Raw genomic sequence first — 53,911 nt, 5'->3', positions numbered from 1 at the left:
GCGCCACAAGCCGGCAGGAGCGCCGGCGCAGGAGCTTGCCGCCACGGGCCGCAACATCCAGGTGCAACGCGTATTGGAAGGCCGCAAGGCCCGCGCGGCGCGCCACCCCTTCTATGCGTGGCTGCAGGCCAGCGGCCCGCTGTCCCCGTTGCACCGCCTGCAGCGCTTCATTCCAATGTGGGTGATGGACATCATGGGCTACCGCGACCTGAACCGCTACGCGCTGCGTTTCAAGTCGCCGGCCAGCCCCGCCGAGCGGGCCTTCAACCGCTGGGTACAGGCGCTGGAGACGCACAGCGCGTTGTTTCTCAACGATTGGGATGCCCTCGGCATGGACGACGCGCTGGGCTGGAGCGCCAGCAGCACGCTGGAATTCCTGTTCCTCGACCCGGGCACCGACGTGCACCGCAGCAATATCGCCCGCTTCACCAAGCTGGCCATTGCACATGAATCGCCGGCCTTGCGTTTCTGGCTGCTCGAGGCGCTCGAAGCCAGCGGCGAGGCCTTCTTTGCCAATACCCGCGCGCTGGCGCAGTCCATCGAGCGCACCACGGCCATGCGCCTCGATTACCTGGCCGACCGGCATTACCTGGCGCATCCCGAAGGCGAGGACCATCCCGCCCGCGGCCATCCGTTCAAGAGCCTGCCGCTTGGCGAGGAAGAAACGCAGATCGCCATCGCCATGGTGCACACCGTCTTTGACGCCGTCGACCGGCAGTTGACGCTGTCGCACGCCGTGGCCACGCAGGATTTCTTCGGCATCGACAGCGCCAGCCACGGCATCACGCGCGACACGGCGGCATTGGGGCCGGCATGAAACGCGGGCCGCTGCCGCCCGGACCGCAATGGCTGCGGCCGCTGAGTTTCTTCCAGGCCGGGCTGACGCCCCCGGCGCCGGTGCTCGCGCGCCTGGCGGCACGCCATGGCGACCCGTTCCGGGTGTCGTATCTCTCGCGGCCCGTCACCTTCACCGGCCACCCGGACGCGCTGCGGGCGATCTACACCGCCAGTCCCGACTGCTTCGAGGTGTGGGACGGGAGCTTCATCGAGCCGGTGTTCGGCCCGGCTTCGGTCGTGGTGACCTCAGGCGACCGGCATCGGCAGGACCGCAACCTCCTGGCGCCCGCGTTCAGCGGGCCCGCGATGCGCGCCGATGGCGCGGTGATGGCGGCTGTTGCCGAAGAAAAGATGGCGCAGATCGCGGTGGGGCAGCCGTTTCGCATGCTCGACGTGACCCAGCGCATCACGCTGGACATCATGATCCGGGTGGTGTTCGGCATGCAGGACGAGACGCGGATCGCGCGCACCCGCGCGGCGGTGCTCGAACTCATCGAGTCCCTGCATGTCATTCTTTTCCTGTTTCCCTCCGCGCGCCGCGTGCTGAGCGGCTGGGGGCCCTGGGCCAGGAACCAGCGCGCGGTGGAGGCATTGGGTGCGCTGCTGCGCGAGCAGATGCGCGAACGCCGCCTTGGCGCGGCGTCGGGCGCCGATCTGCTGGGCCGCATGCTGGCCGCGCGCTACGACGATGGCTCGGGCATGGACGACGCGCAAATCCTCGACCAGCTGCGCGGGCTGCTGTTTGCCGGGCACGAGGCGACGGCCACCGTGCTGGCCTGGATCTTCCACTGGCTGGGGCGCGAGCCGGCGGTGCTGGCGCGGGTCGCGCAGGAAATCAAGGACCTGGGCCCGGCGCCCGCGCCTGACGCGCTGGCGGCGCTGCCGTATCTTGAAATGGTCTGCAAGGAGTGCCTGCGCCTGTACCCGCCGGTGGTCGATTCGGCACGGGTCGTGCGCAAGCCATTTGCCTTGCTGGGCTACACGATCCCGGCGGGCGAAGTGCTGCGCGCTTCGAGCGCGCTGCTGCATGCCCGGCCTGCGCTCTATCCCGAACCCGAGCGCTTCCGGCCCGAACGCTTTGCCGAGCGCAAATATTCGTCGTTTGAATACATTCCCTTTGGCGGCGGTGCGCGCCGCTGCCTGGGCGCGGCCTTTGCGATGTATGAGCTGAAGGTGGTGGTGGCCAGCATCGTGCGCGGCCACCGGCTGCGCCTGCTGGACAAGCAGCCCCCGGTGCATGAGCGCCGTGCGCTGAGCCTGGGGCCACGCGGCGGCGTGCCCATGGTCGTGCAGGAGCGGCGGTCGCTGCCGCACCGATAGCGCCTGCGGCGGGGAGGCGGGCAGCCGCGCTGCGGCGCAAGCTGCGTTGCACCGCACAATCGCGGGGTCTGCTTTTTTTCTCTGCTCTGGCCATGTCTTCCCCTTCCAGCGGCGCCGCGCCGCAAGCCTCCTGGGTCGCGCGCGGAACGCCGGCCTACCGCCGCATCAGCCTGGCGCTGTTCCTTGCCGGGTTCGCGACGTTCTCGCTGCTGTATTGCGTGCAGCCGCTGCTGCCGGCATTCGTGGCGCATTTCGGCGTGACGCCGGCCAGCAGCGCGCTGTCGCTGTCGCTGACCACGGGCTGCCTGGCGGTGGCCATCGTGCTGGCGGGTGCGCTGTCCGAGGGACTGGGGCGGCGCGGCTTGATGTTCGTCTCGATGCTGCTGGCCGCGCTGTGCAATCTCGCCGCCAGCCTCGCGCCCAGCTGGGAGACGCTGCTCGCGGCGCGTGCGCTCGAAGGCCTGCTGCTGGGCGGCGTGCCGGCCGTGGCGATGGCTTACCTGTCCGAGGAGATCGAGCCGCGCGGCCTGGGTTTCGCGATGGGCCTCTATGTCGGCGGCTCGGCGCTGGGCGGCATGCTGGGGCGCGTGGCCATGGGCGTGATGAGCGAATATGTCGACTGGCACATTGCGCTGGCCGCGCTGAGCCTGGTCAACCTGCTGGCGGCCATCGGCTTCTACCTGTTGCTGCCGGTCTCGCGCAACTTCGTGCGCAAGACCGGCCTGGGTGCGGCCTATCACCTGCGCGCCTGGGGCCGGCACCTGGCGCAGCCCGGGCTGCTGGGCCTGTTCGTGATTGCGTTCGGGCTGATGGGCGTGTTCGTCGGCATGTACAACTACCTGGGTTTTCTGCTCGCCGGCACGCCCTATTCGCTGAGCCCGCTGCAGGTCAGCCATGTGTTCTATGCCTATCTGTTCGGCGCCATTGCCTCGCCGGTCGCCGGTGCGCTGGCCGACCGCTTCGGGCGCGCGCCGGTGCTGCTGGCCGGCGTGGCGCTGATGGCGCTGGGCGTGCTGCTGACCCTCGCGCCGGCGCTGGCCGCGATCGTTGCCGGCATCGTGCTGATGACCATCGGCTTCTTCACTGCGCATTCGGTGGCCAGCGGCTGGGTCGGGCGGATCGCGCGCGAAGCCAAGGGCCATGCGTCGTCGCTTTATCTGCTGGGCTATTACCTGGGCTCGAGCCTGCTGGGCGCGGGCAGCGGCTGGTTCATGCAGAACACCGGCTGGTCCGGGCTGGTGGCCTTCATGCTGGTGTTGCTGGCGGCGGTGCTGGCAATGGCATTGCGGGTGCGCCAGCTCGCGAAGGCCGGGGCCTAACTTCCGCCCGCGCTTCGCGGGATTGGGAAATTTTGTAGAATGGCGGTTTTCCGAGGAGCGTTGCAGCGCACCCCCGCACCATCCGGTGCCCGGCGGTGCGTGAGGCTCGGAACCCGCCAGCGGCCCCCGGCCCGGCGTTCGCAACGACGCTCACCCACGTCGTCTGTGCGGTGAGTGCCTTCCCCCCAGAGCGTGGTTTTGCCATCCGTAACGGAGAAAACCATGAACGCAGCTGTTCCCCTGACCCCTGTTGATTCGGTCATTGCCGATATTTCCCTTGCCGCCTGGGGCCGCAAGGAAATCAAGATTGCCGAGACCGAAATGCCGGGCCTGATGGCGATCCGCGAAGAATTCGCCGCGGCCCAGCCGCTCAAGGGCGCGCGCATCACCGGCTCGCTGCACATGACGATCCAGACCGCCGTGCTGATCGAGACGCTGCAGGCGCTGGGCGCGCAGGTGCGCTGGGCCTCGTGCAACATCTTCTCGACGCAGGACCATGCGGCCGCGGCCATCGCCGCCAGCGGCACGCCGGTGTTCGCCATCAAGGGCGAGACCCTGGCCGACTACTGGGACTACACGCACCGCATCTTTGAGTTCGGCGCCAAGGGCACGCCCGGAGAAGGCCCGAACATGATCCTCGACGATGGCGGCGATGCCACCATGCTGATGCATCTGGGCCAGAAGGCCGAGAAGGACCTGTCGGTGCTGGCCAACCCCGGCAGCGAAGAGGAAACCATCCTGTTCGCGGCGATCAAGGCCAAGCTCGCCGAAGACGGCAGCTGGTACACGCGCAAGTCGGCCGAGATCATCGGCGTGACCGAGGAAACCACGACCGGCGTGCACCGCCTCAATGAAATGTCGGCCAAGGGCACGCTGCTGTTCCGCGCCATCAACGTCAACGACTCGGTCACCAAGAGCAAGTTCGACAACCTCTACGGCTGCCGCGAATCGCTGGTCGACGGCATCAAGCGCGCCACCGACGTGATGATCGCCGGCAAGGTGGCCGTGGTCGCTGGCTATGGCGACGTGGGCAAGGGCTGCGCCCAGGCGCTGCGCGCGCTCAGCGCCCAGGTCTGGGTCACGGAAATCGACCCGATCAACGCGCTGCAGGCGGCGATGGAAGGCTACAAGGTCGTGACCATGGAGTGGGCGGCTGACAAGGCCGACATCTTCGTGACCACCACCGGCAACCGCGACATCATCCGCCACGAGCACATGGTCGCGATGAAGGACGAGGCCATCGTCTGCAACATCGGCCACTTCGACAACGAGATCGACGTCGCGTCGATCGAGCAGTACGAGTGGGAAGAGATCAAGCCCCAGGTCGACCACATCACCTTCCCCGACGGCAAGAAGATCATCCTGCTTGCCAAGGGCCGCCTGGTGAATCTGGGCTGCGCCACCGGCCACCCCAGCTTCGTGATGAGCGCCTCGTTTGCCAACCAGACGATTGCCCAGATCGAGCTGTTCACCAAGCAGGACGTGTATGCCGTCGGCAAGGTCTACGTGCTGCCCAAGCACCTCGATGAGAAGGTCGCACGCCTGCACCTGAAGAAGGTCGGCGCGATGCTGACCGAGCTGACCGACAGCCAGGCCGCCTACATCGGCGTGCAAAAGCAGGGCCCGTACAAGCCTGACACATACAGGTATTGATGCACCCCCTGAGCGACTTACGTCGCTTCCCCCTCTCATCCTTCGGTGGAGGGGGACGGCAGCCTCGGTGCGGGGCGGCCCTTCCTCGCTGCCTCCATGCTGGGCCGCGCCAGTTCATAGGCCATGCGTCTTGCAAGCTCTATGAAAGTTTTCGCGTCCTAGGGGGCGGCTTTGCCGGTGGTCGGTGACCCTCGGCGGCGATTTCTTTTTTGAGACGGATTTTCTCCATGCGTGCCGATCAATTGCTAGTAGACCAGGGCCTTGCCGCTTCGCGTGCACAGGCCCAGCGCCTGATTGCCTCGGGCGTCGAATGGCGCACCGCGGCCACCGGCGTATGGCAGGGCATCAAGAAGAACAGCGAAGACCTCGCCGGCGATGCCGAGCTGCGGCTGCTGGATGTGGCCGAGGCGCGCTACGTGTCGCGCGGCGGCCTCAAGCTCGAAGCCGCGCTGGCGTCGTTCAAGGTGTCGGCGCAGGGCAAGTGGTGCCTCGATGTCGGCCAATCGACCGGCGGCTTCACCGATTGCCTGCTGCAGCAGGGGGCCGAGCGCGTGGTTGGCGTGGATGTGGGCCATGACCAGCTGAACCTGGCATTGCGCGGCCACGAGAAGATCGTCTGCGTCGAGCGCGTCAATGCGCGCACGCTCGACATCGACACGCTGCTGGACGCCGGCGCCTTCGAGGGCGCGCCCGACGACAGCCAGCAGTTCGGGCTGATTGTCGGCGACCTGTCTTTCATTTCGCAGACGCTGGTGCTGCCGGCCGTGGTGCCGTTTCTCGCGCCCGAAGGCGACCTGCTGATGCTGGTCAAGCCGCAGTTCGAGCTGCAGCCCGAGCACATCGGCAAGGGCGGCCTGGTGCGTGATCCGGCCTCGTATGCCGTGGTCGAGAAGCGCATCCGCGAGTGCCTGGCCGAACTCGGCCTCGCAGTGCGCGGCTGGATCGACAGCCCGATCACCGGCGGCGACGGCAACCGCGAATTCTTCGTGCACGCGCGGAGGGGCGCATGATCCACGGCAACGCATTACCCATCAGCTACGAATTCTTCCCGCCCAAGACCCCCGAAGGCGCGGAAAAGCTGCGCGCCGTGCGCCGGCAACTGGCCGTGCGCCGCGCCGAGTTCTGCTCGGTGACCTACGGCGCAGGCGGCTCGACCCAGTCGGGCACCTTCAGCCTGGTACAGGAAATCCAGCAGGAAGGCATGAGCGCGGCCTCGCACTTCTCGTGCGTCGGCGCGACGCGCGAAAGCGTGCGCGCCGAGCTGCGCCAATTGCAGGCGATGGGCATTTCGCGCCTGGTCGCGCTGCGTGGCGACCTGCCCAGCGGCTACGGCCTGGGCGGCGAGTTCCAGTACGCGAGCGATCTGGTGGCCTTCATCCGTGCGGAATTCGGCGACGCCTTCCATATCGAAGTGGCCGCCTACCCCGAGATGCACCCCCAGGCGCGCTCGCCCCAGGCCGACCTGCAGGCGTTTGCCGCCAAGGTGCAGGCCGGCGCCGACTCGGCCATCACGCAGTATTTCTACAATGCCGATGCCTACTTCCGCTTTGTCGACAGCGTGCGCGCGATGGGGTTGGATGTTCCCGTGGTCCCTGGCATCATGCCGATCACGAGTTCGACCCAGCTGCTGCGTTTTTCGGATGCCTGCGGCGCCGAGATCCCGCGCTGGATCCGCCTGCAGCTGCAAGGCTATGGCGACGACACTGCCTCCATCAAGGCTTTCGGCCTCGATGTCGTGACCGAGTTGTGCGAGCGTCTGCGCCGTCAGGGCGCGCCGAGCCTGCACTTCTACACCATGAACCAGAGCGCGGCCGTGCTGGCCATCAGCGAGCGGCTGGGGTTATGACCATTGCGGTCGGGCGTTGCGGCGCTGGGCCGCTTCTCCAGGAAGACCAATGGATGAAAGCAAGAGCCGCTTGATGCGGCGTGAACCGGGGCGATGGCGCCGCTGGTGCGGGCTGATCGGCATGTCGATGTGGCTCGCGGCCTGTGCGCCCTTGCCCGTGGCCAATGAAGTCGAGGACGCGCTGGCCACCTGCCGCGTGCCCGTGGGCGGTGGCGAGGGCGACACCACGACCCAGCCCTGCCCGGAGGCTTCCACTTCGCTCCAGCCGCTGGAGCCTTTCGAGCAACCCGCGCCGCCCCCGCCGCGCAAGCCGCGCCTGCCCCGCGCCATCCCGTCGCCCGTGGCCGAGCCCGCAGTGCCCGCAGAGCCGGCAGCTTCCTCGCCCTACGAACTGTCGCCGCCGCGCGAAAGCGACCAGCAAGGACTTGCCTCCTGGTACGGCCCGCGCTTCCATGGCCGGCGTACCGCCAGCGGCGAGCGTTTCGACAGCCAGGACCTCACGGCCGCGCACCGCACGCTGGCGTTCGGCACGCGCGTATGCGTGCGCAGCTCCGTCACGGGCAAGGCGGTGGTGGTGCGCATCAACGACCGTGGCCCGTTTTCCCACAACCGGGTGATCGACCTGAGCCAGGGCGCGGCCGAGGCGCTGGGCATGGTGGGCCTGGGCATCAAGCCGGTCGAGCTGTGGCAGCTCGACAAGGACGAGGAGGAGTGCCCGGAAATGTTCGACGAAGGCGACGATACGCGCGTGGCCGCCGAGGACCAACCGGCGCCGCAGGCCGCGCGCGCGCTGGCGAGCAGGAAGGCGCCGGCGAAGAAGCCGGTGCGCCGGCGCTGAACGGGCGGCATGCCATCTGTCGCTTGACGGCAGGCCCGTCATCCTTCGACAGCGTGCCCTTCGCCAAGCTCAGGCCCTTCGACAGGCTCAGGGTGCTCGGCAGCCCTTCGACCGGTACGCCGGTGGGTCAGCCGCCCGACTCGAGCGAGAAGGTGGCGTTGCCGTCCTGGCCCAGCAGCTTGACCAGCTGCGGCATGGCGGGCTTGAGCTGTTCCTTGAGCTGGAACGGCGGGCTGATGATGAACATGCCGCTGGCCGGGAGGCCGCCGCGCTCCGAGGTCTTGTTGCTCTTCACGGTGAGCGTGACATGCAGCCAGCTCTTGCCGGCCTTGACGGCCATGGTCTTGAGGCGGCGCGGAAGGTCGTGCGCTTCGGGGCGCGGAATGATCGGGTACCACACGGCGTAGGTGCCGGTGGGGAAGCGCTTGAGGCTGTCGGCCACCATGTCGAGCACGCGGCCGTAGTCGGTCTTCAATTCATAGCTCGGGTCGCACAGCAGCAGCGCGCGGCGCGACACCGGCGGCAGGAACTTCTTCACGCCTTCGAAACCATCCTCGTGCAGCACCGCCAACTGGCGGCCGGCTTCGAGCTGGGTCACGTTGCCGGCCAGCGAGCGCATGTCGGTCGGGTGCAGCTCGAACAGCTTGAGCTTGTCGTGCGGGCGCAGCAGGGCCTGGCTGATGAAGGGCGAGCCCGGGTAGTTGCGGATGTTGGCGCCCTGGTTGAAGGAGCGCACCATCGCCAGGTATTCCTGCAGGATGGGCGCGAGTTCTTCAGCCGGCGTGGCTGCGAGCTTGAGCACGCCTTCGCTGGCTTCGCCGCTCTTGCTGGCGTAGTCGCCGTCGAGGCGGTACAGGCCGGCGCCGGCGTGCGTGTCCAGAACGGTCAGCGCCGCGTCTTTCTGCGTGAGGTATTGCAAGGTGGCAATCAGCACCGCGTGCTTGAGCACGTCGGCGTGGTTGCCCGCATGGAAGGCGTGGCGGTAACTGAACATGGAGCAATGGTAACCAGCCGCCGCCAGGAGGCAAGCGCGCAGGTCTTTGGGAATGGGCGGGTATTTTTACATGCCGGCCGAGGGACATGCAGGACAAGGGTTGCGGCATTTCGTATAATGGCGGGCTTCGCAGCGATTTTCAGGTCCCGCGGCGGAGTGCAATCGGGCATGCAATGCCGGGTGCATCGCCACCTAAGAGGCTTCCTTCAGAGAAGCGCCGACCGTGGAAAAGGACCGTCAAACCCTCTTATCGAAAAGAGAAATCTCATGTCTACATTCAGCGCAAAACCCGCTGAGGTGCAACACGAGTGGTTTGTGATTGACGCCACCGACAAGGTGCTCGGCCGGGTAGCCAGCGAAGTTGCCCTCCGTCTGCGCGGCAAACACAAAGCCATTTACACACCTCACGTTGATACCGGCGACTTCATCGTCATCATCAACGCTGCCCAGCTCAAAGTGACCGGCACCAAGTCCCTGGACAAGGTGTACTACCGTCATTCCGGCTTCCCCGGCGGCATCACTGCCACGAACTTCCGTGACATGCAGTCGAAGCACCCCGGTCGCGCCCTGGAAAAGGCCGTCAAGGGCATGCTGCCCAAGGGTCCCCTGGGCTATGCCATGATCAAGAAACTCAAGGTGTATGGCGGTGCTGAGCATCCCCACACCGCACAGCAGCCCAAAGCGCTGGAAATCTAAGGAGCCTTGAGATGATTGGTGATTGGAACAATGGCACCGGCCGTCGCAAGTCCAGCGTCGCCCGCGTGTTTCTGAAGAAGGGTTCCGGCAAGATCACTGTGAATGGCAAAGACATTCAGCAGTACTTCGGCCGCGAAACTTCCATCATGATTGCTAAGCAACCGCTGGCACTCACGGAAAACCTCGAAGCCTTCGACGTGCAGATCAATGTGCACGGCGGCGGCGAATCCGGCCAGGCCGGTGCTGCCCGTCACGGCATCACCCGTGCCCTGATCGACTATGACGCAGGCCTGAAGCCCGTCCTGAGCCAAGCCGGCTTCGTGACGCGCGATGCCCGTGAAGTCGAACGTAAGAAGGTCGGCCTGCGCTCTGCTCGCCGCGCCAAGCAGTTCTCGAAGCGTTAAGCCGACAAGTCCTGCAGTCTGCCGCAGCCTTTGCGGCAGGCGCAAGAAAAGCCACCTTCGGGTGGCTTTTTGCTTTTGGGCGGCAGCCGCGGGATAAAGGCCCCACTTGCCTTGGAGGCAAGTGGCGGCGGCCGGAATTCCCGAGCGGTTTGCATTACCATTCCCCTCAAACCTGAATACCGGAGTACCCACATGAGCGCCGTTGCAGAAAACATCCAGAGCGAAATGCCCTCTCCCATCATCTTCACCGACAGCGCTGCGGCCAAGGTGGCAGACCTGATTGCCGAAGAGGGCAACCCCGAGCTGAAGCTGCGCGTGTTCGTGCAAGGCGGCGGCTGCTCGGGCTTCCAGTATGGTTTCACATTCGATGAAATCACCAATGAAGACGACACCACCATGACCAAGAACGGCGTGTCGCTGCTGATCGACGCGATGAGCTACCAGTACCTGGTCGGCGCCGAGATCGACTACAAGGAAGACCTGCAGGGCGCGCAGTTCGTGATCAAGAATCCGAACGCGACCACCACTTGCGGCTGCGGCTCGAGCTTCTCGGCTTGAGCCCCACAACACTCCAGCTGGCCCTGCATGCTGCAGGGCCCTCTGCCCAACCGCCTGTTTCAGGCGGTTTTTTTACGTCGGTAGGCGAGTCCGACCCTTTCCCATGACGCTTGTTCGCTCGAATTCGGTGCTGCTGTGGCTGGTGGCGCTGGGCTTCTTCATGCAGACGCTGGATGCCACCATCGTCAACACCGCGCTGCCGGCCATGGCGCTGGCGCTGGGCGAAAGCCCGCTGCGCATGCAGTCGGTGATCGTGTCCTATTCATTGACCATGGCGCTGGTCATTCCGGCCTCGGGCTGGGTCGCGGACCGCTTCGGCACGCGCCGCGTGTATCTGACGGCGATCACGCTGTTCGTGCTCGGTTCGCTGTTGTGCGCGATTGCCGCGAGCCTGAACCAGCTGGTGCTGGCGCGCATCGTGCAGGGCTGCGGCGGCGCGCTGCTGCTGCCCGTGGGGCGGCTGGCGGTGCTGCGCGCGTTTCCGCGCGAGCAGTTCCTCAAGGCGATGAGCTTCGTCACGCTGCCGGGCCTGGTGGGTCCGTTGATCGGGCCGACGCTGGGGGGCTGGATGGTCGAATACGCCTCATGGCACTGGATCTTCCTGGTCAATGTGCCGGTGGGCGTGCTCGGCCTGCTGGCCACGCTGCGCCATATGCGCGATGCCGAACCCATCCCGAGCCGGCGCTTCGACGGCCTGGGCTATGGCATGCTGGCGTTCGCCATGGTCGCGGTATCGATGGCGCTCGAAGGCCATGCGCTGCTGGGCGCGATCGGGTCGGCCGCCTTGCTGGGCGCGGGCGTGGCCAGCCTGCTCGCCTACTGGTGGCATGCGCCGCGCCGGCCCGATCCGCTGTTTGCGCCCACGCTGTTCGCGGTGCGCAGCCTGCGCATCGGCTTGCTGGGCAACCTGTTCTCACGCCTGGGCGGATCCTGCATCCCGTTCCTGATTCCGCTGGTGCTGCAGGTCTGCCTGGGCTTTTCGCCCATGCAGGCCGGCATGATGATGCTGCCCACGGTCATTGCCAGCATGACCGTCAAGCGCGTGGCATCGGCGCTGATCGGCCGCTGGGGCTACCGGCGCACGCTGGTGGGCAACACGCTGCTGCTGGCGCTGATGATCGCCAGTTTCGCGCTGGTATCGCCCGATCAGCCGCAGTGGCTGCGCATCCTGCAGCTGCTGGTGTTTGGCGCCACCAACTCCATGCAGTTCACGGCCATGAACACCGTCACGCTCAAAGACCTTGAAGCCCACCATGCGAGCAGCGGCACCAGCCTGCTGTCGATGGTGCAGATGCTGGCCATGGGCCTGGGCGTGGGCATCGCCGGGGCCGTGCTGGCGGGATTCCACGGCCTGTGGGGCCAGGCGCGGCCCGAAGACGTGCTGCATGCCTTCCAGGCAACCTTTGTCTGCATGGGCGTGCTGACGCTGTTCTCGGCCACGGTCTTTGCCCGGCTCGAACGGGGCAGTTGAGCCTCAGGCGGGGTAAATCGCGCCCAGCACGCGCGGTCCGTGGGCACCGGTCACGCGGGCCAGGTTGCCGGGCAGGCCCAGCAGGGTCTGGCGCGCAAGCCAGGCAAAGGCCGCGGCTTCGACCTGCAGTGGCGGCAGGCCGGCCGCGCTGGTCGTCTGCACGTCGACCCCGGGCAGCAGCGCCGCAAGCCGTGACAGCAGGTATCCGTTGAGCGCGCCGCCGCCGCAGACCAGCAGTTGCTGCGCGCCCATGCCCCAGCGCCCGGCAGCGTCGGCGCAGGCGCGCGCCGTGAACTCGGTCAGCGTGGCCTGTACGTCCTCGGCGCGCGTGCCGGATGGCAGGCCGGCCAGCTGCTCCTGCAGCCAGCGCGCGCTGAAAAGATCGCGGCCCGTGCTCTTGGGCGGCAACTGCTGCAGGAAGGGTTCGTCCAGCAGCCGCTGCAGCAGCGCCGGCAGCACCTTGCCGCTCGCGGCCCAGGCGCCGTTGTCGTCATAGGCCTGGCCCGTGTGGCGCTGGCACCAGGCATCCATCAGCGCATTGCCCGGGCCGCAGTCGAAGCCGCCCACGGCGCCATCGGCCGCCAGCACGCTCAGGTTGGAGATGCCGCCGATATTGAGCACCAGCAGCGTCTGTCCGGTATGGCCGAACACGCTCTGGTGGAAGGCCGGTACCAGCGGCGCGCCCTGGCCGCCCGCGGCCACGTCGCGGCTGCGGAAATCGGCAACGACGCAGATGCCGCAGCGTTCGGCCAGCAGCGCCGGGTTGTTGAGCTGCAGCGTGTAGCCGGTGCCGCCGAACATCTGCGGGCGGTGGCGCACGGTTTGTCCATGCGCGCCCACGGCACGCACCGCGCTGGCCGGCAGACCCGAGCGCTCGAGCAGCCGTTGCACGACCTGCGCATAGCAGCCCACGAGCGCGTTGGCGGCCAGCGCTGCGCGGTGCAACTCGTTGTCGCACGGCGCATTGAGTGCCAGGAGCTCGGCGCGCAGTCCGACATCGAAGCCGCAGCTCGCATGCTGCAATACCTTCAAGCGGCCCTGGAAATCAACCAGCACCCCGTCGACGCCATCCAGCGAGGTGCCCGACATCAGGCCGATATACAGATCAGGAGTGGTGGAGGCAGCAGGCATGCAGGCAATGGTAGCGGCAGGACATCGGGACAGGCATGAAAAAAGCCGCTGGGCAGCGGCTTTTCGGGCAGAAGCGGGCGGCAGTTTATTCGGCGCTGGCCAGGGTCTGCTGGGCGGATTCGAGCGCAAGGCGCATCTGCGCGGCCTGGCGGTTGAAGCTGGCGCGGGCTGCAGCCGAAACCGGGCGGGCCGCTTGGGCCTGGCCGATGACGGTCATGGGGTCCTGGGCCTTGCCGTTGACGCGCACTTCGAAGTGCAGGTGCGGGCCGGTCGCCCAGCCGGTCGAGCCCACGGCGCCCAGGGTTGTGCCCTGCGCGACGCTGGCACCGCGGCGCACATCGATGCGGCTCAGGTGGGCGTAGACCGTGACGTTGTTGTCGGGGTGCTTGACGAAGATCACGTTGCCATAGCCGTTTTGCACGCCGGCGAATTCGACGACGCCATCGGCCACGGTGCGCACTGCCGTGCCCGTGGGCGCGGCGAAGTCGGTGCCCGCATGCGCGCGCCAGGTCTTCTGGATCGGGTGGAAGCGCATGGCAAAACCGCTGCTGACGCGCGAGAACGCGAGCGGTGCCGACAGGTAGGAGCGCTCCAGGCTTGAGCCGTCGAGGCCGTAGTACGCGCCCTTGGTGCCGGGTTCCTGGAACCACATGGCCTGGTGAATGCTGCCGTTGTTGTTGAATTCGGCGCTCAGCAGGCGGCCGCTGCGCAGCGGTTCGCCATCGGCTTCGAGCGTTTCATAGACCAGCGTGAAGCGGTCGTTCTTGCGCAGCGAGCGGCGGAAATCGATCTTGCCGTTGAACACCTCGGCCAGTTGCGATGCCACGGAGTCGGGAATGTTGGACGCATCGGTGGCGGCAAACAGCGAACTCTGGATGGTGCCGCCGGCGAGGCGCTGGTTGGCCACCAGGTCGCCGGTTTCCAGGCGCGTCACGAAACCCTTGCCCTGGCGCTCGACGACCAGGCGCTGGAACTTGCTGCTTTCTTCGTCGGGCGCCCAGCGCGCCGTCAGTCGCGTCAGCTGGTGGTCGTTGGTGGCTTCGGCAGAGATCAGGCGGCCGCCGCGGGCCAGCAGGTTCTGACGCACCTGCTCGTTGCTGCGCAGGTAGGCCGAAGCTTCGGGGTCGGCAACGCCCAGGCGCTGCAGCAGGGCTTCGGCGCTGTCATTGGCGCGCGACAGGTCGGAGCGATAGAGCGCGAAATCCTGCAGTTCGGTCAGCTCGACCAGGGGGGTGTCGTCGGCCAGCGAAGCGACCTGTTGGGTCAGGGTGCGCACCGGCAGGTCGGCTGGATCAGGACCGAGCGAGGCCACGGCAAAGGCGCCGCCACCGCCGGAAAGCAGCACGGCGGCCACTGCGGCAGTGACACGCTTGGGGTGGCGTTGCAGGGTATTGCGAAGCTGGGCGAGCACCGAAGTGCCAGCGAGGATCAGGCCAGATTTCAAAATGAGTTCCCGTGTCGGTGCGCGTCAAGTCAGGCGGGCGGTCATGAGAAGATGTGGCAGGACGCGCGGTCCAGGGGGTGGAAGCCATTCGGCACATGCCGATACGGGGACCCTACTAGAATTCGCCACAGCGATAAGCGACGAATTATAGCGGGGGTCACTCCCCGGGCATCGAAAAAAACCCTTATGAATCAACCTGTTGTTACAACATATCCGGTCACTGATGGCGTAGGACAAGCGCTCGAAACCACGTTGCGCGGAGTCGATGAGCTGCTGCCGCAGGAAGAGTGGACACGCAAGCTGGCGCGCTCCGAAGCCACGGGCGTGCCCCTGCGGGTGAAGCTCGGTCTCGATCCTACGGCGCCGGATATTCATATCGGTCATACGGTGGTCCTCAACAAGATGCGCCAGTTGCAAGATCTGGGCCACCAGGTGATTTTCCTGATCGGCGATTTCACCACGCTGATCGGCGACCCGTCGGGACGCAACTCGACACGCCCGCCGCTGACCGCCGAGCAGATCAAGGTCAACGCCGAAACCTACTACCGCCAGGCGGCCATGGTGCTCGACCCGGCACGCACCGAGGTGCGCTACAACAGCGAATGGTGCGACCAGCTGGGCGCGCGCGGCATGATCGAGCTGTCGGCCAAGTACACCGTGGCGCGCATGATGGAGCGCGACGACTTCCACAAGCGCTTCCATGGCGGCCAGTCGATCTCGCTGCATGAATTCCTCTACCCGCTGCTGCAGGGCTATGACTCGGTGGCGCTCAAGGCCGACCTCGAACTCGGCGGCACCGACCAGAAATTCAACCTGCTGATGGGCCGCCACCTGCAGCAGGAATACGGCCAGGAGCCGCAGTGCGTGCTCACCATGCCGCTGCTGGTGGGCCTCGACGGCGTCGAGAAGATGTCGAAGTCGAAGAACAATTACATCGGCATCACCGAAGACGCCAACACCATGTTCGCCAAGGTGCTGTCGATCTCGGACACGCTGATGTGGGACTGGTACACGCTGCTGTCGTTCAAGAGCCTGGCCGAGATTGCCGCGCTCAAGGCCGAAGTCGCGGGCGGGCGCAATCCCAAGGACGCGAAGGTCATGCTGGCCAAGGAAATCACCGCGCGCTTCCACTCGGCCGCCGCGGCCGATGCCGCCGAGCAGGATTTCATCAACCGCAGCAAGGGCGGCGTGCCCGACGAGATTCCCGAAGTCCAGCTGTCCGGCGCGCCGCTGGGCATTGGCGCGCTGCTCAAGCAGGCCAACCTGGCGCCCTCGACCAGCGAAGCCAACCGCCTGATCGATGGCGGCGGCGTGCGCATCGATGGTGCGGTGGTCAGCGACCGCGGCTTGAAGATCGACGCCGGCACCTGGGTGGTGCAGGTGGGCAAGCGCAAATTCGCGCGGGTGACGCTCAGCTGAGTTCCGGCAGCCCCATGGCCTCGCGCGTCAGCGCCGCCTGGGTGCGCAGCCACTCGCAAAATGCCTGCACCTCGGGGCGCGGGGCGCTGCGCGGGCCGGGCAGCAGCCAGTAGGCCAGGGGCGAGTCGAGGCGGTGGGCGGGCAGCACCTCGACCAGGTCGCCGCTGGCCAGTGCATCGGCCACCAGGGGCAGGCGCGCAATGGCCAGGCCCTGGCCGGCGAGCGCGGCCTGCGCCATCTGGTGGGCGTAATTGAAATAGAGCCAGCGCGGCGGCTGCAGCGGCGCGCAGCCATGCGCATGGAACCAGCGCTGCCAGCCGAGCCAGGCCAGCTGCGGCAGGCGCTGCGCGTCGCCGGTTTCGATGAGCGTGAAGCGCGCGGCATCGGCCGGCGTGCGGATCGCCGGCTGGCTGCGCAGCAGCCAGGGGCTGGCCACGACGGCCAGCTGCTCGCCGAACAGGCGCTCGGCCGCAGGCGACTCGGGCGCGCGGCTGTAGCGCAGCGCCAGGTCGACATCGGTGGTCTCCATGTCCATCACCGTGTCCGAAGTGTCGATGCGGATGTCGATGTCGGGAAACTCGCGCTGAAAGGCTTCGAGCCGCGGAATCAGCCACATCGCGGCAAAACTCGCCCAGGTGGTGATGGCCACGCTCTTGCGCCCCGCGGTCTGGCGCAGCTGGCGCACGGCGGCATCGATGCGCTCGAGCCCGGGCGCCACGGCGCGCAGCAGATGCACGCCGGCGCTGGTCAGCTCCACGGCGCGCGTGTGGCGCAGGAACAGCGCCACGCCCACTTCATCTTCGAGTGCCTGGATCTGCCGGCTCACGGCCGAGGGCGTGAGCGCCAGCGTATCGGCCGCGGCGCGGAAGTTCAGGTGTTCGGCCGCGGCCACGAATGCGCGCAGATGGCCCGCAGCCACGGCGCGCGTGCGCAGCGGCGGCGAGGGGGGAGGAGGCGAGGCGGGCATGGGCAGCTTCCAGGCAGCAAATGGGTAGTGCTGAAATGTAAAAGATATCCGCGTGCAGCCGGCATGAGGCAAACGTGGTGGGCGCCACAAGGCCGGGGCACGATAATTCGCCCTGTGTCTGTGCCTCCAAAGCGCAGTCTTCCGATATACGACAGGCAATCAAATGACAGCAGCACTGGACCTCATCATCATGGCCGCGGGCAAAGGCACGCGCATGAAAAGCCGCCTTCCCAAGGTATTGCAGCGCCTGGCGGGACGGCCGCTGCTGCAGCACGTGCTCGACCAGGCCGCGCAACTGGGCGCGCGCAGCGCGGTGGTGGTGACCGGCCATGGTGCGCAACAGGTCGAGGAGGCGATCACGGCCGCGGCGCAGGCCGCACCCGCAGGCTATGCGCTGAAGTTCGTGCGCCAGGAGCCGCAACTGGGCACGGGGCACGCGGTGCAGCAGGCGGCGCCGCTGTTGCCGGACGATGGCGTGGCCGTGGTGCTTTCGGGCGATGTGCCGCTGACCCAGGCGCAGACCTTGCATGACCTGGTGGCCGCTGCGGGCAGCGAGCGGCTGGCGCTGCTGACCGTGGCTCTGCCCGACCCGAGCGGCTACGGCCGCATCGTGCGCGCTGCCGATGGCGCGGTGCAGGCGATCGTCGAGCACAAGGATGCGAGCGACGCGCAGCGGCGCATCAACGAGATCTACAGCGGCATCATGGCCGTGCCCGCGCGGCTGCTGCGTGGCTGGCTGGCGCGCCTGACCAATGACAATGCCCAGGGCGAGTACTACCTCACCGACATCGTTGCCATGGCCGTCGCCGACGGCGTGCCCGTGGTCGCGCACTGCATCGAAGACGCGCTGCAGGTGGCGGGCGTCAACAGCCCGGTGCAGCTGGCGCAGCTCGAGCGCGCGCACCAGCTGCGCCAGGCCGACGCGCTGATGGAGCAGGGCGTGCGACTGGCCGATCCCGCGCGTTTCGACCTGCGCGACGATGCGCGCAGCGGGGCGCGCGCCGCGCTGGCCTGCGGACAGGACGTGGAGATCGACGTCGGCTGCATCTTCAGCGGCACGGTGGCGATTGGCGCCGGCGCCTCGATCGGCGCGTACTGCTGCATTTCCAATGCCGCCATCGATGCGGGCGCGGTCATCCATCCCTACACCCACATCGATGGCGACAAGCTGGGCGTGTCGGTGGGCGAGGGCGCGCTGATCGGGCCGTTTGCGCGCCTGCGCCCGGGTGCCCGGCTCGGCCGCGAAGTGCATATCGGCAACTTCGTCGAGGTCAAGAACAGCACGCTGGCCGACGGCGCCAAGGCCAACCATCTCGCCTACCTGGGCGACGCCACGGTGGGCGAGCGCGTGAATTACGGCGCCGGCAGCATCACGGCCAACTATGACGGCGTGAACAAGCACCGCACGGTCATCGAGGCAGATGCGCACATCGGCAGCAATTGCGTGCTGGTGGCGCCGGTCACCGTGGGTGCGGGCGCGACCGTGGGTGGCGGGTCGACCATTGCCAAGGATGTGCCCGCAGGCACGCTGGGAGTGGCGCGTGGCCGCCAGGCCATCCTCGCCCACTGGAAGCGGCCGAGCAAGCTTCCGAAATCATGACATCCGAGCCGCATCCGCTGCCGGCCGATCTGCCGCAGGCGCTGGCCCTGCTCGCCGAGCGCGAGCGCGAGCTTGCGGTGCTGCGCGCCAGCCAGGAGGACTGGCTGCGCGCACTCTCGCACGACCTGCGTGCGCCGCTGCGCCACATCACGTCGTATTCGCCGCTGCTGCGCGAAACCCTGCATGGAGCGGGGCTGCAGGGCGCGGATGCGCAGGATGCCGAGCAATTCCTCGGCGTCATGGACCAGGCCGCGCGCCGGCTGAACGGCATGCTGGACGGCGTATTGCAGATGGCGCGGCTGATGCGCACGCCTGCGCGCGTGCAGGCGCTGGACCTGGCGCAGCTGGCCGGCGAGGTACGCTGCGCGCTGCTGGCCGCCGAACCTGCGGCGGCGCAGGCGCAGTGGCAGCTGCCCGTGGCGCCGCTGATGCTGCAGGCCGACCGCGAAATGCTGCGCATCCTGCTGGCGGCGCTGTTCGACAACGCCTTCAAGTTTTCCCGCGGCCAGGCAGCGCCGCAGATCCGCCTGCTGGCCCAGGCCTTGCCCGATGGCGGGCTGCGCTGGCGGGTGGAGGACAACGGCGTGGGCTGCGACGGCACGCGCGCGGCCCAGGCGTTCGGGCTGTTCCAGCGCTTGCACCGCGACAGCGAATTCGAAGGTTTCGGCGTCGGCCTGGCGCTGGCGCGGACCGTGGCGCGCCAGCACGGCGCGCAGCTCTCGCTGCACAGTGCCCCGGGCCAGGGTTGCACGGTGGCCGTGGACTGGCCTGCCGCGCCGGCGCCCTAGGATCAGCGTCCGGGCGCCCCGCGCAGGGGCGCCAGCGGGATCCTGGTTTCGAACTTCGCCCGCTTGGTGGCGAAGAAGGCGCGCACGTTGCGCACATTGCTGTCCTGAGTGAACAGCCGCTGGCTCAGCGCCAGATACTCGGGCATGTCGCGGGTGTAGGTGGCCAGCATGAAGTCGGGGCCGGGTGAGACGCGCCAGCATTGCTGCACTGCATCCTCGGCCACGGCGCGCGTTTCGAAGCGCTCGAGCGCCTGCGCATCCTGTCGGTCCAGCGTGACTTCGACCCAGGCGGTGAGACCATGGCCGACCAGTGCGGCAAGCCGCTCGGGCTGCAGGAACGCTACCTGGCGCTCGATGATCCCTTCCTCCTGCAGGCGCCGCACGCGCCGCAGGCAGGTGGGCGGCGAAACGTTCACACGCTCGGCCAGCGCCTGGTTACTCAGGCTGGCGTCGCGCTGCAACAAATCCAGCAGTTGCAAATCGGTATCGTCAATCATTGATTTCAGCGATGTTAATGAAATTTAATTTCTTCGAATGCATTTTGAGAAATTAAAGTTCATTTTCAGTTGGATAACGATCAGAAATTTCCTTCCGGCCAGCATAGCATTGCGGCTTAATTTTCAGGAGCATTCCATGTGTGGCATCGTTGGCGCCGTTTCCTACCGCAATATCGTTCCCGTGCTGGTGCAGGGCTTGCAGCGGCTCGAATACCGCGGATATGACTCCTGCGGCGTGGCCGTGCATGCACTGGATGCCACGGGCACGCGCAGCTCCGGGCTGACGCGCGCGCGCAGCACGGCGCGCGTGGCCGAACTGCTCGAGCAGGTGCAGGCCGAGAACCTGCAGGGCTTCACCGGCATTGCCCACACCCGCTGGGCCACGCATGGCGAGCCGGCCGTGCGCAATGCCCATCCGCATTTCAGCTACGGCCCGGGCGATATCCAGCCCGGCCAGGCGGCGCGCGTCGCGCTGGTGCACAACGGCATCATCGAGAACTACGAAGCGCTGCGCCGCGAACTGCAGGCCAAGGGCTATGTGTTCGTCAGCCAGACCGATACCGAAGTCATTGCCCATCTGGTCGACAGCCTCTACGACGGCGACCTGTTCGAGGCGTTCCAGGCTGCCGTGGCCCGGCTGCATGGCGCGTATGCGCTGGCCGTCATGCACAAGGACGAACCCGAACGCCTGGTGAGCGCGCGCGCGGGCTCGCCGCTGATCCTGGGGCTGGGCGAGGGCGGCGAGCATTTCGTGGCCAGCGATGCCATGGCGCTGGCCGGTGTGACGGACCAGATCGTCTACCTCGAGGAAGGCGACAGGGTCGACCTGCAGCGCGGCCGCTACTGGTTGCTGGACAAGGCCGGCCAGGCCCTGGGCACCGAGCAGCGCCCGGTGCGCACCGTGCATGCGCACAGCGGCGCGGCCGAACTGGGCCCTTACCGCCACTACATGCAAAAGGAAATCTTCGAGCAGCCGCGCGCGATCGGCGACACCATCGAAGGCGTGCTGTGCATCGTGCCCGAGCTGTTCGACGGCGTGTCCGCAGATGGCAAGGCCGGCGCCGCGGCCTGGCGCGTGTTCCAGGAAATCGACAACGTGCTGATCCTGGCGTGCGGCACCAGCTACTACAGCGGCTGCGTGGCCAAGTACTGGCTCGAAGGCCTTGCCGGCATTCCCTGCCAGGTCGAGGTGGCCAGTGAATACCGCTACCGCACCAGTGTGCCCAATCCGCGCACGCTGGTCGTGACCATCAGCCAGTCGGGCGAGACCGCCGACACGCTGGCCGCGCTGCGCCATGCGCAGAGCCTGGGCATGACGCACACGCTGACGGTCTGCAACGTCGCCACCAGCGCCATGGTGCGCGAGTGCGAACTGGCCTACATCACGCGCGCCGGCGTGGAGATCGGCGTGGCTTCGACCAAGGCCTTCACCACCCAGCTTGCCGGCCTGTTCCTGCTGACGCTGGCGCTGGCGCAAAGCAAGGGCCGGCTGAGCGAGGAGCAGGAAGCGCGCTACCTCACGGCCATGCGCCACCTGCCCGTGGCGCTGCAGGCCGTGCTGGCACTCGAGCCGCAGCTGATCAGCTGGGCAGGGGAATTCGCACAGCGCGAGAACGCGCTGTTCCTGGGCCGCGGCATCCACTATCCGATTGCCCTCGAAGGCGCGCTCAAGCTCAAGGAAATCAGCTACATCCACGCCGAAGCCTATCCCGCGGGCGAACTCAAGCACGGCCCGCTGGCGCTGGTGACCAGCGCCATGCCGGTCGTGACCGTTGCGCCCAACGACGAACTGCTGGAAAAGCTCAAGAGCAACATGCAGGAAGTGCGCGCGCGCGGCGGCGTGCTGTATGTGCTGGCCGACGCCGACACGCACATCGAAAGTGCCGAAGGCATGCATGTGATCCGCATGCCGGAGAACTATGGCGCGCTGAGCCCCATCCTGCATGTCGTGCCGCTGCAGCTGCTGGCCTACCACACCGCCTGCGCGCGCGGCACCGACGTCGACAAGCCGCGCAACCTGGCGAAGTCGGTGACGGTGGAATAAGCTGCGGGACCGGCCAGTAGCCCAATCAGGGCGGGGCCGCCTCAGGCGGGGCCGCGCCAGGCCGGGAAAGGCTGGCGCTTACCAGGGAGTGCCCCGGCCGCGATTCGATGTGCAGGTTGCCGCCCAGCCTGCGTACCCGGGCCCGCATCGAATGCAGGCCAATCCCGCCGGCGTCGTCGCTGGCCGAAACCATCTCGAAGCCGACGCCGTTGTCACGCACTTCCAGCGTCAACGCGCCTTGCGCATTGGCCGCCAGCGTGATGTCGACTTCCGTTGCGCGGCTGTGCTTGAGCACATTGGACAGGGCTTCTTCCAGCAACCGGGTCAGTTCCAGGCACAGCGCGACGCTGGGCGGCATGGGCCATGCGGGCGGGCAGGACCAATGGCTATCCATTTCCAGCTCATCGAACAGCGTCGAGAAGCGGTGGCGTGTCGGCGCCAGCCAGTCGGCCGGGGTCGCCGGCGTATCGGCCTCGACGCCGCGGCCGCTGTCCATCACGTTGCGCAGGTCGTCGCGCAGCGATTTGAGCGTGGAGATATGGCGGTTTGCCTGCGCATGCCCATCGGCCTGGCGCTCGGCCTGGACAATGGCGCGCACCAGCGCGCTGCCGAAGCCGTCATGCAGATCGTGGATGAACCCCAGCCGCTCCTGCAGCCGGGAATTCGACAGCTCCAGCCGGTGTTCCTTTTCCAGCGTGGATTCGAGTTCCCGGCAGGCGTCCTCGACGGCCTGCGTGAGTTCCACATTGAAGCGTTCGGTACGGCGCATGCTGGCTGCAATGCGCGAGCCCAGCACGGCGGTGATCACGATCATGGTGATCAGATTGGCATAGGGTGTCAGCGCAAAGGCTTGGGAGTTGTTGCTGAGATAGCCATACAAATCATGCACCGCGATGGAAATGGATGCCAGGCCCAGCAAGGCATAGAGCAGATCCTGCGGATTGCGGCGGCGCCAGGCATGGTACAGCGGCACGATGCAGGCCGCGACAAACACCAGGTAGTGGACGATGTCGGACGCCATCACAGCGCCCTGCAAATGCCTCTCCGGGGCCAGCAGCACCAGCAGCGACAGGCACAGCGTCAGCGCCGGCAGGCCGCGCGCCTGCCAGCGCCGCAGGGGCTGCCCTTGCTGGAAGATGAACAGGGCATAACAGGTGATGAACACCATGAAGGCAATCGCGTTGCCGCGCACCACGCCGACCGTATCGCCAAAGGGCCAGGGGTCGGTTGCCACGATGTTGTAGATGAACACCACCCACGCCAGGTTCATCAGCGCAAACAGGCCATGCGCGGCTTCCCTGCGGTAGAACAGCCAGATGCCGGCAAACAGGCCCGCTATGCACAGCGTTGCGACCAGATTGATCACGAAGGCCGTGCGCAGCGACCACGAGCGCTGCTGGTGCATTGCAAGCAGCCTGGCGGCGGGACCGACGGTGACCTTGCCCAGCCCTGGATGCGTCAGCGCCTGGCCCTGGATGCGGATCCAGACGGCATTGTCGGTGGCCTGCAGCGCCGCATCGGGGAGTATCAAATAGCGCGGCATGTTCCAGCTGCGCGACAGCGGCTCCTGCAGGCTGGCATCGCGCCACAGCAGCGTGTCGTTCAAATAGATCTCGCCGGCCATGTTGATTGAATTGACGAGCAGCCCAAGCGGTTCGTCCTTGCCCGGCGCGGCGGTGCAATCCTGGCGCAGCTGGATGCGGTACCAGGCCGTGCCGCTGTAGCCGGGCCAGCGCGTGGTCCAGGTATCGGCCAGCGTTACCTCTTCCCAGCCTTGCGTGGGCCGGGCGGCCGTGCCGGGCACTTCCCTGGCGGCATGCACGGCAGCCGTTTGCAGCGAACAGGCCCGGGCCCAGGCGGTCTGCAGCAGGCTGCATGTCAGCAGCAGGATAGCGAACAACAGCCTGGCGAAGAGAAACCGCCGCACCGTCGGAGGAGGGGGGCGCTCGTCGATGATGGTGAAATGGCGCGGGAGCACGACAAGAATTTCCGCTGACGGTAAGTGCGCGTAACTTACCAATTTTTTTCGTAACTGAGAATAGCGAACGTTTCGTAAGCCCCCGATTTGACTTCGCTACGGCAAACGGCGCAAGAGTGGTTTCGATGCTGTTGTTCGAGCAAAATTGTCCGATTCCGTTGCGCCCTGCGCCAGCAATGCCGGTGGCAACCGCATGGCGATCTGCCGCGGGGAATGTGGTGTCATGGACGCAAGCCGGTTGCGCATCCGCCGTCCGTCGCAGAGAGGGCAAACGTTCCAACTGCCGTTGGTGGGAGGTGACCGGGCCCAACGACTACATGACGTGGCGTGCGCAGTCGTTGCGTCATCTCACCGTGGCACGCGGCAGTCCCGGCCGGGTGTCCGGGTGGCGCCGGCCCGGCCGGCGGCGCCATTGCCGGCAAGGCTACTGAAGAATTCCGCGTTGGCGCGCTTCGTTGATGGCCTTGGTGCGCGAGGAAACTTCGAGCTTCCGATAGATGTGCGTGATGTGGCACTCGACGGTGTAGCGCGAGATCGACAGATGCTCGGCAATCTCCCGGTTCGACTTGCCGTCGGCGACCAGCGCCAGGATCTGCGCTTCGCGCGCGGTCAACACGCTGGGCTGCTGGCTGCGCGCGCTCTCCGCCGACCCGCCGCCGCTGTCCTTTGCCTGGGGCAGTTCCGCCAGGATATGCCGGGCGATGAACGGGTCGATGGGGGCACCGCCGCGCAGCACGCTGCGTATCGACAGCATCACTTCAAGGTCGTCGCGCTCCTTGAGCAGATAACCGGTCGCGCCGGCCTTGAGCGCGCGCAGGATGATCTCCTGCGTGCTCCAGGCGGAAATCACCAGGATGCTCTGCGCGGGGTTGCGCTGGCGCAGCTCGCTGATGAGTTCGATGCCGTTACCGTCGGGCAGGCCCAGGTCCACCAGGGCCAGCGCAAACGGCCGTATCGACGCGAGCCTGCGGGCATCGGCGAGCGTGCCGGCGACATGGATCGTGTCGGCGCCAAAGCCAAGGTCAAACAGGATGTTGAGCAAGCGGCCCTGGATGGGCAACTGGTCTTCGACCAGCAGCACCGGAGTGGGAAGGATGGAGGTGGCCGGCAGCGCGTTCGTGGACATGGTATGGGGTGGGCTGGAAGCGCCAAAGGGACACGCCGGCAATATATCGCGAGGATGCAGGACGGCGCCATCCCAGGAAACCGTGATCCCTAGGCGGCGCGCGTTGCGGCCAGTTCCTCCACCAGGCATGCCATCAACTGCGCAGCCGGCATTGCGCGTGCCAGCGGTGCGCCCTGGCCCGCCCAGAAGGCCGCGAAGTCATGGTTGCCCTGCGCGCCGGCCGCGGCCATGAGCTGCTTGGCGGCATCGTAGGCCAGGGGGTAGGCGGCGGGCGCCGGGCCGGCGTTTTCGCAGTGCGCGATGAAGCGGTTGACGACGCCGCGCGCGGGACGGCCCGACAGGGCTGCGGTCAGCCGCGTATGGGCCGCACGCTCGCTTTGCAGCGCCGCGCGGTAGGCGGCATTGGCGGCGGATTCGGGACACAGGATGAACGCCGTGCCCAGTTGCGCGGCCGCGGCGCCCAGGTCCAGGGCCGCGCGTATGCCCTGGCCGTCCATGATGCCGCCAGCGGCAATCACCGGCAGCGCGGTGTTCTTCACGAGCCAGCGCACCAGCACCGCGGTGCTGAGCTTTTCATCCTCGGCTTCGGGATCGAACATGCCGCGGTGCCCGCCAGCTTCGATGCCCTGGGCCACCAGCGCATCGACGCCCGCGGCCTCGGCCTGCCGCGCTTCGCGCAGGCTGGTGGCCGACGCCAGGGTGTAGATGCCCGCGGCCTGCAGCGCCGCGACCTGTTCCCGGGGAGGGACGCCGAAGTGGAAGCTGACCACGGCCGGCTTCTCCTCGATGAGCATCTCCAGCATCTCGGAGCCATCCAGGAAGCTGCGGTAGATCTCGTGCAGGGCTGTGGGCAACTGCGCACCGAACTCGGCAAAGAACGGCGCGAGGTGCGCGAGCCAGGCGCTCTCGGCCTGCGCATTGCGCACTGCGGGGGCATGGCAGAACACATTGACGTTGAACGCGCGCGGGGTCAGTGCGCGGGCCTGCGCAATCATCTCGCGGCCCTGGGCGGCCGTGCCCGCGCCCGGGCCCAGCGAGCCCAGGCCGCCGGCATTCGAGACCGCGGCCGCGAGTTGCGGCGTCGACACGCCGGCCATGGGCGCCTGGATGATGGGCTGGATGTCGAGCCGGGTGCAGAACGGGTGGGAGACGGGCATGGCGGATCCTGAGGTCGGGAGCGGCGGCAAGTGGATGCAGCGTGCGCGAGGCAGCCATCAAGCCAGAAAACTGGTGCTGAAGTCGCAGCATTCTCCCGCCAGTTGCGTGAGCTGGTCAAACAACGCGCTGCGCAGTTCCTGGCGGTACAGGATGTCGTAGACCACGGGTTCGTCGCTCAGGCCCGTATCCACCGCGACCAGCCGGCCGGCCGCGATTTCCGCGCGCAGGTAGCCGGTGGGCAGGAAGCTCACACCCTGGCCCGCGAGCGTCATGCCGACCAGCGGCAGCAGGCTGTTGGTGCGCAGCACCTGGTTGCGTCCGAGCTGCTGGCTGTGCTGGAGATGGCGTTCGGTGATGAAGCCCAGGCCCGAACCGCTGCCCTGCATCAGCAGCGGAATGTCAACGGGCGCCGTTGCGCCGGGCGTCGCCACGCCGCGGCCCGCCCAGCGGGCCTTGATGCCGGGGGTGGCCAGCCAGTCGAATTGCGCAGCGCCGAGTTCGCGCCGCACGAAGCCCGGCTGCTCGGCAAAACGCGGAATCACGATCAAGTCCAGCGCCTGCGCATCGGCTTTCGCCAGCAGGTCATCGGAAAAGTCCACATGCGGCCGGATCGAGAGCCGGGGAAAGCGCTCCTGCAGCGCAATCAGGTAGCGCGCCAGCCAAGTCGATGAAACCAGTTCGGTCACGCCGATGTGGACCACTCGGTCGACATACCTCGGCTCCACCAGTTCATCCATGAGCGCCTGGCGCTGGCGCAGCAGCGGCTCTGCCCCCTGCGCCAGGATCGCGCCCTTGGCGGTCAGGCGCACCTTGCGCGCGCTCCGGTCGAACAGGCTTTCGCCGACGATCTGCTCGAGTTCCCGGATGCGCTTGGAGATGCCGGCCTGCGTGGTATGGAGCTGTTCGGCGGCGCTGACGAAGCTGCCGGTCCTGGCGATCCAGTGCACCGCCTCGAGTTGCTTGAAGGTAAACATGGGTGCTGTTTTGTATAACTTTTGGTTGTCGAATACGACGAATAAATATCACTTTTTATTATTGCAGCCCCTGGGTAGATTAGGCGCCCGAGACAACGAGCCTGACCATGACCGATACGGAAATCTTTGCCGCGCTGCAGACCATTCCCACTTCCCACCTGAGCGACAACCTCGACCGGATGCAAGGCATTGCGGGACTGAACCGCTACCACGGCAGCAAGAAGCTGGTCGGCCGCGCATTGACGGTGAAAGTTCGCCCCGGCGACAACCTGCTGATCTACAAGGCGCTGACCCTGGGCCGGCCCGGCGATGTGCTGGTCGTCGACGGGCATGGCGAAACCTCGAATGCGCTGGTGGGCGAGCTGATCATGCTGTACGCCATCCAGCGCGGCTTCCACGGTTTCGTCATCGATGGCGCGATCCGCGACTGTGCGGCGTTCGCGGAGGCCGGCTTTCCCTGCCATGCCAGGGCGCTGAACCACAAGGGGCCGTACAAGCTCGGTCCGGGCCAGATCAATGTGCCGGTCAACCTCTGCGGCCAGGTGGTTCAGCCGGGCGACTGGGTGGTCGGCGACGAGGACGGCGTCGTCACGTTTGCGCCCGCGTCGGCCGAACAACTGATTGCCAAGGCCCTGGCCACCGCCGACAAGGAGCGCGGCATCAAGGCGGAAATCAGCAACGGCCAGGTGTACCAGAAGTGGCTTTTCGACACGCTGGAAAAGCAGCACCTGGCCTGAACAAAAACCAAAGGAGACAAGCATGAACAAGCAACTCAAAGGCGTGGCGCTGGCCGCCGCGCTGGCCTTCGCGGCGCCCGGCATGGCGCTGGCGCAGGATTTCCCCAGCAAGCCCGTGAAGATCGTCGTGCCCTGGGCACCGGGTGGCGCCACCGATGTGATCGCGCGCGTGCTGGGCCAGAAGCTCGGCGAGCGCCTGGGCCAGCCGGTCATTGTCGAGAACAAGGCCGGCGCGGGCGGCAATATCGGCACCGCGTCCTTCATCCGCGAAGTGGCCGACGGCTACACGCTGCTGATGGGCACCAGCAGCACCAACGCCGTCAACCCCGGCCTCTACAAGTCCCTGCCTTTCGATCCGGTCAGGGATTTCACGCCCATCGTGCTGGTGGCCACGGTGCCCAACGTGCTGGTGGTTTCGGCGAACTCCAAATACCAGTCGGTGGACGATATCGTGAAGGCCGCCAAGGCCGAGCCGGGCAAGATTTCCTATGGTTCGGGCGGCAACGGCTCGTCGCAGCACATCGCGGCCTCGGTCTTCTCCAAGGCCACGGGCAGCCAGCTGATGCATGTGCCCTACAAGGGGTCGGGGCCGGCCGCGGCCGACCTGATGGCGGGCCATGTGGCGCTGATGTTCGATACCGGCTCCATGGCGCATATCAAGGGGCACAAGTTCAAGCCGCTGGCCGTGGCGTGGAGCCAGCGCGTGCCGGCCTTGCCCGATGTGAAGACGCTGGAGGAGCTGGGCTACAAGGGGGTGCAGGCGTCGGCCTGGTACGGCTTCTATGCACCGGCCAAAACCCCGGCGGCTGCCGCCGACCGGCTCAACCGGGAACTCAATGCGGTGTTGCAGGACCCCGAGGTGAAGAAGCGGCTGAACGACTATGGCGCGATCGTCAATGGCGGCACGCGCGAGGAGTTCGCGCGCTTCACCAGCGCCGAGATCGACCGCTACCGCCGGATCATCCAGGACGCCAGGATCTCGATCGAATGACAATGCAAAAATAAGTATTTGAATCAGCCAATATCCCTGCGCCGCGAATGCCGCCGACAATCCGGCATCCGGATTTCAGGGAGCCTGCGTTGGCTACACCATCGAGCCGCGGCAGCCTGCCGCAGTCCACTGCCGCGCTGGCGCTGCTGGCCGTCATGTTGCCGCCGCTGCTGTGGGCCGGCAATTTCGTCGTCGGCCGCGCGATTCGCCACGACATCACGCCCGGCGCGCTGGTCTTCATCCGCCACTTGCTGGCGCTGCTGTGCCTGCTGCCGTTCTGCTGGCGCCACATGCGCCGCGATGCCGGCGCCTACTGGCGCCACCGCTGGTTCCTGCTGCGCACCTCGCTGACCGGCATGGTGCTGTTCAACCTGCTGATCTATCTCGGCCTGCAGTCCACCGCCGCGACCAATGCGCTGCTGTTCAATTCGGCGATCCCGGTGCTGATCGCGCTGCTGGCGCTGGTCTTCTTCCGCGAGCGCACCAGCGCGCGGCAGCTGCTGGGGCTGGGAGTGTCGCTGTGCGGCGTGCTGGCCATCGTCAGCCGCGGCGAATGGCAGGCACTGGTGCAGCTGCAGTTCTCGCACGGCGACCTGTTGGTGCTGACGGGTGTCGCGAGCTTTGCGCTGTACTCGATCTGGCTGCGCGACTTCCCGGCGGGCGTGCACCGCATCAGCCTGGTGTGCATGCAGATGCTGGTGGCGACGGTGCTGCTGCTGCCGGTGTTCGTGTGGAGCCTGGCGACGCAGGGCTTTGCGCCGTGGAGCGGCGCGACCGCGCTGGGCGTGGCCTACGTGGCCGTGGGCAGTTCGGTGGTGGCGACGCTGTTCTACGCGGCCGCGGTGCGCCGTTTCGGGCCGGTGCAGGCGGGCCTGAGCATCCACCTGACACCGCTGTTTGGCGCGTTCATGAGCGCGTTGTTCCTGGGCGAGCGCGTCTATCGCTACCACTGGCTCGGCATGCTGCTGATCCTGGGCGGCCTGGCCTATGCGACCTGGCCGCGGCGCGCAGCGCCGGCGCCCGAAAACGCAGGCTAGCGCGCTGCGCGCGCCGTGCTCAGTTGCGGCGATTTTCCAGCGCCAGCAGCAGCGCCGAGAGCTGCGCATCGAGCGCCGCCAGCGCGTCGGGCGCAAGCGGCGCCAGCAGCTGGTGCTCGTTGGCCACATGCACCTCGACCGCGCGCTCGATCAAGGCCAGGCCTTGCGGCGTGAGTTGCACCAGCATGCTGCGCGCATCCTGCGCGTTCGCCACGCGTTCGACCAAGCCGCGGGTCTCCAGCCGCTTGAGGCGGTGCGTCATCGTGCCTGACGTCACCATCAGCGTGGAGAACAGTTCGGTCGGACTCAGGCGGTAGGGCGCGCCGCCACGCCGCAGCGCGGCCAGCATGTCGAACTCCCAGAGGCTCAAATCAAAGGCCGTGAAGGCGGACTCCAGCTGCTGCTCGAGCAATGCCGCGCAGCGCTTGATACGCCCGATCGGCCCCATCGGGCTGGCGTCGAGATCGGGGCGCTCGCGCTGCCATTGCGCCAGGATGGCATCCACGGCATCGGGTGGACGGGACAGGTTTTTTTTCGGCATATGTCTTGACTTCAAGATAATTGGTGCACAAAATCGATTTGTCTTGAATTGAAGATACTACCATGTCCCCTTGTGATTCCCTGCGCCATGGGCGCGATGTGCTGCTGACCGCGCTGGCGCCCGCGATCTGGGGCTCGACCTATATCGTTGCGTCGGAACTGCTGCCGCCTGACCGCCCGTTCACCGCCGCGCTGATCCGCGTCCTGCCGGCGGGCCTGCTGCTGCTGCTGTTCTCCTGGCAGGCGCCGGCGCGGCGCGACGCGTGGCGCCTGCTGGTGCTGGGCGCGTTGAACATCGGCGTGTTCCAGGCGCTGCTGTTTGTCGCCGCGTATCGCCTGCCGGGCGGGCTGGCGGCCGTGCTCGGGGCGATCCAGCCGCTGCTGGTGATGCTGCTGGCCTGGGCGGTTGACCGCCGCGCGCCGGCCCAGGCCACGCTCTGGGCCGCCGTGGCCGGCGTGCTGGGCCTGGCCGTGCTGCTGCTGTCGCCGCAGACGGTGTTCGAGCCCGTGGGCATTGCCGCGGCCCTGCTGGGCGCGGCCTGCATGGCCAGCGGGGTGTGGCTGACACGCCGCTGGCAGTTGGATCTGCGCTTGCTGCCGCTGACCGGCTGGCAGCTGGTCATCGGGGGCGTGATGCTGGCGCCGCTGGCATGGCTGGCCGATGCGCCGCTGCCGGCGCTGGCGCCGCTGCATTGGGCCGCCTACGCCTATCTGAGCCTGGCGGGCGCGTTGCTGGCCTATGGGCTGTGGTTCCGCGGCGTGGCGCGGCTGCCGACGGTGGCCGTGGCCTCGCTGGGCTTGCTGAGCCCGCTCACGGCCGTGGTGCTGGGCTGGACGCTGCTGGGGCAGTCCATGACCGGCATGGCGCTGTGCGGCCTGGCAGTGGCGCTTGCCAGCGTGCTGGCCGTGCAATGGACGGCGTCACGCAGCCGCTGAGCGCCGAACCTCCATTTTCCCGCTGTTCTTCTCCTGACCCTCATGACGACATGACTCTCTCCATGCAACAAACCATCGAAACGCGCAACTCCATTCACCAGTTCCAACCCGGGCGTCCGCTGGACGGCGACACCGTTGCAACGCTGGCCCGCCTGGCCACCACGGCGCCCACGGCCTACAACCTGCAGAACTGGCGCCTGATCGCGGTGTGCTCGGAAGACGCCAAGGCGCGGCTGAAGGCAGCGGCATTCGGCCAGCAGAAGATCGCCGATGCGTCGGCGGCATTTCTCGTCTGCGGCACGCTGGCGGCGCACCGGCAGCTGGCGGCGGTGCTGCAGCCCAGTGTGGCCGCCGGCATCGTGAAGCAGGCGGTGGCCGACGCCTGGGTGGCGCAGGCCGGCGCAGCGCATGAAGGCAATGCGCAGCTGCAGCGCGACGAAGCCATGCGCTCGGCGTCGATGGCGGCAATGACGCTGATGCTGGCGGCGCAGCACATGGGACTGGGATCGTGCGCGATGGGCGGCTTCGATGCCGAAGCCGTGGCGCGCGAGTTCGGCCTGGGCGCGCTGGAGCTGCCGGTGATGATCGTTGCCGTCGGCCACCCCGCTGCGGGCAACGCGCCGCAGAAGCTGCGCCGGCCGCTGGACGAGGTGCTTGCCGTGGCCTGAGCGTCCGATGGCATGTGATGCTATAACATCGGTTCCCGGTCCGGGCGCGGGTTTTTGCCGTCGCGCCCGCCTTGCTTTCAGATCCCGGAGATGCCGATGTTCAAACCCTTCCTGGCGCCGGTGCGCGCCTTTGCCTGGGCGCTGGCCGTCGCCGCCGCGCTGCCCGCCGCCGCGCACCAGCAAGCCCATACCCATGGCCAGATGACGCTGGACGTGGCCGTCGATGCCCGCTCGATCACACTGGCCCTCGCGTCGCCGCTGGACAGCTTCCTGGGCTTCGAACGCGCGCCGCGCACCGCCGCCGAGCGCAAGCAGGTCGCGGACATGGTGGCCCGCCTCAAGGCCGCCGACCAGCTGTTCCAGCCCGATCCCGCGGGCGGCTGCCAACTGGCCCAGGTCGCGCTGGAGTCCGAAGCGCTCGGACTGGGCACGCAGCGCCACGCGCAGGGGCAGGGCGGCGAGGCCGAGCATGCCGACATCGCCATGGACATCGTCTTCACCTGCGCCCGCGCCGCGGATGCGCGCTTCATCGATGTGAAGCTGTTTGGCGCCTACCCGCGGCTGCGCGGCATCGAGGCCCAGGTGGCCGTACCCCAGGGCCAGTTCAAACGCAGCCTGCGGCCTGGCGCCGCGCGGCTGGGCCTGGCGCGTTGAGCGGCGCGATGGCGGGCGCGCTGCTGGAGGTGAAGGACCTGCGCTTTGCCTGGCCCGGCAGTGCGCACGATTGCCTGGACATTGCCGCGCTGCAGGTCGCGGCCGGCGAGACCGTGTTCCTGCATGGCCCGAGCGGCTGCGGCAAGAGCACGCTGCTGTCGCTGCTGGCCGGCGTGCTGCTGCCGCAGTCGGGCCGCGTGGCGCTCGATGGCGTGGACTGGGGCGACCTGCGCCCGGCCGCACGCGACCGCCACCGCGTCGACCAGGTGGGCTATATCTTCCAGCAGTTCAACCTGCTGCCGTATCTCACGGCGCTGGAGAACGTGCTGCTGCCCTGCCGCTTTTCCACGCGCCGGCGCGAAGCCGCGGCGCGCAGCGCGCGCTCGCTGCGCGCCGAGGGCCAGCATTGGCTCGGCGGAATGGGGCTCGATGCCGCGGTTTCGGACCGGCCCGCGCACATGCTGTCCGTGGGCCAGCAGCAGCGCGTGGCCGCGGCGCGCGCTCTGATCGGCCGGCCGGGCCTGGTCGTTGCCGACGAGCCGACCTCGGCGCTCGATGAAGACCGGCGCGACGTGTTTCTGGACCTGTTGCTGTCGGCCTGCGCCGAAGCCGGCAGCGCGCTGGTGTTCGTGAGCCACGACCGGCGCATTGCGCCGCGTTTCGGCCGGCAGGTTTCGCTGCCGGCCATCAACCGCGCCGCAGTCGGCATGCAGGCGGTCGCATGAGAGCCGGGTTCCTGTGGGGCCTGGCCTGGCGCAGCGCCTGGAACCGGCGCTTCACGCTGGCGCTGACGGTCTGCTCGATTGCGCTGTCGACCTTCATGCTGCTGGGCGTGGAGCGCGTGCGCACCGATCTGCGCAGCAGCTTCAGCTCCGCGGTGTCCGGCACCGACCTGATCGTCGGCGCGCGCACCGGCTCGGTGCAATTGCTGCTGTACTCGGTGTTCCACGTCGGCGCGGCCACCAACAACATCCGCTGGAGCAGCGTCGAGGCGCTGGAGCGGCTGCGCGGCGTGGCCTGGGTCGTGCCGCTGTCGCTGGGCGACTCGCACCGCGGCTTTCCAGTGCTGGGCACGACACCGGCCTACTTCGAACATTTCCGCTATGGCGAGCAGCAGCCCCTGGCGCTGCGCGAAGGGCAGCGCTTCGAGGATCTCTACGAGGTGGTGATCGGTGCCGAACTCGCGGACCAGCTCGGCTACCGCATCGGCCAGCGCATTGCGCTGTCGCATGGCACGGGCGAGATCCAGTTCGGCGCCGACCATTCGGACAAGCTCTTCACCATCAGCGGGATCCTGGCGCGCACCGGCACGCCGGTCGACCGCACCGCGCACATCAGCCTGCAAGCCATGCAGGCGCTGCATGTCGACTGGGTCGCGGGCACGCCGCTGCCGGGCATGAAGATCGGTGCCGAGGAGGCGCGCAGCCGCGACCTGCAGCCGCGCAGCGTCACGGCGGCGCTGGTCGGGTTGCACAACCGCGCGGCGGTGTTCTCGGTGCAGCGCCAGGTCAACCGCTTTGACGACGAGCCGCTGATGTCGATTCTTCCGGGCGTGGCGCTCGATGAACTCTGGGAGGTGGTCGGCACGGGCGAGAAGGCCTTGCTGTTGATGTCCGGCCTGGTGGCGCTGGTCAGCATGGCGGGCCTGATGTCGGTGATCCTCGCCGGCCTGAACGAGCGCCGGCGCGAACTGGCGGTGCTGCGCACCGTGGGAGCGGGCCCGTGGCAGGTGCTGGCGCTGCTGGCGCTCGAGGGCAGCGTGCTCACGCTGGCCGGCATGGCGCTGGGCATCGTGGCGCTGGCGGCCTGCGCGCTGGTGCTCAATCCCTGGCTGCAGGCCCATTTCGGGCTCACGCTGCATCTGGGGCAAACTACCCCCTTGCAATGGCTGCTGCTGGCCGGGCTGCTCGCGGCCGGCTGGCTGGCCAGCCTGCTGCCGGCCTGGCGCGCCTACCGGTTGTCGCTGGCCGACGGCTTGTCTCCAAGGACTTGATGCCATGAACACTTCTCCTGCCGCCCCCGCGCGGCGCCAACTGCTGCAGATGCTGGCCGCCGCAGGCGGCCTCGCGGCAGCGCCCTGGCTGCATGCCGCAGCCTTCACCGAGATCAGCTGGGACGCGCTGGTGCCGCGCGGCTGGGATCCGATGAAATCGTTTGCCGACCTGCAAAAGCTCGCCGAGCTGCCGGACTCCGACCCGCGCGTGCAGGCGCTCTACGACCGCATGCGCAAGGTCTGGGACGAAGCGCCCACGGTGGCCGCGTTCGACGGCAAGTCGGTGAAGATACCGGGCTTCATCGTGCCGCTCGAAGGCGACGAGAAGGCGCTGCGCGAGTTCCTGCTGGTGCCGTACTTCGGCGCCTGCATCCACACGCCGCCGCCGCCGGCCAACCAGATCATCCATGTGAAATCCGACCCGCCCGCGAAGGGATTCAAGACCATGAGCGCGGTCTGGATCAGCGGCACCATGGGCCGCGCGCGCAAGGATTCGGAACTCGGCGTGAGCGGCTACAGCCTGCAGGCGAAGCGCGTGGAGATCTTCCGCGAGAAGTAGCCTCGCCTAGGTGCGTGGATCGGCCTGCTCCTACCTGCGGCAAAGGCGCACGCCGACCGCGGCAGGACGCCGGGGCAGTCAGGCTAGGCACAGGAGCTGGCCATCCAGGCCACGCCGGAAACTGGAGAGATCCCATGCGCACACCCGACACCACACCCCGCGACGAACCCCTTGTGGACCGCAGCTACGATCCGAACGCCGAACTGCCCGAAGGCGACGACATCAATGACCACCTGAATGCGGAGACCGAGGTGGCCGATTCCATCGAAGAGGTATCGGTGCATCGCTTCGACGACCTGCCTCAGGACGGCCCCCTGAATTTCGATGATGGCACCGACATGGGCCATCCGCGCGGCAACACCGAGCGCGAAGGCGGCACCTGGGAGGCCGAAGGCGCCGACAGCGGCGATATCGCGCCCCCGGCGGAAGTGCTGTCGGACAGCAACAATCCGCGGGAACGCGGCAGCCGGGGCTGACCTGCGAACCGGGGCAGGGTGGCACACCCTGCCCGGGCATTCAACCCGCGCCGCGGCTGGCGCCGCCACCGCCGTTCTGGCGCGACTGGTTCTGATTGCCGCTGCCGACCTGCGATTCGCGGTCGTGGCGGCTTTCGGGCGTGCGCTGGCCTTCGTTCTTCTGCGTGGGCGCCTTGTTGCCCTGCTGGTTGTGGTCGTTCTCGACCTTGCCCTTGCCGGGTTCCTGCTTGTCTGTGGACATACCGTTCTCCTTTGAGGTTGCGGTCCCACTCTAGGCAAGCATGCCCGGATGGCGGGCAGGCCTGGGCGCCGCCGCGCTGTCAGGACGCTCCGACAGTGCGCCCACGCCGAGGGCCTTGGCGCAGCCGGGTCAGACCGCCACCGCGCGGCGGTTGCGGTCCTTGTCGTCGTAGAAGCGCAGCTTGTCGGTATACATCGCCTGATCCGCGCGATGGACCACGGCTTCCATGGACGAACCTTCCTGGCCCACTGCATGGCCCATGGCCAGATGGATGGTATGGCCGGGATAGAACTGGTTGTTCAGGTCCAGCAGCGACACGATGCGCTCCTGCATGGCGAGCGCGCCGCGCTCGTCCGTCGCCGGCAGCAGCACCATGAATTCGTCGCCGCCGATGCGCGCCACGCAGGCCGGGTCGTCGACGGCCTTGGCCAGTACCTCGCCGAGGCGGCGCAGCATGGCATCGCCTGCGGCATGCCCATGCTCGTCGTTGACGGCCTTGAGGCCGTTCATGTCGATCGCCACGACCGCCAGCGGCCACGGCCCCTTGCGCGACAGGCGGTTCAGCTCCTCCATGTAGAACGCGCGGTTGCGCAGCTGGGTCAGCACGTCATGCTTGCCCAGGTATTCGAGATAGGCTTCCGCCTTCTTGCGCGCCGTGATGTCGACCAGCGACAGCAGCACCAGTTCCCAGTTGTCCGCCAGGCGGTTGATGGAAAACTCGAGATGGATATGCAGCACCTCGCCGTTGAGCGAGTAGTTCACCACTTCGCGCTGCTGCACCAGCTTGCCGTCCCAGAGGTCGATCAGCTGCTCCGCAAAGGAGTCGTACATCTCGCCACGGAACACGCGCGACAGGTTCTGCAGCAGTTCTGACTTGCTGCCGGCGCCGAACATCTCCAGCGTCTGCCGGTTGACATCGATCACGCGGATCTCCTGCATGCAGCGCGTGACGAATTCGGGATGCACCTTCAGGAAGGTGCGGAAGTCCGTGATGCCGCGCGCGCGCACTTCGTCGAGCAGGCGCCTGACTTCGCTGAAGTCCTCGACCCACAGCGACACCGGCGAATGCTCGAACAGGTCGCGCGCGTACTGCTCGCTGCGCTGCAGCTGCTGCGTGCTGCGCACTTCAGCGGTCACGTCCTCGAGCGAGACAAGCACCCGGCTCCAGCTGTCCTCGTAGCCGGGCAGCACCCGGGCGCGGACCTGGACGTCCAGCCGGCGGCCATCGAGCGCGTAGTTGACCGAACGTGTCTCGAATCCCTGCCGGCCCTGCCAGAGCGCCAGCAGTTCGGCAACGATGCTGTCGTGCATGTCGCCGCGGAACACTTCGTGCAGGCGGTCCTGCAGGGTCTGCTGGTCCTTGGCTTTGAACAGCTCCAGCGTGTACTGGTTGACGCGCAGTACCTTGTACGACTGGCTGCAGCGCTTGACCCGCTCGGGGTCTTCGCGCAGATAGGCCAGCAGGTCCGTGACACCGTCGGCACGCCACCGGTCGAACAGCTGTTTGAGCCCACTGTAATCTTCCATCCACAGGGAGACAGGGGCGAGGTCGAACATGTCTTCAAAGTCGAGCCCGGTTGCGAGAGAAATGGTCACCAATAACACCTCCGCTGCGAATTATTGCCGACCTCCTCTGGCTGCGCCATTTCCCGGCGCACGAGAGGTGGCAAGCAAGACACCGGCGGCGGCGCCCGGGCACGCGCCGCGCTGGTTCCCAGGACTGCCTGCGCCCGCCGTCGTGCCTGTCCGTGGCGCTTGGAAAAACGATTGGTTGTGGACCGTTGCCATTATCCAGATATACAGAGCTAATGCGGCACTGAGATTTTTTCTGATTTTGCCAGGGAACCGGTATGGAGCATCTGTTACTTAAATTCAAATTCTATCGATGTAAATATCTGTATATCTGGGCTTGCAAATCTTCCATATGGGTTGTTGTGCATTTCTTGCCATAAATCCATGATCGCCCTTCTGATATTTTTGCAGGAGAAGACTTGCAGCTGGTTCAGTGGATCCAAGGATGATAATAATATGGACAGCAATTGTGCTTTTGCAGATATTCTGAGGCGCATATATTCCCGCGACATCCAGCAAGCCGTTGCGCGTGAATTGGGCCTGCAGTCCGGCAACGACCAGTCCCCGGAGCGGCACATGCTCCTGCGCGCCATTGCCATGGCCGAGGCCAGCCGCAAGGCGCTGCGCGGCGTCGATTTCATGACGCAGCTGATGTTCAGTGCTGCTGCCCGATCGGCTGGGTTTACCCATGCCTGTCATGCCTTGGGGTTGTCGCCGCAAGCGCTGAGCGCGCCGCAGCGGGCCGCCATCGATGCGTGCATGGCACAGCGCTTCATCCAGGCCGCACGCCGGCGCGCGAGCCCGGTGGCGCCATGGCGCGCGCAGCAGTGGCTGCTGGCCGAACTGATGGCGGTATACGCGCAGATTCCAGACGCGCACTGATCGCCAGTGTGTCGTCAGGCCAGCAGGGTCGGATTGTTTTTACCAGCCGCAGCTGGAGCGCTGATATGCGCAGCCGGACGCAGCAGTGGAATTTCTGCAAGCTCCGGAATTTGTCGCCCTTGTTTCAGCGATTTTGAATATCAGCCAGTTGGCATGCCATTTTGAAACCGCCATTTCCCCATTGAAAGATGGCGGCTCTTCTCTGGTAATCCCTTTGCCAGGTATGTGGTTCCCACAGAAATCATTCGTGCCTGGCCAGGTATGGAGGAAAGGGTTGAATGGCGGCGGTGATTAACGATGGGTGAACCGCCCGGGTGGCAAGCCGGCGCAGCCTGCGAGCCACCTGCTCCTGCAGGTGCATGCGCAGCACCCCTCTTCAAGAGGCATTGCCTTCTCCGGTCTCTCCGTTCACTGATGCATGCACCGGCGTGGTCGTCCACGTCTGTGGGCACTTCGACAGGAAAAGAAGGCGCCTTTTTAAAAGACACAGCTTCGTAAAGGTTTTTCCGTTTTTATCTATGCTGCGGACAAGTTGTAGCGGATATTGGCTACAGGTTTTCAGTGATTGGCAAACGTGTTTCTTTTGCATAGGAACCATTGTTTTTTTAATGTTACTAACCTGATGATAATTCGATAGGTTTTTATTATTGTGACTATTACAACGCTTTCGACACCTGCGGGTACCAATGAGATTTCGCTGCAATCATTCCGTGATTCGGCGCACATGGGCCCAATGTTGCACGTGGTCCATGATGGGCATGCCTGGAAAGTAGAGGCGTTGCGCACCACGATGGGGGAGCGTTCAGGCGGATGCAAAGGAATCGAGGTGGATACCACCTCGGTTTTTGTCGCCAGTCTGGGCCGTGCGTTTTCCCCGGGCATCCAGGCGGCCGTGGTGCGCGAACTGGGGCTTGTTCCCCGGCCTGGCGAGTCGCTCGAATCCGCTGCCGTGCTGCAAGCCATTGCCATGGCCGAAACCAGCCGCAAGGCGCTGGAAGGCGTGGATTTCATGACGCGGCTGATGTTCAGCGCGGCCATCCATGGCACCGGCTTCACGCAAGTCTGCGTGGCGCTGGGCTTGCCGCCCGAGGCGGTCGGCGCGCAGCAGCGTACCGCCATTGACGCGCGCCTACAAAACCGTTTCGACGAAGCCGCGCAGCAGGGACAGACGCCGGTGGCTCCCGCACTGGCGCGTCAATGGCTACAGGCCGAACTGTCGGCTTTGAAGCTTACGCTGGACCCCCTTTGATACCTGCAGCGCAGGGTGTGCGCTGCCGCGGGTGCTTTCATCTTTCGCGCTTGCGAGGCCTTTCAGGCTCGCTTGTCGCAACCAATACCTATGTTGAAAAGCAGGATTTAATGGTGCGAATGGCATTTGAACATTCGCGAAATGCCTGTTTTTCTACTTAATATCCAGTAGATTTATCAATGAAAATACGTAAAAGCAAAGGGTGATGAAATATTGGTATTTTTTCTGTGTATACAAAGAATAATTCGCATGTAAGAATTGGTTACGCAAGTAAGAGTGCATTTTTAATTTGTACACAGGCGGTGGCCAATATGATTGACGAAACAACGCTGCATGCATGGAATGACAATTCTCTGAAGTCGGATACGCCCGGAGAAAATGGAGCTCAGCCCGCGCTGGACGAGCAATCGATGGCCCAGCGCGATGAGTTGTTCCAGTCCCTGGTGCAAGCCCACGGCACGCGTCTGTACCGTTTCATCATCAAGAATATCGGCAATTCCAGCGACGCCCAGGATCTCGCCCAGCAGGCGTTCCTCGAAGCCGTACGCTCCTATCACTCGTTCCGCGGCCAATCCGAGCTTTCCACCTGGCTTTACGGCATTGCCATGAACCTGGTGCGCAACCACCTGTCGCGCGCCCCGCACCGGCGCTACGAGTTCACCGATGAATCGGTATTGGCGGATGTGGCTTGCGACGCGCTGGCGCCGGAACAGGAGGCGGAGCAGTCGGAACGCATGCGGCATCTCCAGCAGGCGCTGGGGGACCTTCCCGAGAGCATGCGATCCATCCTGCTGATGGTTGCCGTCGATGAGATGTCCTATGAGTCGGCCGCGGCGCTGCTGACGGTCCCCGTGGGCACGGTGCGCAGCCGGCTCTCGCGCGCCCGCGCAGCACTGCGTGCCAAGCTGAAGGCGCGCGGCGTCGAACTCGATTTCTGACTCCCGGCTTTCGCGAGAGCGTCCCTAGCCGGGCGCCCCTAGCCGGGGGCGCCTAGCCGGGGGCGCCCCCCACCACCTCAACTGCCGGTGCTTTCGCGCACGATGCGCCAGCTGCCGCCTTCGTTGCGCATCGACAGCCTCTTGCGCGGGGTGGACCGCAGATCGCCAGCCGCATGGATCTGCTGGAACTTCGCGGTGGCTTGTTCGCCGTCGAGGGACAATTCCAGCTGCTGCAGCGTGACGGTAATCCTTTGCTTGCCGGTGATCCGGGCTCGGCGACCCTGCTCCCACTGCGCGCGGGTGGCGCCATTGGCCGGCGTGAATCCGTCGCTGTAGGCATCGAGATAGCGCGGGATGTCCAGGCTTTGCCAGGCCGCGGCCCAGTCCTGAACCGCTGATTTGACGGCCTGAGCGGCTGTGACCTCAGACGCAGCAGGGGGCGGTGGCCGGCGCCTCGGCACCGGTTGCCTGGACATCGACCGGGACCGCAGCCGGAACCGGAACCGGAACCGGAACCGGAACCGGAACCGCAACCGGAGCAGCTTCGGGCGCGGCGCCAACGGGTTCGGAGGGGGCCGCAGGCGGCCGCAGCGGCGGCGCTGCGGGCAGCGCGGGCGCGGAGGCTTCGGGCTGCGCTTGCGCGGGCAGCGGCGGCGGCAGGGGGGGAATGGGCAGCGGCGCTGCAGCCGCAGGCGGCTCGCGCAGCGCCTGGACATCGGCGGCCATGCCCCCGGGCAGGGTCACGAGACGCGGCCTGATCATGAACAGCCGCTCGCTGGACTGCTGGTTCTGTGACTTGTTGGAGAACAGCATGCCCAGCACCGGCAGCGAGCCCAGCCCGGGGATCTTGTTGATATCGCGTGTCGACTGGGTGCTCTTGTAGCCGCCGATCAGCAGCGTCTGGCCTTCGCCGACGATGGCCTGGGTGCTGACCACGCTGCGGCGCACGCGCGGCAGGGTGTCGCTCTGGGTCTCCTGGATCTGGCCGTCCTCGATGTCCACATCGAGCTGGATCACCGGTCCGTCGGGGCGCTGCACGTAGTGCGGCGTGACGCGCAGCGTGGTGCCGGCCGTGATCGGCGTGACGGTGGCCACGCGCTCGCCGATGCTGCGCACGTAGAAGGTTTCCGACAGGTCGAGCAGCGCGCCGATGTTGTCGATGGTGAGGATGGATGGCCGCGACTGGATGTTCGCCTCGCCCGTGCTCTCGAGCGCGCGGATGCGGTTGATCAGGAAATTGCCCGAACTCACCACCAGGCTCGTGGGGTCGACGGAGGCCGCGCGCGAGACCGCGCCCAGCACCAGGTCGTTGCCGTCGCCGCGCGGGGTCATCGAGCCGAAGCCGGCGACGGTGCCGCCGCGGCGCGCGCTCCAGGCAATGCCCAGCTCGTCCAGGCGCGAGGAGTTGATGTCGATGATCATGGCCTCGATCTCGATCAGCGGCGAGGGGACATCGAGCTGCTCGATCAGGCTCTTGTACAGCGGCATGCGCTCGGCGGTGTCCTGCACGATGATGGCATTGAGCCGCGAATCGGCCTGGATCGACGGCGCGAGCCTGCGCATGCTCAGAGGCGTCGTGGCCGTTCCCGCCGCTTTCTGCACGCCATTGGCTGCGGTCTGCGCGCCCGTGGGGTTGGCGGTGCCGTTGGGCGAGGCGAAAGGGCCCGTGGGCAGGCCCGAGCTGTTGGGGTCGAATGACATGCCTGCGGTGTTCGCCGCTCCGGCCATGGCGGGCAGGCCCGGGCCCGCGGCCACCGAGGAGAGCAGGGAATTGTTCACCCCCGCGCCACCGCCCTGGCCGCCGATCAGGTTGCGCAGCACCTGGGCCAGGCCCGGCGTGGTGATCTGGCGGTCGCGGTAAAGGATGGTGCGGTCGTCGACGGAGGCGTGCTTGAGGCGGAACACGGCCACCTGCTGGCCGCCGGCCATCATTGGCAGCTGGGCCATGGTGCGCTCGATCAGCGCGACATAGGGCGCGGGGCCGGACACCAGCGCAATGCCCTGCTCGGGCAGTTCGCCCCAGCCAAAGCGCGCGTCGAGCACACCCAGGCTCTGCAGTGCCTGGCGCACGGTGGCGATGTTGCCGCCGCCGGCGCTGATGCTGCGCGTGGTGACCTCGGTGGTGCGGCCCACGTACAGCGTGCCGGCATGGGTGAACCAGGTCAGACCGTAGACGCCGGCCAGCCGGTCGATGAACTCCGTCGGGCTGGCGCTGTTGAACTTGCCCTGGACCTTGCCCGTGACCTGGGGCGACAGATCCAGCGACAGGCTGAAGCTGCTGGCGAAGTCGCCCAGCACCTGGGCCATCGCGGCATTTTCGGCATAGTAGCTGTAGGGCGCTTCCGTCCAGGGCGCAGGCGCGGCCCGGGCCGTGTTCCAGGTGGCGGCCAACAGGCCGGCGCAGGCCAGCGCATGCAGCGCGCGCCGGGGCCAGGCGCGGGCGCCAGGACGCAGCGCAACGAGAGCAGGCAGGGACATAGGCAGGGAACTCCAGGAAGGCCGCATTCAGAGGGACCGGCTGGCTTTGGACCAGAACGCCAGCGAGTTGACGAATCGGCCCACGGCCTCGTCGATGTCATGCACCGAGCGGGCCGTTGCGCACAGCTGCAGCCAGATCGCGCGTTCGCGGGAGTCGACGCTGCAGGTGGTGGGCTGCTCCTTCATGGTGCCGCAGGCCAGCCGCGCAAAGGCCAGCAGCAGCTCGTCTCGGACCGGGCCCGGCAGCGGCAGCGGCTTGAGCTTGGCGCTGAGCATGATGCCCTCGCCGGGCAGCGCGCGCAGCCGCAGCGCGTACTGGTCGTCGACCAGCATCTGCAGCGTGCCGGTATCGGGCGCCATGGGAATGTCGTACTGGTCCGCAAAGCGGCCAAGCAGGGCGGCGGTGGCCGCGGAGTGGGGGGCGGGCATGGGGCAGGGCCTTCAGGGCTGGGGAGGGTCGAACTGCTGCAGCAACCGAAGCACTTCGGCCACGGGCTCGACCAGTTCGGAGGGAATGAATTGGCCGGCTTCGCCCTGGGCCGTGAGCGCCCGGGCCAGCGGGATGTTCTGCATGACCGGCACGCCGGCCTCGCGTGCCGCCTCCTTCATGCGCTGGGCCAGCGCGCCTTCGCCCATGGCCAGGATCAGCGGCAGCGGTGTTTCGTCTTCGTCGTAACGCAGGGCCACGGCCAGATGGGTCGGGTTGGTCACCACCACGGTGGCGCTGCGCGCGCTCTGCACCGCCCCCTGCTGCTGCATCTCCTGGTGCAGCTGCTTGCGCTGGTGCTTGATGTGTGGGTCGCCCTCCATCTGCTTGTACTCCTGCTTGACCTCGTCCTTGGACATCATCAGTCCCTTGCGGTAGTTGAAGCGCTGCCAGACAAAGTCGGCCAGCGCGATCACGCTGTAGGCCAGGCCGATGTGGATCAGCATGGTCTTGAGCAGCGTGGCGATGACCTGCCCGAGCCCGGGCAGGCCGGCCTGGGGAATGCTGGTCAGGATCGGCATGGCGTCGCGGATCAGCGTGGCCAGCAGGCTCGACAGGATGGCGATCTTCAGGAAGGACTTGAGGAACTCCACCAGGTTCTTCTTCGAGAACATGTTCTTGGCGTTGGCCAGCACATTGAGCTTCTTGCCCGAAGGCTTGAGCTTCTCGAACGCGAACAGCAGGCCGACCTGCATGGCATCGGCGAAGATGCCCACGCCCAGCACGATGCCCAGGAAGGGCAGCACGGTCCAGGCGGCGGTGCTCAGCACTTCGGTCACCAGGGTGTTGGCCGCGTCATGGAATTCCAGCCGCAGCAGCGTGCCGGGCAGCAGGATCATCTGTGCCAGGCTCTCGACGATCCGGCCGCTGTTGCCGAGCAGGTAGCCAAAGATCGCCAGGATCAGCAGCGTCTGGGTGAAGTCCTTGCTGTAGGCCACATCGCCCTTCTTGCGCGAGTCGCGCAAGCGCTTGGAAGTCGGCTGTTCGGTCTTTTCGCTCATCCGCCGGGCCCCCACTGGCTGCGCAGCCACGGCAGGATCTGCCCCACGGACAGCACATGCTCGGCGCCGTACTCGAACAGCGACGCCGCATAGAGCATCAGCACCAGCATGGCCAGCGCGCTCTTGATCGGCATGGCCATGAAGAACACCTGCAGCTGCGGTGCAAAGCGGCTCACCAGCGCCAGGCCGAACTCGGCCAGGAACATCGCCACCAGCGCCGGCGCGGCCAGCAGCAGCGCCATGCGCACCAGGCGGTCGAGCTGTCCCAGCAGCAGCGGCACGGACTCGGGCTGCAGCTCGGGCCGCCATTGCAGCACGCTCCATAGCGCGAAGCTGTCGTAGAGCGTGCCCAGCAGCAGCGAGAAGCCGCCGCTGATCAGGAAAAAGACAATGAAGGCCTGGTTGAACAGGATGCCCAGCGGCGATGAATCATTGCCTGTCAGCGGATTGAGCGTGGCGGCGATGCTCGCGCCGCGCTGGTTGTCGACGAGAAATCCGACGGCTTCGAAAATCCAGAATGGAATGGCCGCGAGGTAGCCGATCACGAAGCCGATGAAAGCCTCCTTGACCATCAGCAGCACCAGCGCGGCCGGCGACAGGTCGAGGGCCGCAGCCGTGACCATGGGGGCCAGCGCCGGCACCATCACCAGCCCCAGAGCGCCTGCCACGGCAAAGCGCAGCATTCCGGGAATGAGCTGGGCGTTGAACAGCGGCAGGGCAATGAACATGGCGAGCATTCGCGGTTGGGTGAGGGCCAGTGCCTTGATGAAAGACGTGGCCTGCTCATAGGTAACCGGCAGCTCCATGGGGTTCCCTTGCGCGCCGTTCAGTGGCCCAGCGCCGGCAGTGCGTCGAAGATCTGCACGGTGAAATTGAACATCTCGCCGCCGATCCAGCGCGCCGTGAGCAGGATCGTCAGGGACACGGCAACCAGCTTGATGCCGAAGGACAGCGTCTGCTCCTGGATCTGGGTCAGCGCCTGGAACAGCGAGAACAGCGTGCCGACGACGGAGCCGACGATGATCGGCGGCAGCGACAGCCAGAGCACCAGGTACAGCGCCTGCGTGAAGTAGGAGACAACATCGACGGTTTGCATCAGGGGTCCTTTACGGCTAGGTTCTGGATCGCGCGCACGCTTGCGCAGGCTCGGGGCGAGCGGCATCAGGCATAGGTCAGCACCAGCCCCTGGATCAGGCGCGACCAGCCGTCGACCATCACGAACAGGAACAGCTTGAGCGGCAGCGAGATCGTGACCGGCGAGACCATCATCATCCCCATGGCCAGCAGGATGTTGGAGACGATCAGGTCGATGACGACGAAGGGCAGGTAGATGAGAAAGCCGATCTGAAACGCCGCCGTGAGCTCGGAGACCACGAACGCCGGCATCAGCACGATGAAGTCGCGCTCGCTCATGCCTTCGGACAGGCGCGGGCCCCACATGCGCTGCGCCGTGCGCACGAAGAAATCGCGCTGCTCGGTACGGCTGTTCTTGAGCATGAATTCACGCAGCGGCTCGGCGCCGTCGCGCACCCCGCCCACCAGGGCGGGAATGCTCTTGAGCGCGTCGGGCTGGGCCGTGACGCGGTCGAACATGTGCATGCCGACCGGTGCCATCACATAGACCGACAGGATCAGCGCCATGCCGTACAGCGCCAGATTGGGCGGCATCTGCTGCACGCCCAGCGCGTTGCGCAGCAGGGACATCACCACGGCGATCTTGAGGAATGAGGTCGTGACCACCACCAGCGTCGGCATCAGCGCCATCAGCGCCAGTACGACGGCCAGCGTGATCGGATCGAAGCTGGTCATTCTTCTTCCGCCGCCTCGGCGGGCTCATCCGCGGGGCGGCCATCGGCGGGGCGGCCATCCGCGGGGCCGCGGCTTGGGGGCGCGAGCCGGCGCAGCGCCACGCCCAGGTGGCCGTCGATTTCCACCAGCTCGCCTTCGCCGACCAGCGCGCCGTTGGCTCGGATGCGCACCGCGCCGGCCACGGGATGGCCCAGGCGGATGGCCTGGCCGGGCTGGAGCGCGCGCAGTTCGGCCAGCGTCAGCGTGATCTCGCCCAGGTCGAAGGACAGGCGCACCGGGATGGCAAGCAGGTCTGCAGCGTCTTGCAGCGGAGTGTCGAGGTCGGGCATGGCATGGGTCCAGGATTGGACGACGGTGAGGAAAGGGGCATGGGGTGCGGCGTCCGGCGGCGGCAGCTGCACATGCAGTCCGCCGGCACCCGGGGCCTGCAGCCACAGCACGCGTTCGCCCGCCAGGAAGCTGCGTTCCATGAGCAGCACGTCGCCGGGCGCGAGCTGCTGGAGTTCGCGCGCTTCGAGGCGGGCGTAACCGATGTCGAGGTGCAGCTGCACCTGGAGGGCGTCGCTGGCCAGCGCGCCGTCCTGTGCAGGCAGGCCTGCCACCAGTCCGGCCAGCAGCAGCAGGCCCAGGCCGTCGGTGCGCAGCATGCCGGCCAGGGCCTGCATTCCGGTCGCGGCATCGAGCCGCCAGGCGAACGCATGCGGCAGTGCCGCGGGCGCCTGGCCGATGGTGGTGGCGACGATGCGCGGCGCGCCGCGCCCCAGTGCTTCGAGCCGTGCGAGCAGCTCGCCCAGTGCGGCTTCGAACGTCGCGGCCTGCATGTCGGCGGGCATTTCCGGCAGGGCCGCGCCATCGAGCAGCGCCGACAGCAATTGCTGCGCCGCCGCCGCGGGCAGCTGCAGCTGCAGCAGCGCGCCCGCCCATTCGATGCTGGCAAAGGTGTCGCCGGGGGCCGCAGCGGGCCAAGCCGGCGCGATGACCGGGTGCAGGCGCCCCTGCCAGTCGCCGCCGGCGCAGTGCAGCGGCAAGGCCAGCGCGCGCTGGGCCAGCGCGGTGTATGCCTGCGCCTCGTTGCGCGACAGCGCGAGCGGGGCCCAGGGGGAAGGGGAGGCAGGAGAGGAGGACATCGGAAGGTAGGGCAGAGAATTCAATGGTCGGCATCGACCTGCAGCAGGCAGGGATCTTCCGGGTCGTCGGTCTGCACCTGCACGCGCACATCGCGCTGCAGGCGCCCGGCCAACTGGTCGGCAAACCAGCGGGCGCCGGCACACAGGCGCTCGCGCGCGCTTTCCTGGCTGCAGGTGAAGCGCGTCAGCAGCCGTCCAGCCTCCTCGAAGATGTCGACGACCACGCCCGGCAGTTCGGCCGAGTCCAGCTGGATCTGCACGCCGCGCCGGCCGTTGCTGCCGTCGCCGACCAGCAGGCGCCGGGCCATGCGATCGAGCGCCTGTTCGAGTGCTGCCGGCGGCGCGTCCGGTACGGGGGACGCGGGTTTCGCATCGGCCGCGGACGCTGCCGGGCCGAACAGCGCAAACGGGTTGCTGGTAGTGCCCGCGGGATTGGCGCTGGCAGGCGGGCTATCGGCCGGCGCGGCGCTGGCCGCACCGCGCTGCTGCGACAGCAGTTCGCGCAAGGCCCGGCCCTGGTCGGCCAGCTGCTGCTCGCTGCGGCTGTCGGCATGGCCGGCGGTGTCGGGCTGGGCGTCGAAGGTATTGCCCGAGGGCACGCCCACGTCGAGATGGATGGGTCGGTCAGTGCGCATCAGGTGTGTCCTGCGTCGTCTGCATGCCAGTCCTCGCGCTCGCGCACCACGCTCGCGGCTTCTTCCATTTCCAGGTCTTCGCGGCGCTCGGATTCCAGCGCATCCAGCGCCGCGAACGAGCTTGCCAGGTCGACGAACTTGGAGGTCTGGCGCGCTGCCTCCTTGTGCATCCTGCGCGCCTGGTCCAGCGCCTGCTGCGCGGTATCGAGCGCCTGCTGCGCGGCTTCGAGCGCATCCTGCTGCTGCTGCTCGCGCTGGCGCAGCGCGGCCACGGACTGATGCACGTTGTCGATATCGCGCAGCCGCACCAGGCGCGAGCACAGGTCCTCGTAGAGCCGCTGCTCGGCCAGCACGCCGTCGGCCAGCAGCCGGGCCAGCAGCTCCTCGGCTGCCTGGCGCTCGGCCTGCGCCTCGAGCCAGGCCTGGCGCTGCTGGCGCATGGCGGTTTCGGCCTGGCCTTCGCGAAAGCGCTTGATGGCCAGCAGGTCGCGCAGCATTTTCATCGCCGGCCTCCGAGCAGTTGCTCCAGGGCCTGCAGCGTCTCATCGAGGCGCGAGAGGTCGGTGGTGCGCTGGCGCAAGAAGGCGCGGATGGCTTCGATCTTGTCGATGGCCTCGTCGGTGGTGGGATCGCCGCCGCGCTTGTATTCGCCGATCTTGACCAGCAGGTCGACTTCCTCGTACTTGGCCATGAGCTCGCGCAGCCGTCCCGCCATGCGCTTGTGCTCGGGCGTGACCACGGCGTTCATGACGCGCGAGGCCGAGGCCAGCACGTCGATGGCCGGATAGTGGTTGGAGGCGGCGAGCTTGCGCGACAGCACGATGTGGCCGTCGAGAATCGAGCGCGTCTCATCGGCGATCGGTTCGGTCATGTCGTCGCCCTCGACCAGCACCGTGTAGAGCGCGGTGATCGAGCCCTTGTCGTTCATGCCCACGCGCTCCATCAGCTTGGGCAGCGTGGCGAACACCGAGGGCGGGTAGCCGCGGCGCGTCGGCGGCTCGCCCGCGGCCAGGCCGATCTCGCGCTGCGCGCGCGCGAAGCGCGTGACCGAATCCATCAGGAACAGCACCTTCTTGCCCTGGTCGCGGAAGTACTCGGCAATGGCCGTGGCGACATAGGCGGCCTTGGCACGCTCCATCGACGACTTGTCGCTGGTGGCGCAGACGATCACGCTTTTCTTGCGGCCTTCCTCGCCCAGTTCATGCTCGAGGAATTCGCGCACCTCGCGCCCGCGCTCGCCGATCAGCGCCACCACGGTCACGTCGACGTCGGCGCCCTTGACCAGCATGCCCATCAGCGTCGACTTGCCGCCGCCCGCGGCCGCGAAGATGCCCATGCGCTGGCCTTCGCCGCAGGTCAGCACCGAGTCCAGCGCGCGCACGCCCAGCTCCAGCGGCTGGTTGATGATGCGCCGCTTGAGCGGATCGGGCGCCTCGGCGAACACCGGGTAGAACTTGCTGGCTTCGAGCGGGCCGCGCTCGGCCTCGTCCAGCGGGCGGCCCAGGCCGTCGAGCACCCGGCCCAGCAGGCCGAAGCCCACGGGCACCAGATGCGCGCGGCCGGTGGGAATCACCTCGGTGGCGGCCGAGATGCCGTACATGTCGCCGATCGGCGTGAGCAGCGCGGCATCGCGCGCAAAGCCCACGACCTCGGCCTTCATCTCGAAGTCCTCGCCGGGGTTGCGCAGCACGCAGACCTCGCCGACCTTGACCGTCGGCACGACGGCGCGGATGATGGTGCCGACCACCTGGGTGACGCGGCCCTTGATCTGCAGCATCGGCGCGTCGTCGAGCGCGAGCTGCATCATCTCGGCGATGTAGTCGAACTGGCGCAGCGCGCGCACGCCGGGCTTGAACGGGGTGCTCATACGCGGCTGCCCAGCACTTTCTGGAAGGCTCTCTCCAGCGCCTGGATCTGGCCGTCGATGCTGGCCTCGACCAGGCCGATCTCGCTTTCCAGGATGCAGGCGTGCAGTCCCAGCCGGCCGTCGGCCACGATATCCAGGTAGCCCACGCCCGGATACGACAGCAACAGGTCGTTGACGCGCGCGCGCACCACCTCGACCTGCTGCGGGTGCAGGCGCAGCGTCATCTGCTTCTGATTGCGCACCACCGACAGCGCGTTCCCGACCACGATCAGCACGCGCTCGGCATCATCGTAGTTCTCGATGATCTTGCGCACCGCGCCCATCACCAGCGCCACCATGTCGGCTTCGACCTGGGCGAAGTAGTCGACCGTGCGGCCCACGGTTTCAATCATCTTCTCGGCCTGCGCCATCTGCGCATCGGCCAGCCCGTCGGCATGGCCGCGCTCGCATTCGCGCTGGTAGGCGGCCCTGGCTTCTTCGACGATGGCATCGGCCTGCGCGCGGGCGGCGGCGATCAGGCCCTCGGCCTCGGACCAAGCCGCCATCTGCGCGGCCGTCACGACCCGGGTGCCGGGCGCCATGCGGGCCGCCAGCGTACGCTGCGGCGTCAGTGGATCGCGGGAAAGTAGGAAAGCCATTCGGGCTCCAGGAAAAGCAGGGTCTGCAGGCACAGCTGGCGGGCCTGCACGGGCGTCATGCCGCTGGCATCGCGGGATGCGGGCGATTCGGCGTCCAGGGGCAGCTTCCAGTCGGCGCGGCGGCGCAGCGGCGCGGGCGCATCGCTCCAGGCCTGCGCCAGCAGGCCGGCGCCGAGCCGGTCGGCGCCCTCGGCCAGGCCCTCGGCCACCCAGGGCAGGGGATCGTTCAGTCCGGGATGCAGCGCGGCGCCCTCGCGGCTGACCCAGTCCAGCGCGGCACGGCCCACGGCCTGCTGCGCGGCCCGCACTTCGGCGCGCGCGATGCGCTGGCGCAGATGCTTGCCCAGCAGCACCAGTCCCGCATGGCGCGCGCAGCCGTGCAGCAGCGCCGGACTGGCCAGCGCCAGCGGCGTGGCCGGGTGGGCCAGGTCGCGTACCGGCTCGGCATCCTGCTGCAGCCGCGCCAGCAGCAGCTGCGACCAGCGCCGGTGCCAGTGGCGCTGCACCGCGGGCCGTTGCAGCCAGAGCGCGGGCGCGTCATGGCCGGGCAGCCACAGGGCCGCGCGGGTGGCATGCAGGCTGTGGCTGGGCAGCAGGTTGAAGCGCAGCAGTGGTGCCGACCACAGCGCGGGTGTGGATGTGGTCACGGGGCGGCGGCTTCCAGGAAGCGTTGGCGATAGCGCCAGCCGCCATAGCCCAGCGCGGCGAGGGACAGCGCGGCAAGGCCGGCCAGCGACCAGACCAGCAGCGCCAGGCCCGAGGCCGACTGCGGCGGCACCGCGAAGCCCCAGACCGAGGCCTGAGCAGCCGTGCTGGGCGCCGCGCCGGGACGGGCCTGCGAGGCGACGAACACCACCGATACGCGGTCGGCGGTCAGGCTGGGAATGCTGTTGGTGACCAGGCGCCGGATCTGCGGCTGGATGATCTCGAGGTTGTAGCCGTCCTGGTGCTTGATGAACACCGCGGCCGTCGATGCCACGCCGGTCTCGCCGGCCGTGCCGCGCTCGGGCAGCACCACATGCACGCGCGCCGCCAGCACCCCGTCGATCTTCGACAGCGTGTTCGACAGTTCCTGCGACAGTGCATAGATGTAGCGCGCACGCTCCTCGAGCGGCGAGGAGATCAGCCCCTCCTTCTTGAACACCTGGCCCATGCCGGCAAAGCGCTCGCGCGGCAGGCCGTTGTCGCGCAGCACCTCCAGCGCGCGGCCGACATCGCCGGCGGCGACGCGCACGCCCACCATGCCCTCCTTGCCCGGGACTTTTTCGGTCGGGATCGAGGCCTTGATCAGGGCTGCCAGCACCTCGTTGGCCTCCTCCTCGGCAATCGATCCCATCAGGTCCACCCGGCCGCCGCACGCGGCCAGCAGCAGGCAACTGCCCAGAACGCCTGCTTGCAGCCAGCACATCAGCCATTGCGGCGTATTCAATCGAAGCTTCATTGCACGCGTACCAGTTGGTCGAAGTTCTGGGTGGCCCGGCTCACGGCCTTGCCGAACATGTCGTATTGCACCGACATCTGGGTCAGATGCAGTTGCAGCTTGAACATGTCCTGCATGCTGAGTTCCGGGTTCTGGGCACGCAGGATCTCGTACACCCGTGCCCAGCTGCTGCGGAATTCATCGGACATGTTCTGCGTGCCGCTGAGGATGCGGTCGCCGAGATTGGCCGGGGCTTTGGCGGCAGCAGGCTCCAGGGCCTGCACGTCCACCGCGGGGATGCTCTGCGCAACTGCCCCCGGTGACTCGGCCGCGGAGGGCGCCATCAGCGTCGAGAAGCGCTCCGTTGCCGCAGCATCAGGAGGGGCGGTGACGCTGGCCGCCAGGCGTTGCGGCGGGGCGGAAACAGGGCCGGTGATGATTTCCATGGACGTTCCTCGGGATCAGGAAAACGGGACGGCCCTCGGCGCCGGCCGCCAGGGCGCTGCGCCTGCGGGTATGGGCGGCTTGTCGGACGCTTCGCCCAGTAGGCGCGCAGCCAGCCGGGCGCCTGGCGAACGTGCAACGGAGCCTGCGCGCAGCACCAGCTGGCGCAGCAGGGAACGGCTTTCGCTGTGGCGGCCGGCAAGCTGCAGCGCCAAGGCCTTGAAGCTGTCCAGCATGTCCGCTTCGGCACCGGGCGGCAGGCTGACGGCCTGCAGCCGCTGCACGGCTTCGCCGGCGCGCCCGGCATTCATCAGCGCGCTGCCCAGGCCGACAAATGCAAATGCCTGCTCAGGGCGCAGCACGGCCAGCGCCTCGAAGATGCGCAGCGCCGCGGCCACGTCCCCCCGGCCGGCGGCAAGAAAGCCGACCTGGATGAGCAGCTGGACGTCGCCTTTGTCAGGAGGCTGCATGCGACGCGGGCTCCGTCTGGAGGGTTTGCAGCCGCAGTTCGGCGCGTGCCCGCACGGTCGCGTCTGCGGGCAGCGCGGCCAGCCGCAGGATCTGCTGCAGGAGCGGGCGTGCGCCTTCATTGGCACCGGCGCCGACCATGGCTTCGGCCAGCGCCAGCGCGATGGCACAGGATTCGGGCTTCACATAGAGCGCCAGCGACAGCAGGTCCATTGCCAGGGCGGGATCGCCTTCCTGCAAGGCACAGCTGGCGCGCGCGCAAAGGTAGTCGGGGTGCGTGGGCGCGTACAGCAGCAGGAACGAGAAGTAGGCACTGGCCTGCGGCAGCTGGCCGGATTGCAGCAGGGTGCAGGCCATGGCATAGACCGTGGCCAGGCTGTCTTGGCTCAGGCGCTGGCTGCCGGGCAGCTTCTCGAGGTCGCCGACATAGCAGGCCACCAGGGAAGCCAGGCGATGCGCGGTGTCGTTGGTGTGGGAAGAGGTCATCGCGGGCCCGGCTCAGATATTGCGGGCGATGTCGCGGGTGGTTTCAATGCGCGACTGGTCGATGGAGTCCAGCTTGTCCTTGACATCGTGAATCACGTCCATCATCTGCTGCATCATTTCATTGGCGCCCGCCGAAGCCGATTCATGCAGCTTGGCGCGTGCCTCATGGCGCCGGGCGCTGGCATCGGCGGAGTCGGCGGCGAATTTCAAACCTGACGTGGCGATCTCGCCCAGGCCGCCCAGGAGCTTGCCGGCCGTGTCCCCGTTGCTGCTGAGACTGCGCGCGCTCTCATTGAACCCGTCCACCTGCGCCTGCTTGTCGGCCACCATCTTGTCCATGGAGCGCGCATTGGTGCGCAGGTAGTCGGCCTTGCCCTCCGCCGCCTGCGCTTTGGCTTGCAGGTTTTGCACTGTGGTGCGACTCTTGGCGACGCCGGCCTGGGTGCGCAGGTCTTGGGCCTCGGTGGTGAATTTCGCGGCGCTGTCGTTCATCTTCTGGGCGCTGTCCTTGAGCTG

General features: G+C 67.2%; 59 protein-coding genes and 1 riboswitch (2 of these 60 running past the window's edge). Of the genes, 29 read left to right on the top strand and 30 right to left on the bottom strand.

The window, feature by feature from the left end; translation table 11 throughout:
- The 7 genes from HUK68_RS16810 to HUK68_RS16780 all read left to right on the top strand — a co-directional run.
- Positions 1-817, top strand: the 3' portion of a protein-coding gene (locus HUK68_RS16810; RefSeq protein ID WP_175505236.1) for a hypothetical protein. 740 nt of this gene lie to the left of the window's left edge; 817 of the gene's 1,557 nt are visible here — the last part of the coding sequence; its start codon lies beyond the left edge, outside the window; the stop codon is at positions 815-817.
- A complete protein-coding gene (locus HUK68_RS16805) occupies positions 814-2,157 on the top strand; it encodes a cytochrome P450 (protein ID WP_175505235.1) in 1,344 nt (447 codons plus the stop codon). Before HUK68_RS16810 ends, HUK68_RS16805 begins: the two co-directional genes overlap by 4 nt.
- 92 nt (positions 2,158-2,249) lie before the next feature.
- Positions 2,250-3,476 carry an MFS transporter gene (locus HUK68_RS16800; RefSeq protein ID WP_175505234.1) on the top strand — a complete coding sequence of 409 codons (1,227 nt, stop codon included), beginning with the start codon at positions 2,250-2,252 and terminating at the stop codon, positions 3,474-3,476.
- A 46-nt stretch (positions 3,477-3,522) separates the two neighbouring features.
- A riboswitch (S-adenosyl-L-homocysteine riboswitch) is annotated at positions 3,523-3,635 on the top strand.
- A 63-nt stretch (positions 3,636-3,698) separates the two neighbouring features.
- Positions 3,699-5,129, top strand: a complete 1,431-nt coding sequence (gene ahcY, locus HUK68_RS16795; RefSeq protein WP_175505233.1) for an adenosylhomocysteinase — start codon at positions 3,699-3,701, stop codon at positions 5,127-5,129.
- Between the two features lie 227 nt (positions 5,130-5,356).
- The gene (locus tag HUK68_RS16790; RefSeq protein WP_175505232.1) at positions 5,357-6,139 is read left to right on the top strand and encodes a TlyA family RNA methyltransferase; all 783 of its coding nucleotides are present in this window, start codon (positions 5,357-5,359) and stop codon (positions 6,137-6,139) included.
- Positions 6,136-6,975, top strand: coding sequence for a methylenetetrahydrofolate reductase [NAD(P)H] (metF, locus tag HUK68_RS16785; protein WP_175505231.1), 840 nt, complete (start codon positions 6,136-6,138; stop codon positions 6,973-6,975). The genes HUK68_RS16790 and metF overlap by 4 nt, the downstream gene beginning before the upstream one ends.
- Positions 6,976-7,024: 49 nt before the next feature.
- Positions 7,025-7,813: a septal ring lytic transglycosylase RlpA family protein gene (locus tag HUK68_RS16780; RefSeq protein WP_315124707.1), complete on the top strand. Its 789-nt coding sequence runs from the start codon at positions 7,025-7,027 to the stop codon at positions 7,811-7,813.
- Positions 7,814-7,940: 127 nt separating this feature from the next.
- On the opposite strand, the gene HUK68_RS16775 is transcribed toward HUK68_RS16780, so the two are convergent.
- Positions 7,941-8,807, bottom strand: a complete 867-nt coding sequence (locus HUK68_RS16775) for a 23S rRNA (adenine(2030)-N(6))-methyltransferase RlmJ (RefSeq protein ID WP_175505230.1) — start codon at positions 8,805-8,807, stop codon at positions 7,941-7,943.
- A 267-nt stretch (positions 8,808-9,074) separates the two neighbouring features.
- Here HUK68_RS16775 and rplM point away from each other — a divergent pair, with 267 nt between their 5' ends.
- From rplM to mdtD, 4 genes are all read left to right on the top strand, one after another.
- Positions 9,075-9,503: a 50S ribosomal protein L13 gene (rplM, locus tag HUK68_RS16770; RefSeq protein WP_175505229.1), complete on the top strand. Its 429-nt coding sequence runs from the start codon at positions 9,075-9,077 to the stop codon at positions 9,501-9,503.
- Positions 9,504-9,514: 11 nt separating this feature from the next.
- Positions 9,515-9,907, top strand: coding sequence for a 30S ribosomal protein S9 (rpsI, locus tag HUK68_RS16765; protein ID WP_175505228.1), 393 nt, complete (start codon positions 9,515-9,517; stop codon positions 9,905-9,907).
- A 192-nt stretch (positions 9,908-10,099) separates the two neighbouring features.
- Positions 10,100-10,465, top strand: coding sequence for an iron-sulfur cluster insertion protein ErpA (erpA, locus tag HUK68_RS16760; protein WP_175505227.1), 366 nt, complete (start codon positions 10,100-10,102; stop codon positions 10,463-10,465).
- Between the two features lie 103 nt (positions 10,466-10,568).
- The gene (mdtD, locus tag HUK68_RS16755; RefSeq protein WP_175505226.1) at positions 10,569-11,936 is read left to right on the top strand and encodes a multidrug transporter subunit MdtD; all 1,368 of its coding nucleotides are present in this window, start codon (positions 10,569-10,571) and stop codon (positions 11,934-11,936) included.
- A 3-nt stretch (positions 11,937-11,939) separates the two neighbouring features.
- On the opposite strand, the gene HUK68_RS16750 is transcribed toward mdtD, so the two are convergent.
- Positions 11,940-13,067: an anhydro-N-acetylmuramic acid kinase gene (locus tag HUK68_RS16750; protein WP_175505225.1), complete on the bottom strand. Its 1,128-nt coding sequence runs from the start codon at positions 13,065-13,067 to the stop codon at positions 11,940-11,942.
- An 85-nt stretch (positions 13,068-13,152) separates the two neighbouring features.
- Positions 13,153-14,511, bottom strand: coding sequence for a M23 family metallopeptidase (locus HUK68_RS16745; protein WP_244146192.1), 1,359 nt, complete (start codon positions 14,509-14,511; stop codon positions 13,153-13,155).
- A 186-nt stretch (positions 14,512-14,697) separates the two neighbouring features.
- Between HUK68_RS16745 and tyrS the strand changes: the two genes are divergently transcribed.
- Complete coding sequence (tyrS, locus tag HUK68_RS16740) at positions 14,698-15,930, top strand: tyrosine--tRNA ligase (RefSeq protein WP_175505224.1); 1,233 nt, start codon at positions 14,698-14,700, stop codon at positions 15,928-15,930.
- On the opposite strand, the gene HUK68_RS16735 is transcribed toward tyrS, so the two are convergent.
- Positions 15,923-16,897: a LysR substrate-binding domain-containing protein gene (locus tag HUK68_RS16735; protein WP_175505223.1), complete on the bottom strand. Its 975-nt coding sequence runs from the start codon at positions 16,895-16,897 to the stop codon at positions 15,923-15,925. The two genes, tyrS and HUK68_RS16735, sit on opposite strands and share 8 nt — an antisense overlap.
- Positions 16,898-17,060: 163 nt before the next feature.
- Between HUK68_RS16735 and glmU the strand changes: the two genes are divergently transcribed.
- Both glmU and HUK68_RS16725 read left to right on the top strand, forming a co-directional pair.
- Entirely contained in the window at positions 17,061-18,497 is a 1,437-nt protein-coding gene (gene glmU / locus HUK68_RS16730; protein ID WP_175505222.1) for a bifunctional UDP-N-acetylglucosamine diphosphorylase/glucosamine-1-phosphate N-acetyltransferase GlmU, read from the top strand.
- Positions 18,494-19,285: a sensor histidine kinase gene (locus HUK68_RS16725; protein ID WP_175505221.1), complete on the top strand. Its 792-nt coding sequence runs from the start codon at positions 18,494-18,496 to the stop codon at positions 19,283-19,285. The genes glmU and HUK68_RS16725 overlap by 4 nt, the downstream gene beginning before the upstream one ends.
- Before the next feature lie 2 nt (positions 19,286-19,287).
- Here the strand turns inward: HUK68_RS16725 and HUK68_RS16720 are convergent, their stop codons facing one another.
- Complete coding sequence (locus HUK68_RS16720) at positions 19,288-19,782, bottom strand: Lrp/AsnC family transcriptional regulator (RefSeq protein WP_175505220.1); 495 nt, start codon at positions 19,780-19,782, stop codon at positions 19,288-19,290.
- 136 nt (positions 19,783-19,918) lie between these two features.
- On the opposite strand from HUK68_RS16720, the gene glmS reads away from it, so the two are divergent.
- The gene (gene glmS / locus HUK68_RS16715; protein WP_175505219.1) at positions 19,919-21,826 is read left to right on the top strand and encodes a glutamine--fructose-6-phosphate transaminase (isomerizing); all 1,908 of its coding nucleotides are present in this window, start codon (positions 19,919-19,921) and stop codon (positions 21,824-21,826) included.
- Between the two features lie 25 nt (positions 21,827-21,851).
- On the opposite strand, the gene HUK68_RS16710 is transcribed toward glmS, so the two are convergent.
- The 4 genes from HUK68_RS16710 to HUK68_RS16695 all read right to left on the bottom strand — a co-directional run bounded on the left by HUK68_RS16710 (position 21,852) and on the right by HUK68_RS16695 (position 27,062).
- Complete coding sequence (locus HUK68_RS16710; RefSeq protein ID WP_175505218.1) at positions 21,852-23,804, bottom strand: sensor histidine kinase; 1,953 nt, start codon at positions 23,802-23,804, stop codon at positions 21,852-21,854.
- A 424-nt stretch (positions 23,805-24,228) separates the two neighbouring features.
- Positions 24,229-24,930 carry a response regulator transcription factor gene (locus HUK68_RS16705; protein ID WP_175505217.1) on the bottom strand — a complete coding sequence of 234 codons (702 nt, stop codon included), beginning with the start codon at positions 24,928-24,930 and terminating at the stop codon, positions 24,229-24,231.
- Between the two features lie 89 nt (positions 24,931-25,019).
- Complete coding sequence (locus tag HUK68_RS16700) at positions 25,020-26,087, bottom strand: NAD(P)H-dependent flavin oxidoreductase (RefSeq protein ID WP_175505216.1); 1,068 nt, start codon at positions 26,085-26,087, stop codon at positions 25,020-25,022.
- Positions 26,088-26,144: 57 nt separating this feature from the next.
- The gene (locus tag HUK68_RS16695) at positions 26,145-27,062 is read right to left on the bottom strand and encodes a LysR family transcriptional regulator (protein WP_175505215.1); all 918 of its coding nucleotides are present in this window, start codon (positions 27,060-27,062) and stop codon (positions 26,145-26,147) included.
- A 107-nt stretch (positions 27,063-27,169) separates the two neighbouring features.
- Here HUK68_RS16695 and HUK68_RS16690 point away from each other — a divergent pair, with 107 nt between their 5' ends.
- The 3 genes from HUK68_RS16690 (at position 27,170) to HUK68_RS16680 (ending at position 29,827) form a co-directional block, all read left to right on the top strand.
- Entirely contained in the window at positions 27,170-27,799 is a 630-nt protein-coding gene (locus HUK68_RS16690; RefSeq protein ID WP_175505214.1) for an RraA family protein, read from the top strand.
- A 22-nt stretch (positions 27,800-27,821) separates the two neighbouring features.
- On the top strand, positions 27,822-28,790 hold the full coding sequence (locus HUK68_RS16685) for a Bug family tripartite tricarboxylate transporter substrate binding protein (RefSeq protein ID WP_175505213.1): 969 nt from the start codon (positions 27,822-27,824) through the stop codon (positions 28,788-28,790).
- 89 nt (positions 28,791-28,879) lie between these two features.
- Positions 28,880-29,827 (top strand): DMT family transporter, encoded by a 948-nt coding sequence (locus tag HUK68_RS16680; RefSeq protein ID WP_175505212.1) that lies wholly within the window; start codon positions 28,880-28,882, stop codon positions 29,825-29,827.
- A 19-nt stretch (positions 29,828-29,846) separates the two neighbouring features.
- Here HUK68_RS16680 and HUK68_RS16675 read toward each other — a convergent pair whose 3' ends face one another.
- Positions 29,847-30,368: a MarR family winged helix-turn-helix transcriptional regulator gene (locus tag HUK68_RS16675; RefSeq protein WP_175505211.1), complete on the bottom strand. Its 522-nt coding sequence runs from the start codon at positions 30,366-30,368 to the stop codon at positions 29,847-29,849.
- A gap of 62 nt (positions 30,369-30,430) precedes the next feature.
- Here HUK68_RS16675 and HUK68_RS16670 point away from each other — a divergent pair, with 62 nt between their 5' ends.
- The 7 genes from HUK68_RS16670 (at position 30,431) to HUK68_RS16640 (ending at position 35,653) form a co-directional block, all read left to right on the top strand.
- Entirely contained in the window at positions 30,431-31,303 is an 873-nt protein-coding gene (locus tag HUK68_RS16670; RefSeq protein ID WP_175505210.1) for an EamA family transporter, read from the top strand.
- A gap of 62 nt (positions 31,304-31,365) precedes the next feature.
- Positions 31,366-31,971, top strand: coding sequence for a nitroreductase family protein (locus HUK68_RS16665; protein ID WP_244146191.1), 606 nt, complete (start codon positions 31,366-31,368; stop codon positions 31,969-31,971).
- A 96-nt stretch (positions 31,972-32,067) separates the two neighbouring features.
- Positions 32,068-32,625, top strand: a complete 558-nt coding sequence (locus tag HUK68_RS16660) for a DUF2796 domain-containing protein (protein WP_175505208.1) — start codon at positions 32,068-32,070, stop codon at positions 32,623-32,625.
- Between the two features lie 8 nt (positions 32,626-32,633).
- Complete coding sequence (locus HUK68_RS16655; RefSeq protein WP_175505207.1) at positions 32,634-33,350, top strand: ATP-binding cassette domain-containing protein; 717 nt, start codon at positions 32,634-32,636, stop codon at positions 33,348-33,350.
- Entirely contained in the window at positions 33,347-34,618 is a 1,272-nt protein-coding gene (locus tag HUK68_RS16650) for an ABC transporter permease (protein ID WP_175505206.1), read from the top strand. The genes HUK68_RS16655 and HUK68_RS16650 overlap by 4 nt, the downstream gene beginning before the upstream one ends.
- Before the next feature lie 4 nt (positions 34,619-34,622).
- Entirely contained in the window at positions 34,623-35,177 is a 555-nt protein-coding gene (locus tag HUK68_RS16645) for a DUF3299 domain-containing protein (protein WP_175505205.1), read from the top strand.
- Positions 35,178-35,311: 134 nt separating this feature from the next.
- Positions 35,312-35,653: a serine/threonine protein kinase gene (locus HUK68_RS16640; RefSeq protein ID WP_175505204.1), complete on the top strand. Its 342-nt coding sequence runs from the start codon at positions 35,312-35,314 to the stop codon at positions 35,651-35,653.
- 40 nt (positions 35,654-35,693) lie between these two features.
- Here the strand turns inward: HUK68_RS16640 and HUK68_RS16635 are convergent, their stop codons facing one another.
- Together HUK68_RS16635 and HUK68_RS16630 are read right to left on the bottom strand one after the other, a co-directional pair.
- Entirely contained in the window at positions 35,694-35,894 is a 201-nt protein-coding gene (locus tag HUK68_RS16635; protein WP_175505203.1) for a hypothetical protein, read from the bottom strand.
- Positions 35,895-36,023: 129 nt separating this feature from the next.
- Positions 36,024-37,451 (bottom strand): sensor domain-containing diguanylate cyclase, encoded by a 1,428-nt coding sequence (locus HUK68_RS16630; RefSeq protein WP_390887760.1) that lies wholly within the window; start codon positions 37,449-37,451, stop codon positions 36,024-36,026.
- Between the two features lie 399 nt (positions 37,452-37,850).
- Between HUK68_RS16630 and HUK68_RS16625 the strand changes: the two genes are divergently transcribed.
- From HUK68_RS16625 to HUK68_RS16610, 4 genes are all read left to right on the top strand, one after another.
- On the top strand, positions 37,851-38,348 hold the full coding sequence (locus HUK68_RS16625; RefSeq protein WP_175505201.1) for a hypothetical protein: 498 nt from the start codon (positions 37,851-37,853) through the stop codon (positions 38,346-38,348).
- Between the two features lie 85 nt (positions 38,349-38,433).
- On the top strand, positions 38,434-38,643 hold the full coding sequence (locus tag HUK68_RS16620) for a hypothetical protein (RefSeq protein WP_175505200.1): 210 nt from the start codon (positions 38,434-38,436) through the stop codon (positions 38,641-38,643).
- 354 nt (positions 38,644-38,997) lie between these two features.
- Positions 38,998-39,597, top strand: coding sequence for a BspR family type III secretion system anti-sigma factor (locus HUK68_RS16615; protein ID WP_491523266.1), 600 nt, complete (start codon positions 38,998-39,000; stop codon positions 39,595-39,597).
- A gap of 311 nt (positions 39,598-39,908) precedes the next feature.
- Complete coding sequence (locus HUK68_RS16610; protein ID WP_244146362.1) at positions 39,909-40,535, top strand: RNA polymerase sigma factor; 627 nt, start codon at positions 39,909-39,911, stop codon at positions 40,533-40,535.
- Positions 40,536-40,612: 77 nt separating this feature from the next.
- Here the strand turns inward: HUK68_RS16610 and HUK68_RS16605 are convergent, their stop codons facing one another.
- From HUK68_RS16605 to sctB, 18 genes are all read right to left on the bottom strand, one after another.
- The gene (locus HUK68_RS16605) at positions 40,613-41,011 is read right to left on the bottom strand and encodes a L,D-transpeptidase Cds6 family protein (protein ID WP_175505198.1); all 399 of its coding nucleotides are present in this window, start codon (positions 41,009-41,011) and stop codon (positions 40,613-40,615) included.
- Positions 40,959-43,013, bottom strand: a complete 2,055-nt coding sequence (sctC, locus tag HUK68_RS16600) for a type III secretion system outer membrane ring subunit SctC (protein ID WP_175505197.1) — start codon at positions 43,011-43,013, stop codon at positions 40,959-40,961. The genes HUK68_RS16605 and sctC overlap by 53 nt, the downstream gene beginning before the upstream one ends.
- 27 nt (positions 43,014-43,040) lie before the next feature.
- Entirely contained in the window at positions 43,041-43,442 is a 402-nt protein-coding gene (locus tag HUK68_RS16595) for a type III secretion system chaperone (protein WP_175505196.1), read from the bottom strand.
- 12 nt (positions 43,443-43,454) lie between these two features.
- Entirely contained in the window at positions 43,455-44,501 is a 1,047-nt protein-coding gene (gene sctU / locus HUK68_RS16590; RefSeq protein WP_175505195.1) for a type III secretion system export apparatus subunit SctU, read from the bottom strand.
- On the bottom strand, positions 44,498-45,307 hold the full coding sequence (gene sctT / locus HUK68_RS16585) for a type III secretion system export apparatus subunit SctT (protein WP_175505194.1): 810 nt from the start codon (positions 45,305-45,307) through the stop codon (positions 44,498-44,500). Before sctT ends, sctU begins: the two co-directional genes overlap by 4 nt.
- Positions 45,308-45,327: 20 nt before the next feature.
- Positions 45,328-45,597: a type III secretion system export apparatus subunit SctS gene (gene sctS / locus HUK68_RS16580; protein WP_175505193.1), complete on the bottom strand. Its 270-nt coding sequence runs from the start codon at positions 45,595-45,597 to the stop codon at positions 45,328-45,330.
- Positions 45,598-45,662: 65 nt separating this feature from the next.
- Positions 45,663-46,310 carry a type III secretion system export apparatus subunit SctR gene (gene sctR / locus HUK68_RS16575; protein WP_175505192.1) on the bottom strand — a complete coding sequence of 216 codons (648 nt, stop codon included), beginning with the start codon at positions 46,308-46,310 and terminating at the stop codon, positions 45,663-45,665.
- A complete protein-coding gene (gene sctQ / locus HUK68_RS16570) occupies positions 46,307-47,437 on the bottom strand; it encodes a type III secretion system cytoplasmic ring protein SctQ (RefSeq protein WP_175505191.1) in 1,131 nt (376 codons plus the stop codon). Before sctQ ends, sctR begins: the two co-directional genes overlap by 4 nt.
- A 20-nt stretch (positions 47,438-47,457) precedes the next feature.
- Complete coding sequence (locus tag HUK68_RS16565) at positions 47,458-48,072, bottom strand: hypothetical protein (protein ID WP_175505190.1); 615 nt, start codon at positions 48,070-48,072, stop codon at positions 47,458-47,460.
- The gene (gene sctO, locus HUK68_RS16560) at positions 48,072-48,575 is read right to left on the bottom strand and encodes a type III secretion system stalk subunit SctO (RefSeq protein WP_175505189.1); all 504 of its coding nucleotides are present in this window, start codon (positions 48,573-48,575) and stop codon (positions 48,072-48,074) included. Before sctO ends, HUK68_RS16565 begins: the two co-directional genes overlap by 1 nt.
- Positions 48,572-49,906 (bottom strand): type III secretion system ATPase SctN, encoded by a 1,335-nt coding sequence (sctN, locus tag HUK68_RS16555; RefSeq protein WP_175505875.1) that lies wholly within the window; start codon positions 49,904-49,906, stop codon positions 48,572-48,574. The genes sctO and sctN overlap by 4 nt, the downstream gene beginning before the upstream one ends.
- A gap of 29 nt (positions 49,907-49,935) precedes the next feature.
- On the bottom strand, positions 49,936-50,577 hold the full coding sequence (locus HUK68_RS16550) for an HrpE/YscL family type III secretion apparatus protein (RefSeq protein ID WP_175505188.1): 642 nt from the start codon (positions 50,575-50,577) through the stop codon (positions 49,936-49,938).
- Positions 50,547-51,224, bottom strand: a complete 678-nt coding sequence (locus HUK68_RS16545) for a hypothetical protein (protein ID WP_175505187.1) — start codon at positions 51,222-51,224, stop codon at positions 50,547-50,549. The genes HUK68_RS16550 and HUK68_RS16545 overlap by 31 nt, the downstream gene beginning before the upstream one ends.
- A complete protein-coding gene (gene sctJ / locus HUK68_RS16540) occupies positions 51,221-52,018 on the bottom strand; it encodes a type III secretion system inner membrane ring lipoprotein SctJ (RefSeq protein WP_175505186.1) in 798 nt (265 codons plus the stop codon). The genes HUK68_RS16545 and sctJ overlap by 4 nt, the downstream gene beginning before the upstream one ends.
- Positions 52,015-52,443: an EscF/YscF/HrpA family type III secretion system needle major subunit gene (locus HUK68_RS16535; protein WP_175505185.1), complete on the bottom strand. Its 429-nt coding sequence runs from the start codon at positions 52,441-52,443 to the stop codon at positions 52,015-52,017. Before HUK68_RS16535 ends, sctJ begins: the two co-directional genes overlap by 4 nt.
- A gap of 15 nt (positions 52,444-52,458) precedes the next feature.
- Entirely contained in the window at positions 52,459-52,911 is a 453-nt protein-coding gene (locus tag HUK68_RS16530; protein ID WP_175505184.1) for a hypothetical protein, read from the bottom strand.
- Positions 52,898-53,395 (bottom strand): hypothetical protein, encoded by a 498-nt coding sequence (locus HUK68_RS16525; protein ID WP_175505183.1) that lies wholly within the window; start codon positions 53,393-53,395, stop codon positions 52,898-52,900. Before HUK68_RS16525 ends, HUK68_RS16530 begins: the two co-directional genes overlap by 14 nt.
- 12 nt (positions 53,396-53,407) lie before the next feature.
- Positions 53,408-53,911: the 3' end of a type III secretion system translocon subunit SctB gene (gene sctB, locus HUK68_RS16520; protein WP_175505182.1), read on the bottom strand. The gene runs 540 nt beyond the window's last position; 504 of the gene's 1,044 nt are visible here — the last part of the coding sequence; the start codon falls outside the window, past its right edge; it ends in the stop codon at positions 53,408-53,410.

Origin of the sequence: Comamonas antarctica (assembly GCF_013363755.1) — a bacterium.
Classification (GTDB): domain Bacteria; phylum Pseudomonadota; class Gammaproteobacteria; order Burkholderiales; family Burkholderiaceae_C; genus Comamonas; species Comamonas antarctica.
The sequence above is the reverse complement of the archived record's forward strand: the minus strand, read 5'-3'. Positions and strand labels throughout refer to the sequence as shown.

What these genes read in the sequence shown, in the direction of transcription:
- HUK68_RS16645 (WP_175505205.1), top strand. Translation starts at nt 34,623, where the DNA reads ATGAACACTTCTCCTGCCGCCCCCGCGCGGCGCCAACTGCTGCAGATG.
- HUK68_RS16550 (WP_175505188.1), bottom strand. Translation starts at nt 50,577, where the DNA reads ATGGCTTTCCTACTTTCCCGCGATCCACTGACGCCGCAGCGTACGCTG.
- HUK68_RS16750 (WP_175505225.1), bottom strand. Translation starts at nt 13,067, where the DNA reads ATGCCTGCTGCCTCCACCACTCCTGATCTGTATATCGGCCTGATGTCG.
- mdtD (WP_175505226.1), top strand. Translation starts at nt 10,569, where the DNA reads ATGACGCTTGTTCGCTCGAATTCGGTGCTGCTGTGGCTGGTGGCGCTG.
- HUK68_RS16595 (WP_175505196.1), bottom strand. Translation starts at nt 43,442, where the DNA reads ATGCCCGCCCCCCACTCCGCGGCCACCGCCGCCCTGCTTGGCCGCTTT.
- HUK68_RS16780 (WP_315124707.1), top strand. Translation starts at nt 7,025, where the DNA reads ATGGATGAAAGCAAGAGCCGCTTGATGCGGCGTGAACCGGGGCGATGG.
- HUK68_RS16700 (WP_175505216.1), bottom strand. Translation starts at nt 26,087, where the DNA reads ATGCCCGTCTCCCACCCGTTCTGCACCCGGCTCGACATCCAGCCCATC.
- HUK68_RS16690 (WP_175505214.1), top strand. Translation starts at nt 27,170, where the DNA reads ATGACCGATACGGAAATCTTTGCCGCGCTGCAGACCATTCCCACTTCC.
- HUK68_RS16790 (WP_175505232.1), top strand. Translation starts at nt 5,357, where the DNA reads ATGCGTGCCGATCAATTGCTAGTAGACCAGGGCCTTGCCGCTTCGCGT.
- HUK68_RS16660 (WP_175505208.1), top strand. Translation starts at nt 32,068, where the DNA reads ATGTTCAAACCCTTCCTGGCGCCGGTGCGCGCCTTTGCCTGGGCGCTG.
- HUK68_RS16775 (WP_175505230.1), bottom strand. Translation starts at nt 8,807, where the DNA reads ATGTTCAGTTACCGCCACGCCTTCCATGCGGGCAACCACGCCGACGTG.
- glmU (WP_175505222.1), top strand. Translation starts at nt 17,061, where the DNA reads ATGACAGCAGCACTGGACCTCATCATCATGGCCGCGGGCAAAGGCACG.
- HUK68_RS16800 (WP_175505234.1), top strand. Translation starts at nt 2,250, where the DNA reads ATGTCTTCCCCTTCCAGCGGCGCCGCGCCGCAAGCCTCCTGGGTCGCG.
- HUK68_RS16525 (WP_175505183.1), bottom strand. Translation starts at nt 53,395, where the DNA reads ATGACCTCTTCCCACACCAACGACACCGCGCATCGCCTGGCTTCCCTG.
- metF (WP_175505231.1), top strand. Translation starts at nt 6,136, where the DNA reads ATGATCCACGGCAACGCATTACCCATCAGCTACGAATTCTTCCCGCCC.
- HUK68_RS16720 (WP_175505220.1), bottom strand. Translation starts at nt 19,782, where the DNA reads ATGATTGACGATACCGATTTGCAACTGCTGGATTTGTTGCAGCGCGAC.
- HUK68_RS16665 (WP_244146191.1), top strand. Translation starts at nt 31,366, where the DNA reads ATGCAACAAACCATCGAAACGCGCAACTCCATTCACCAGTTCCAACCC.
- HUK68_RS16805 (WP_175505235.1), top strand. Translation starts at nt 814, where the DNA reads ATGAAACGCGGGCCGCTGCCGCCCGGACCGCAATGGCTGCGGCCGCTG.
- HUK68_RS16635 (WP_175505203.1), bottom strand. Translation starts at nt 35,894, where the DNA reads ATGTCCACAGACAAGCAGGAACCCGGCAAGGGCAAGGTCGAGAACGAC.
- ahcY (WP_175505233.1), top strand. Translation starts at nt 3,699, where the DNA reads ATGAACGCAGCTGTTCCCCTGACCCCTGTTGATTCGGTCATTGCCGAT.
- HUK68_RS16705 (WP_175505217.1), bottom strand. Translation starts at nt 24,930, where the DNA reads ATGTCCACGAACGCGCTGCCGGCCACCTCCATCCTTCCCACTCCGGTG.
- sctJ (WP_175505186.1), bottom strand. Translation starts at nt 52,018, where the DNA reads ATGAAGCTTCGATTGAATACGCCGCAATGGCTGATGTGCTGGCTGCAA.
- sctS (WP_175505193.1), bottom strand. Translation starts at nt 45,597, where the DNA reads ATGCAAACCGTCGATGTTGTCTCCTACTTCACGCAGGCGCTGTACCTG.
- HUK68_RS16530 (WP_175505184.1), bottom strand. Translation starts at nt 52,911, where the DNA reads ATGCAGCCTCCTGACAAAGGCGACGTCCAGCTGCTCATCCAGGTCGGC.
- sctO (WP_175505189.1), bottom strand. Translation starts at nt 48,575, where the DNA reads ATGAAAATGCTGCGCGACCTGCTGGCCATCAAGCGCTTTCGCGAAGGC.
- HUK68_RS16735 (WP_175505223.1), bottom strand. Translation starts at nt 16,897, where the DNA reads ATGCCCGCCTCGCCTCCTCCCCCCTCGCCGCCGCTGCGCACGCGCGCC.
- HUK68_RS16670 (WP_175505210.1), top strand. Translation starts at nt 30,431, where the DNA reads ATGTCCCCTTGTGATTCCCTGCGCCATGGGCGCGATGTGCTGCTGACC.
- HUK68_RS16685 (WP_175505213.1), top strand. Translation starts at nt 27,822, where the DNA reads ATGAACAAGCAACTCAAAGGCGTGGCGCTGGCCGCCGCGCTGGCCTTC.
- HUK68_RS16625 (WP_175505201.1), top strand. Translation starts at nt 37,851, where the DNA reads ATGATCGCCCTTCTGATATTTTTGCAGGAGAAGACTTGCAGCTGGTTC.
- HUK68_RS16640 (WP_175505204.1), top strand. Translation starts at nt 35,312, where the DNA reads ATGCGCACACCCGACACCACACCCCGCGACGAACCCCTTGTGGACCGC.
- rplM (WP_175505229.1), top strand. Translation starts at nt 9,075, where the DNA reads ATGTCTACATTCAGCGCAAAACCCGCTGAGGTGCAACACGAGTGGTTT.
- HUK68_RS16535 (WP_175505185.1), bottom strand. Translation starts at nt 52,443, where the DNA reads ATGGAAATCATCACCGGCCCTGTTTCCGCCCCGCCGCAACGCCTGGCG.
- tyrS (WP_175505224.1), top strand. Translation starts at nt 14,698, where the DNA reads ATGAATCAACCTGTTGTTACAACATATCCGGTCACTGATGGCGTAGGA.
- sctT (WP_175505194.1), bottom strand. Translation starts at nt 45,307, where the DNA reads ATGGAGCTGCCGGTTACCTATGAGCAGGCCACGTCTTTCATCAAGGCA.
- HUK68_RS16630 (WP_390887760.1), bottom strand. Translation starts at nt 37,451, where the DNA reads ATGTTCGACCTCGCCCCTGTCTCCCTGTGGATGGAAGATTACAGTGGG.
- HUK68_RS16695 (WP_175505215.1), bottom strand. Translation starts at nt 27,062, where the DNA reads ATGTTTACCTTCAAGCAACTCGAGGCGGTGCACTGGATCGCCAGGACC.
- erpA (WP_175505227.1), top strand. Translation starts at nt 10,100, where the DNA reads ATGAGCGCCGTTGCAGAAAACATCCAGAGCGAAATGCCCTCTCCCATC.
- HUK68_RS16655 (WP_175505207.1), top strand. Translation starts at nt 32,634, where the DNA reads ATGGCGGGCGCGCTGCTGGAGGTGAAGGACCTGCGCTTTGCCTGGCCC.
- HUK68_RS16650 (WP_175505206.1), top strand. Translation starts at nt 33,347, where the DNA reads ATGAGAGCCGGGTTCCTGTGGGGCCTGGCCTGGCGCAGCGCCTGGAAC.
- sctU (WP_175505195.1), bottom strand. Translation starts at nt 44,501, where the DNA reads ATGAGCGAAAAGACCGAACAGCCGACTTCCAAGCGCTTGCGCGACTCG.
- HUK68_RS16610 (WP_244146362.1), top strand. Translation starts at nt 39,909, where the DNA reads ATGATTGACGAAACAACGCTGCATGCATGGAATGACAATTCTCTGAAG.
- sctC (WP_175505197.1), bottom strand. Translation starts at nt 43,013, where the DNA reads ATGTCCCTGCCTGCTCTCGTTGCGCTGCGTCCTGGCGCCCGCGCCTGG.
- HUK68_RS16565 (WP_175505190.1), bottom strand. Translation starts at nt 48,072, where the DNA reads ATGCGCACTGACCGACCCATCCATCTCGACGTGGGCGTGCCCTCGGGC.
- HUK68_RS16605 (WP_175505198.1), bottom strand. Translation starts at nt 41,011, where the DNA reads ATGTCCAGGCAACCGGTGCCGAGGCGCCGGCCACCGCCCCCTGCTGCG.
- glmS (WP_175505219.1), top strand. Translation starts at nt 19,919, where the DNA reads ATGTGTGGCATCGTTGGCGCCGTTTCCTACCGCAATATCGTTCCCGTG.
- sctQ (WP_175505191.1), bottom strand. Translation starts at nt 47,437, where the DNA reads ATGTCCTCCTCTCCTGCCTCCCCTTCCCCCTGGGCCCCGCTCGCGCTG.
- sctR (WP_175505192.1), bottom strand. Translation starts at nt 46,310, where the DNA reads ATGACCAGCTTCGATCCGATCACGCTGGCCGTCGTACTGGCGCTGATG.
- rpsI (WP_175505228.1), top strand. Translation starts at nt 9,515, where the DNA reads ATGATTGGTGATTGGAACAATGGCACCGGCCGTCGCAAGTCCAGCGTC.
- HUK68_RS16725 (WP_175505221.1), top strand. Translation starts at nt 18,494, where the DNA reads ATGACATCCGAGCCGCATCCGCTGCCGGCCGATCTGCCGCAGGCGCTG.
- HUK68_RS16675 (WP_175505211.1), bottom strand. Translation starts at nt 30,368, where the DNA reads ATGCCGAAAAAAAACCTGTCCCGTCCACCCGATGCCGTGGATGCCATC.